The following is a 55839-nucleotide window of genomic DNA, read 5'->3' as shown; positions in this document are numbered from 1 at the left end:
GATCAGCCGGCTGACCGAGTGCTTCTCCATATATTCGGACATGTCGAAGCGCAGGAGTTCCACGCCAAGAGTATTGGCCAGTTGCTTGGCAACCTCGGTCTTGCCGACGCCCGTGGGACCGGCAAACAGATAGTTGCCGATGGGTTTTTCCGGCTCGCGCAGTCCGGCACGGGCCAGCTTGATCGCGGAAGCCAATGCCTCGATCGCGGCGTTCTGGCCGAAGACCACGCGCTTGAGCGATTTCTCCAGATCGCGCAGCACCTCGGCATCATCTTTCGAGACGTTCTTCGGCGGGATCCGCGCGATTTTCGCGACCACGGCTTCGATCTCTTTCGGGCTGATGGTCTTGCGCCGCTTGCTGTCGGGAAGCAGGTGCTGCGCCGCGCCCGCTTCGTCAATCACGTCGATCGCCTTGTCGGGCAGTTTGCGGTCGTGGATGTAGCGCGCCGACAGTTCAACGGCCGTTTTCACCGCCTCATTGGTGTAGCGGATGTCGTGGTGCTCTTCGAAATAGGGTTTCAGCCCCATCACGATCTTGATCGTATCGGCGACTGAGGGTTCGTTCACGTCGATCTTCTGGAACCGGCGGCTGAGCGCGCGGTCCTTTTCGAAATGCTGGCGAAACTCTTTATAGGTGGTCGACCCCATGCAGCGCAGCTTGCCGCCCGCCAGAGCAGGCTTGAGCAGGTTCGAGGCATCCATCGCGCCGCCCGAGGTGGCGCCCGCGCCGATCACGGTATGAATTTCGTCGATAAAGAGGATCGCGTCGTCGTGGTCCTCCAGCTCTTTTACCACGGCCTTGAGGCGCTCCTCAAAGTCACCGCGATAGCGGGTGCCAGCCAGAAGCGCGCCCATGTCGAGCGAGAAGATGATTGTCTTCGACAGAATCTCGGGCGTCTCGCCACGGGTGATTTTCAGCGCCAGCCCCTCGGCGATGGCAGTTTTGCCGACGCCCGGATCGCCGACCAGAAGCGGGTTGTTCTTGCGGCGGCGGCAGAGCACCTGAATGCAGCGCTCGACCTCTTCCTCGCGGCCGATCAGCGGGTCGATGTCGCCCTTATGCGACTTGTCGTTCAGGTTGACGCAGTATTTCGCCAGTGCCGATTCCTTGGCCTCGGTCGCGCCCTGGGCCTCGGACTCGGCTTTGTGATGATCGTCATCCGCGCCGGTAATCGGACGGCTTTCGCCAAATGCGGGGTCTTTTGCCACGCCATGCGCGATGTAATTGACGGCATCATAGCGGGTCATGTCCTGCTCTTGCAGGAAGAAGGCCGCGTTCGATTCGCGTTCGGCAAAGATCGCGACGAGCACGTTTGCCCCCGTCACCTCGGAGCGGCCCGAGCTTTGCACATGGATCGCCGCGCGCTGGATCACGCGCTGGAAGGCGGCGGTCGGCACGGCCTCGGATCCTTCGATCTCGGTAATCAGGGTCGAGAGGTCGTCGTCGATGAATTCGGTCAGCGTCATGCGCAGCTCGTCCAGATCGACGCCGCAAGCGCGCATCACGCGGCTGGCGTCGGGTTCATCCAGCAGCGCCAGCAGCAGGTGTTCGAGTGTCGCCAGCTCATGCCGACGCGCATTCGCCAGCGCCAATGCGCCGTGAATGGCTTGTTCGAGCGAGTTCGAGAACGAAGGCATGGTGGCACTCCTTTCAATTAGGCCGGACCCTTTCGGATATTTCCCTATCCTCGGCCCATAGGGTTAAACTTCGGTGGAAATCCGGCGGCTTCAAGCCCTTTCGTCGGAAATTTCGCGCTTGACATGCAACTTGCCCGAAAAGTGAACGCCACAAGCGGCTTTCGGGATGGTATTTGCGCCTGTCTTTCGGGGCTGTGGGGTTGAAAACGGCCCGGCAAAGGTCCATTGCGGGGAAAACAGGGACACGCGCTATGGGAAAATTCCGAATTGCCCGCATGGCAATGCTCAGACGATCGCGCGCGATGGTGTCGTCGCGGCGGTTGTGGAAATCCCGCGTGGTGTTCTGGGTGGGCGCAATCGCGATTGGTGTGATCAGTGTCGGCTTCGCTTTGGCGGCCGATTTGGCCCAACACCTGTTCACCAAGATCGCGGCGATCGGCGGGCATGGCTACGCCCCTTTGCTGATCACGCCTCTGGGTTTTGTGCTTTGCGCGGTGCTGGCGTTCAAGTTCTTTCCCGGCACGCAAGGCTCGGGGATTCCGCAGGCGATTGCCGCGCGCCATTTGCGCGACCTGCCCGATCGGGGCGGGATGCTGGGACTGCGGGTCATCATCGGCAAGATGGCCCTGACCATCCTTGGCATGTTCTTTGGTGCATCCATCGGGCGCGAGGGGCCGACGGTGCAGGTCGGGGCTTCGATCATGCTTCTGGCGGGCAGGTTCGGAGGCATGGCCGAGCGGCGCGGGCTGATTCTGGCTGGCTCTGCGGCGGGGATCGCGGCGGCCTTCAATACGCCGCTCGCGGGGATCGTTTTCGCGATCGAGGAGATGGGGCGCTCGTATCAGGCGCGCACCAACGGGGTTGTGCTGTCGACGGTGATTATCGCCGGTATCTGCTCGCTCGCGATGCTGGGCAGCTATACCTATTTCGGTCAGGCGGACGCCTTGGCCGATGCGCCCGGCGATTGGGTTCTGGTGCTGGCTTGCGGGCTGTTTGGCGGGCTGATGGGGGCGGTGTTCAGCCGCCTGACGATCACGATCATCCGGCGCATCCGCCGCTGGCGCTCGGTTACGCCATTGCGCAAGGTCATTCTGGTCGCGCTGGTCGCGGGTATTGTTTCGGCGATCGTGGGCATCGTCTATGGCGGCGGCACCTTTGGCACCGGTTACGAGCAGGCCCGTGCTGCGGTCGAAGGCGAGGCTCCGCCGATCGGCTATTTCTTTGGCAAGCTGCTGGCGACGCTGGCGGCGACGGTCTCGGGGATACCGGGCGGTCTGTTCGCGCCTTCGCTGTCGGTTGGCGCGGGGCTTGGGGCGACGGTCGCGACGGTTCTGGCCTCGGATGTCGGGCTGGCGGCGATTCTGGGGATGGCGGGCTATTTTGCCGGCGTGACGCAGGCGCCGATGACGGCCTTCGTGATTATTCTTGAAATGACCGGCAACCACGAGAACCTTGTGGCAATCATGGCGGCGGCGATGCTGGGCTATGGCACCTCGCGCTTCATTCTGCCCGAGCCGCTTTATGCAGCGCTTTCGCGGCTGTATATCGCGGATGCGCTGCGGGCACATCGGGCGCAAGAGGCCGCCGGACGGGCCGAGGATCCCCAGCCCGAGCCGCGCGTTTAACCCTCTTAGAAGCTATCCTTGCGGATGCGCGCTTCGGTAAAGGTGGCAAGGGCGCTTGCGTCGGGGCGCAGGCCTAATGCGGCGCGCAAGCCTTTGTCATGGCCGCGCAGGAACGGGTTGGTGGCTTTTTCAAGCTTTAGCGTCGCGGGCACGGTGGGGCGCCCCTCGGCACGCAGTGCCTCGACCTCGGCCATACGGGCCAGAAGGGCGGGGTGCTCGGGTTCAAGGCTGAGTGCAAAGCGGCCATTTGCGGTGGTGTATTCGTGACCCGAACAGACCAGCGTCTCGTCAGGCAACGCCATGAAACGGGCCAGCGTGTCGAACATCTGCGACGGAGACCCCTCGAACAGCCGCCCGCAGCCCCAGCTCATCAGGCTGTCGCCCGAAAACAAAAGCCCCGCCTGCGGGAAGTAATAGGCCAGATGCCCGACGGTATGGCCCGTGGCTTCGATGACCTCGACGCTTTCCATGCCGATATGCAGGACATCCCCGCCGGAAACCTCTTGCGACAGGGGCGGCAGGCGATGCGCGTCTGCCCCCGCGCCGATCACCCGCGCGCCCGACATCGCCGCCAGCGCCTTGACCCCGTCAATATGGTCGCTGTGGTGATGCGTGAGCAGGATATGCGAGGCTTTCCAGCCACGATCGGCCAAGGCTTGCACCACAGGTCCCGCCTCGGGAACATCGACGATGGTCGTCGTGCCGGTTGCAGCATCATGCACCGCATAGGCATAATTATCTGCCAGACAAGGGATGATAAGCAGTTCGACAGTCATGGATTTTCCCGTAGGCTCGGCTATTGTTAGGGGTAACTTCGCTCAAGGAGGCGGCCAGCGCAATGCATCTTGATGTGCTAGACCTGCGCAATTTCTATTACCGCACCCAGTTAGGGCGCGCGGCGCAAAGGGCAATCCGTGATCGTGTGACCCAGATCTGGCCTGCGACGCCTTCGGAAATGGCGGGGCAAACCGTTGTGGGCTATGGTTTTGCGGTGCCGCTGTTGCGACCCTATCTGCAACCGGCGCGCCGCGTGATCGGGCTGATGCCGGCGGGGCAGGGGGTGATGCCCTGGCCTGCGGGGATGCCCAATGTCTCGGTCCTGTGTGAAGAAACCCGCTGGCCCCTTGAGACCGGCCTTGTCGATAAACTGGTGGTGATGCACGGGCTGGAGACCTCGGATAATCCCGATGCGCTGATGGAGGAATGTTGGCGCGTGCTTGGCCCCGGCGGGCGGGCGCTGTTTATCGTGCCGAACCGCACCGGGCTTTGGGCGCCGCGTGAAACCACGCCCTTCGGGTTCGGGCGTCCGTTCACGCTGTCGCAACTGGATCATCTGGCGCGGCGCGCGGGGTTCGTGCCCGAGCGGCATTCCTCGGCGCTTTATATTCCGCCCTCGACGCGGCGCTTCTGGCTGCGCTCGGCACAGTTCTGGGAAGGAGTCGGCGGGCGGGTTTCGGGCTTTCTGGCGGCGGGGGTTGTGATGCTGGAAGTGTCCAAGCAACTCCACACCCCGCGGCGCAGCGGACTGGGGGCTGCCGTGCGCAAGCCGCTGTCCATCCTTGAGGGGGCAGGGCGACCCGTTAGCGACCCGGTCTGAGGAAAATGCGACACCTCGGGGCGGCAAACAGGGTGAATCACCCGCATTGGCCGATTCCGTAAAACCGGCGTGAAAGCCCGGATTTCTGCCGTTAGCGCCCGAACTTTTTGGCCCTTTTTGCACTTGCAGCGTGATGGAGCGGAAAATGCGCCTTTTTCACTCACGTTAACGTGCGCAAGAAGGTTGCGAGGTGGGGAATGCTCTGCTACACGCCTCCCCGATACGCGGTGCAAGGGGGAAGGACTTTGCACCTAGGGAGTCCCCGGGACCGGACATTGTGATCCGCGACGGGGCCAAAGCATCGGAAGGGTGGACGTGTCCGAACCAGCTTCGATTTCCGCAGCCATCGCCGGGCGTTATGCCACGGCAATTTTCGAACTCGCACGCGAAGACAAGGGTCTTGCCGCGCTCGAGAAAGACGTTGAGGCGCTTGGCGCCGCGCTGGCCGACTCGGCCGAGTTGCGCGACCTGATCTCCTCGCCGGTCTATGCTCGCGCCGAACAAGAGGCCGCGATTGCCGCTGTCGCCAAGAAGATGGGCCTGACGCCCGCTCTGGCAAACGGCCTGTCGCTGATGGCGCAAAAACGCCGCCTCTTCGCGCTGCCGCAACTTCTCAAGGCACTGGCCGAAGCCATCGCCGACGAGAAAGGCGAAGTGACTGCCGAAGTCACCGCCGCCTCCAAGCTTTCGAAAGCGCAGGCCGACAAACTGGCTGCCGCGCTCACGAAACAGACGGGTAAGTCCGTCAAACTCGATATCGCCGTGGATGAAAATCTCATCGGCGGCATGATCGTCAAGCTGGGCTCGCGCATGATCGACACGTCGGTCCGCTCGAAGCTCGCTTCCCTCAGAAACGCCATGAAAGAGGTTGGATAATGGGCATCCAAGCAGCTGAGATCTCTGCTATCCTCAAGGAGCAGATCAAGAACTTCGGGCAGGACGCCCAAGTCGCTGAAGTGGGCCGCGTGCTCTCCGTCGGCGATGGTATCGCACGCGTTCACGGGCTGGATAACATCCAGGCCGGTGAAATGGTCGAATTCCCCGGTGGTATCCGCGGGATGGCCCTGAACCTCGAAACCGACAACGTCGGTGTCGTTATCTTCGGTTCGGACCGCGATATTAAAGAAGGCGATACGGTCAAGCGTACCAACGCTATCGTGGACGTCCCGGTTGGCGAAGGCCTGCTGGGCCGCGTCGTTGACGGCCTTGGTAACCCGCTCGACGGCAAAGGTCCGATCGAGGCAGCCGAGCGTCGCGTTGCCGACGTGAAAGCTCCGGGCATCATTCCGCGGAAATCGGTTCACGAACCGATGGCAACCGGCCTCAAGTCGGTTGACGCAATGATCCCCGTTGGCCGTGGCCAGCGCGAACTGATCATTGGTGACCGTCAGACCGGCAAGACCGCTATCGCGCTCGACACCATTCTGAACCAGAAATCCTATAACGACGCAGATCCGGCAAACAAACTGCACTGCTTCTACGTCGCTATCGGCCAAAAGCGTTCGACTGTTGCTCAGCTTGTGAAAAAGCTCGAGGAAAACGGCGCTCTGGAATATACCACCGTTATCGCAGCAACCGCTTCGGACCCGGCTCCGATGCAGTTCCTCGCACCCTACGCAGCAACCGCTATGGCCGAGTACTTCCGTGACTCGGGCCGCCACGCGCTGATCATCTATGATGACCTGTCGAAGCAGGCTGTGTCCTATCGTCAGATGTCGCTCCTGCTGCGCCGCCCGCCGGGCCGCGAAGCTTATCCGGGCGACGTTTTCTACCTGCACTCGCGTCTCCTCGAGCGTTCGGCAAAGCTGAACGAGGACTTCGGCGCTGGCTCGCTGACCGCTCTGCCGGTTATCGAAACCCAGGGCGGCGACGTGTCGGCCTTCATTCCGACCAACGTGATCTCGATCACCGACGGCCAGATCTTCCTTGAAACCGAACTGTTCTACCAGGGTATCCGCCCGGCCGTTAACACCGGTCTGTCGGTGTCGCGCGTGGGCTCGTCGGCTCAGACCAACTCGATGAAATCGGTTGCTGGCCCGGTGAAACTGGAGCTCGCTCAGTACCGCGAGATGGCCGCCTTCGCTCAGTTCGGTTCGGATCTCGACGCTGCAACCCAGAAGCTTCTGGCGCGTGGTGCTCGTCTGACCGAGCTGATGAAACAGCCGCAATACTCGCCGCTGACCAACGCCGAAATCGTCTGCATCATCTTCGCAGGCACCAACGGCTACCTGGACAACGTGGCAGTGGCGAACGTCGGTCGCTGGGAGCAGGGTCTTCTGAACCACCTGCGCACCAACCGTCGCGACATCCTCGACTGGATCACCAAAGAAGATCCGAAGGTCAAAGGTGCCGACGCGGACAAGATCAAAGCTGCGATCGAAGAATTCGCCAAGACGTTCGCGTAAGCGCCTGAAAGGACAGGGATATGCCCAGCCTTAAGGATCTGAAAAACCGGATCGAGAGTGTTAAGAACACTCGGAAGATCACGAAGGCGATGCAGATGGTCGCGGCCGCAAAATTGCGCCGCGCCCAGGAAGCCGCCGAAAGCGCACGGCCCTTCGCCGAGCGCATGACCGCCGTCATGTCGGGGCTTGCTGCCTCGGTGGGCGGCTCCGATAGCGCGCCCCGGCTTCTGGCCGGGACGGGCTCGGCTCAGACCCACCTCTTGGTGGTGATGACCGGCGAGCGCGGGCTTTGCGGTGGCTTCAACGCCAACATCGCAAAACTGGCCCGTGTGAAAGCGAACGAACTGCTGGCCGCCGGCAAAACGGTGAAAATTCTCACCGTCGGCAAAAAAGGCCGCGACGCTCTGCGCCGCGATCTTGGGCAGTATTTCGTAGCGCATGTCGATCTCTCGGAGGTCAAGAAGCTCGGTTACAACAACGCGCAGGATATCGCGCGCGACATCCTCGGCCGCTTTGATGCGGGCGAATTCGATGTCGCGACGATCTTCTACTCGCTGTTCGAGAGCGTGATCTCTCAGGTTCCGACCGCGAAACAGATCATTCCGGCTGCGTTCGAAGCCAGCGACGAGGCAGGTGCCTCGGCCGCATATGACTACGAACCCAGCGAGGAAGAGATCCTGGCAGACCTTCTGCCGCGCGGTGTTGCGACCCAGATCTTCGCTGCACTTCTGGAAAATAACGCGTCCTTCAACGGCGCCCAGATGTCGGCAATGGATAACGCAACGCGGAACGCTGGCGAGATGATCGACAAGCTGACGATCGAGTTCAACCGCTCGCGTCAGGCCGTGATCACCAACGAGCTCATCGAAATTATTTCGGGCGCCGAGGCGCTCTGACGAAATCGGAGAAACGAATATGGCAAGCAAAGGCAAAGTCACGCAGGTGATCGGCGCCGTCGTCGACGTTCAGTTCGACGGCGCACTCCCCGCGATTCTCAACGCACTGGAAACCGAAAACAACGGCAAGAAGCTCGTGCTCGAAGTGGCACAGCACCTTGGCGAAAACTCGGTCCGCACCATCGCAATGGACGCGTCCGAAGGCCTCGTCCGTGGCGCAGTCGTCACCGACACCGGCGCACCGATCTCGGTTCCGGTCGGTAACGCAACCCTCGGCCGCATCCTGAACGTCATCGGCGAGCCCGTTGACGAAAAAGGCCCGGTCGAAGCAGGCGAATACCGCGCGATCCACCAGCCGGCACCGGAGTTCTCGGAGCAGTCGACTGCTTCGGAAATCCTTGCCACCGGCATCAAGGTTATCGACCTTCTCGCTCCCTACTCCAAGGGTGGTAAGATCGGCCTGTTCGGCGGCGCCGGCGTGGGTAAAACCGTTCTCATCATGGAACTCATCAACAACATCGCAAAAGTGCACTCGGGATTCTCGGTGTTCGCAGGTGTTGGCGAGCGGACCCGTGAGGGCAACGACCTTTACCACGAGATGATCGAATCGGGCGTTATCGTTCCCGATAACCTCGAAGCCTCGAAAGTGGCCCTTGTGTATGGTCAGATGAACGAACCGCCGGGCGCTCGTATGCGTGTGGCTCTGTCGGGTCTGACCCTTGCAGAACAGTTCCGTGACCAGTCGGGCACCGACGTTCTGTTCTTCGTGGACAACATCTTCCGCTTCACGCAGGCAGGTTCCGAGGTGTCGGCACTTCTGGGCCGTATCCCGTCCGCAGTGGGCTACCAGCCGACGCTGGCAACCGACATGGGCGCTCTGCAGGAACGCATCACCTCGACCAAGGCTGGCTCGATCACCTCGGTTCAGGCCATCTACGTTCCGGCCGACGACCTTACCGACCCGGCTCCGGCAACCTCGTTCGCCCACCTCGACGCAACCACGGTTCTGTCGCGTGCGATCTCGGAACTGGGTATCTACCCGGCCGTTGACCCGCTCGACTCGACCTCGCGTATTCTCGACCCGGCTGTTGTCGGCGAAGAGCACTACAACGTTGCCCGCCAGGTGCAGGGTATCCTTCAGCGCTACAAGTCGCTGCAGGACATCATCGCCATCCTCGGCATGGACGAACTGTCGGAAGAAGACAAACTTACCGTGGCGCGCGCCCGTAAGATCCAGCGCTTCCTCTCGCAGCCGTTCGACGTGGCAAAAGTGTTCACCGGCTCGGACGGTGTGCAGGTTCCGCTCGAAGACACCATCCGCTCGTTCAAAGCGGTTGTGAACGGCGAGTATGACCACCTGCCGGAAGCTGCCTTCTACATGGTTGGCGGCATCGACGAAGTGATCGCGAAAGCCGAGAAACTCGCGGCAGCCGCGTAAGGAGCTTGAGCAATGGCCGATACGATGCAATTTGACCTTGTCTCGCCCGAGCGGAAGCTTGCTTCTGCGCAGGTGACCGAGGTTCGCGTTCCGGGCGCCGATGGCGACCTGACCGTGATGGCGGGGCACGCCCCCCTCATCGCAACGCTGCGGCCGGGCATCCTTGTTGTCGTCGGTCCGCAAGGCACCGAGGACTACGCCGTGACCGGCGGTTTCGTTCAGGTCGAGGCAACCGGCGTCACCGTGCTCGCAGAGCGCGGTGTGCCGAAAGCCGAGCTGACGCCCGCGATCCACGCCGAGATGATGGCGGAAGCCAAGAAGGTGGTCGAAGAGGCCCATCCTTCGGTGGTCGACGCTGCGACGAAGATGCTCGCTGATATGGAAGCCCTTGGCTCCCATATGAGCCTCTGATCCGGCGCAACAGATTGATAAAAAGCCCCGGGACGCAGGTCTCGGGGCTTTTTCTTTTGTCCGGCGCGGAATACATCTTTGGGTAGATCATCAGGAGGCGCGGGCTGCTATGCTGAAATTGAACGGCCAGAGGGTCGGGGTGGCGCAAGGGTCGCTGGTCCTGTTTTCCGACTATCAGGACGGCGGCGTGATGTGGACGGGTGAGGGGCCGCGCGAGCTGCGCAAGCTTGTCGAGTTCAAAGAGCCCTTTACCGGCGCGCCGGCAGTTCATGTCGCATTTTCGATGTGGGACCTCGATCAAAAGCACAACGGCCGGATGGATATTTCCGCCGATATGATCACCGAAGAGGGCTTTGTGATCGTCTTTCGCACCTGGGGCGACACCCGCGTCGCCCGCGTCCGCGCCGACTGGATGGCCATCGGCTCCTGCGCGCACGAGGACGACTGGGAGGTGTTTTGAGTTAGTAATCCATTGTTTGGCGAGATAATTCGACCTAGTGTCGCGCATTGGTTGTGTTTTGCGTGAGGTATCGAGATGTCGAACAGTAAAGAGATTTTCAGCGGAGCGCGTGCGACATGCAGATCAGCCTTGGCGGTCGTCGTTACCTCTATCCTGTTTTGTGAGCGGGCAATCGCTCAGGATGCATCCCTTGCTTCTACCCCCAAATTGTATTCGTTCGATTTCTTTTCTCTAGTGTCGTTTGGCCTGACAATCACAGCGCTGCTGCTGTCCTTCTTCATGGCGTGGCTTTCGTGGGAGTTTTATAAGAAGTCAGTTGAAGCCAGTGAAAAAACGCATGAGACGGTGACCAAAATTGAGGGGATTGTGGCGGGCGTTCAAAGCAGCATTTCCGAAATCGTAAACAAGGCTGTGACCCACTGGGTCGAGGGCGGCGATGCATCTCGTATCGGTGAGGTCAATGAGGACCTGATGCAAAGACTTCAGGCGCTTGAAACTGGAATTTCCCAAGGCAATGGATCAGATCAGCGCGAGTTGATTAATGCCGTGCGCGCGCAAGTGGAACAGTTGAGCCGATCTTCGCGAGAAATGCAGATCAAGAGCATTTTCCCGAGCTACGGCACCGAAAAAAAAGTGGTCGAAGCATCGCAAGACATAACTTCGAGCGAAGAGCGCTCCCAAACAGGTCTGCTTCGTATCAAAATCGTTCAGCCGACAAAAATTGCAACAGCCACTCTCCGCTTTGAGCCGCCATTTGATGAAGCGCCCGAAGTTACTGCGAGCTTAATTACCTCGCCGCTGACTGACACCTCGGGCATAACAGCGAAGCCGGGGACACCTTCGCGAAAATCATGCAATTTCCACATCAACAGCGGTTCTGACCTGCCCGAGGGGGAGTATGTATTCGAGTTTAGCGCCGTGGCTGCCGAATAGTTTTCCAACACCTAGAACGCAAAAGGGCGCCCCTCGGGGCGCCCTTTCGTTTCCCTGACGGGAGCGGCTGCTTACATCATGCCGCCCATGCCGCCCATGCCCATGTCCGGAGCGCCGCCCATCGGCGACTTCGGTTCGGGCTTTTCGGCGACCATGCACTCGGTGGTGATCAGCAGGCCCGAAACCGAGGCTGCGTCTTCCAGTGCGGTGCGGGTCACTTTGGCCGGGTCGATAACGCCGAACTTGAACATGTCGCCATATTCTTCGGTCTGCGCGTTGAAGCCGAAGTTCAGGTCGCCCGACTCGCGGATCTTGCCAGCCACGACAGCGCCGTCGACGCCAGCGTTTTCAGCGATCTGACGGATCGGAGCTTCGATCGCACGGCGCACGATGGCGATACCGGCGTTCTGGTCGGCGTTCGCGCCTTTCAGACCTTCCAGCACTTTGCCAGCCTGGATCAGAGCAACACCGCCGCCCACGACGATGCCTTCCTGAACGGCCGCGCGGGTCGCGTTCAGAGCGTCATCAACGCGGTCTTTGCGCTCTTTCACTTCAACCTCGGTCATGCCGCCGACGCGGATAACAGCAACACCGCCAGCCAGTTTGGCCACGCGCTCTTGCAGCTTCTCACGGTCGTAGTCCGACGTGGTTTCTTCGATCTGGGTGCGGATCTGGGCCACGCGGGCTTCGATCTCGGCCTTGTCGCCAGCGCCGTCAACGATGGTGGTGTTCTCTTTCGAGATGGTCACCTTCTTGGCGGTGCCAAGCATGTCCATGCCGACGTTCTCGAGCTTCATGCCGAGGTCTTCCGAGATCACCTGGCCGCCGGTCAGGATCGCGAGGTCCTGCAGCATGGCCTTGCGGCGATCGCCGAAGCCCGGAGCTTTGACAGCCGCGATTTTCAGGCCGCCGCGCAGCTTGTTGACGACGAGGGTCGCCAGTGCTTCGCCTTCGACGTCCTCAGCGATGATGAGGAGCGGCTTGTTCGACTGGATAACAGCTTCGAGGAGCGGCACCATCGGCTGGAGCGACGAGAGTTTCTTCTCGTGCAGCAGGATGAGGCAGTCTTCGAGGTCAGCAACCATCTTGTCGGGGTTGGTGACGAAGTAGGGCGAGAGGTAGCCGCGGTCGAACTGCATACCTTCGACGACTTCAACCTCGGTCTCCATGCCTTTGTTTTCTTCGACGGTGATCACGCCGTCGTTGCCGACTTTCTGCATCGCTTCGGCGATCTGGCGGCCGATCGACTCTTCGCCGTTGGCCGAGATGGTGCCGACTTGGGCGACTTCGTCGCTGTCAGCAACCGGACGTGCAGCGGCTTTGATCGCTTCGACGACTTTGGTGGTTGCCATGTCGACGCCGCGCTTGAGGTCCATCGGGTTCATGCCGGCGGCGACAGCCTTGAGGCCTTCTTTGATGATCGCCTGCGCCAGAACGGTCGCGGTGGTGGTGCCGTCACCGGCTTCGTCGTTGGTGCGCGAGGCGACTTCTTTCACCATTTGCGCGCCCATGTTCTCGAACTTGTCCGAAAGTTCGATTTCCTTCGCAACCGACACACCGTCTTTGGTGATGCGCGGAGCGCCGAAGGATTTTTCGAGAACGACGTTGCGGCCTTTCGGGCCGAGGGTAACCTTCACCGCGTCGGCGAGGATGTTGACACCCTTGAGCATACGATCGCGGGCATCGGTCGAGAATTTGACGTCCTTGGCTGCCATGTTTGTTGGCTCCTTGACTGGATATTTCGTTGGAAATCAGGTGGATCTGCGTAAGCGGCGCTTACGAGATGATCCCCATGATGTCGCTTTCTTTCATGATGAGGAGTTCCTCACCTTCAAGCGTCACTTCGGTGCCCGACCATTTGCCGAACAGAACGCGGTCGCCCGCTTTCACCGAAGGAGCGATCAGCTCGCCCGAGTCCTTGCGCGCGCCTTCGCCAACGGCGACAACTTGGCCTTCTGCCGGCTTTTCTTTTGCGCTATCGGGGATGATCAGCCCGCCTTTGGTTTTTTCGTCGCTTTCGACGCGCTTGACCAGCACACGGTCATGAAGCGGTTTGAATGCCATCTGGGTTACTCCCTAAGGTCCAGGTTAAATCGGTCTTAGCACTCGCTCCTCGTGAGTGCTAACGCATCGGAAGTAGTGAGGCGTCCGCCTTGAGTCAACAGGTGCATGTCGAAAAATTTTTCGATCTGCGGGGTAGGGGGGAATGGATTGCGTTTATAGACTGCCCCGTGCCAAGCTTTCTCTGAATTTATAAAGGATCGGATCGTGTTTCAGCGTATTGGTGCGGCGATTGCCGGCGTAGTGTTCTGGGTTGGGGCTGCTTGGGCCGGCTGTGTCGGGCAAAACCTGTTCGACGCGATGCCCGGCGCCGATCAGGCGCGGCTTGAGGCGATGGCGGCGGCCCATCCGTTCCACGAGGGGCTTCTCTGGACCGCCACGCGCGACGATCAACAGATCACGCTTGTCGGCACGCTGCATTATGCCGACCCGCGGTTTGCGCCGATGCTTGACGCGCTGGCACCCGCGCTGGATGGGGCCACGGCTCTTCTGGTCGAGGCGGGGCCGGAAGAGGAGGCACAGCTTCGGGTGGATATGGCGAAGCTGATGTTTTCGGAGGGCGCGACCTTGCCCGAGCGCCTGCCCGAGGCCGAGTGGCAAGCCCTTGGTGCCGCGATGGAGGCGCGCGGCTTTCCCCGCTTTATGGCGTCGAAAATGCAGCCGTGGTTCGTGTCGCTGATGCTGGCGATTCCGCTGTGTGAACTGGCCGAGATGCAAGCGGGCCAGCAAGGGCTGGACAAGCAGCTTATAGATGTGGCCCACACGCAGGACTTGCCTCTTCTGGCTCTCGAACCCTATGACACGATCTTCGGCATCTTTGCCGACATGACCCCGGCCGAGGAACTGCTCGCGCTGCGCCTTGCGCTTGGGCAGGCCGCCGAGGCCGAGGATATGGCGATCACCATGACCGACCTTTATTTCGCGGGCCGCACCAGTCTGATCTGGGAGCTGGCGTTAGAGCGTTCGCGCGCCACCGCGCCGCCCGAGCTGCCCCCCGCCGAGCTTGAGGCGCAGATCGCCGAGTCCGAAAAGCTGATGGTGACGGACCGGAACACGCGCTGGATCCCCGTGATCGAAGGGGCCGCGGCCAATGGCCCGATCGTGGTGGCCGCGGGCGCGCTCCATATGCCGGGGGAACACGGGGTTCTGGCGCTTTTGCAGGCGCGCGGTTGGCGGATTGCGTCCTATCAGCCCGCGAATGATGCTGCAGTGCAATAAACCCCGCCTATGCGAGCGCAAACGCGGGTGACAAGGGCAGGGCGCTCGCCTATAAGCGGGCCGAAATCTGCACATTCTCTGAGGGACATCATGACCACCAAGGTTTTTGGCCACAAGGCTCCCGATACCGACTCCACCGGCTCGCCGATCGTCTGGGCGTGGTATCTGAACGAAGTGAAAGGCGTCGCGGCCGAGCCGGCTTTGCTGGGCGAGCCCAACACCGAGGCCGCCTTTGTTCTCAAGCACTGGGATCTGCAAAAGCCCGCGATCATTGCAGGCGTGGCCGAGGGCGAGAAGGTCGTCATCGTTGACACCAACAACCCCGCCGAGCTGCCCGAAGGGATCAACGCCGCTGACATCACAGCGATCATCGACCACCACAAGCTGGTTGGCGGGCTTGAGACCAAAGGCCCGATCGACATCACGATCCGCCCGCTCGCCTGCACGGCGACCATCATGTATGACCTGATGGGCGACGATGTGAAAAAGGCTCCGCGCGGGATCAAGGGCGCGATGCTGTCGTGCATCCTCTCGGACACGCTCGAATTCCGTTCGCCCACCACTACCGACCACGACAAAGCCGTGTGCGAGGCGCTGGCCGCCGATCTGGGCGTCGATATGGGTGAGCTTGCCGCCGCGATGTTCGAGGCTAAATCCGATGTCTCGGCCTTCTCTGATGCCGAGCTGCTGCGGATGGATTCCAAGGAATATACCGTCGGGTCGACCGATCTGCGCGTCTCGGTTCTGGAAACCACCGCGCCCAAGCTGATCCTTGATCGCAAAGACAGCCTGATGGCGGCGATGCCGGGTGTGGCGCAGGAAGATGGCGCGAACGAAGTGCTGCTGTTCGTCGTGGATATCCTGAACGAAGAAGCCACGCTTCTGGTCCCGAACGATACCGTCAAGCAGATCGCCGAAGCCTCGTTCGGCTGCGCGGTCTCGGGCGATACGGTTGTCCTGCCCGGCATCATGTCGCGCAAAAAGCAGATCATCCCGAACCTTAAGGCGTAAGCCAGAGTTCGCGAAAATCAGGGCGCGGGGGGCGAACCCTCGCGCCCTTTTCATTTGTGCGGGATGCCCCGTTGCCTCTGCCCTGAAAGCGCCGCATAAACGGGCGGCAACCGATCAGAAAGGCCAGCCCATGACCCGCCTCATCCACTCGCTCGCCGATATTGCCGCCCCCTATGACGCGCTGTTTTGCGATCTTTGGGGCTGTTTGCACAACGGCGTGGCTCCCTTTCCCGAGGCGGTCGAGGCGCTACAGAATTTCCGCAAGATCGGCGGCACGGTCGTGCTGTTGACCAACGCGCCGCGCCCCGCGCGGTTCGTGCAGGCGTCGCTGGACAAAATGGGTGTGCCGCAGGATTGCTATGACCTCATCGTGTCTTCGGGCGATGCGGCGCAGGATGCGATGTTGGCCGGTGCAGTCGGGCGCAAGGTCTGGCATCTGGGGCCGGAAAAGGACGACGGTTTCTTCTCCGAAATCCCGCCCGAATGGCAGGGGCAGGCGGGTGTCGAGCGGGTGTCTTTTGAAGACGCCGAGGGTATCATCTGCACTGGTCCCTTCGACGAGATCGCCGAAGTCCCCGAGGATTACCGCGCACGCTTTTTGATGGCGAAGACGCGCGGTCTGCCGCTTCTGTGCGCGAACCCGGATATTGTTGTCGACCTTGGGGACCGCCGGATTTATTGTGCGGGCGCCCTGGCTGCATTGTATGAGGAAATGGGGGGCGAGACGCTTTATTTCGGCAAACCGCATCCGCCGATATACGATCTGGCACGGCGCAAGCTGGCTACTATTGGCCTGCCCGACGATGCGCGTATTCTGGCGGTGGGCGACGGGATCAATACCGATGTCGCGGGCGCGATGGGTGAGGGGATCGACGCGCTCTTTGTGACCAGCGGTCTGGCGCATGACCAGTTCGGCCCCGATGTCGAGGCGCCCGAGCCGGAACTGCTCCGCTCCTGGCTGGCGATGCGCCAGAAAGAGCCGCTGTATAGCATCGCCCGCCTGCGATAAAGCGGATCGGAAAATCGTCGCGCAATAAAGTTCCAATATTGATACATATTGGGAAAATTTATTGCGCAAGCATATTGCGTGATTGCGCCCCTCCATGCTATGCCGCTGCGCAGCAAATCTTTCGGGGAGGGCGCCATGCGCGACGAAATCCAGACCGGCACGATCTATCTTGAGGACCTTGAGGTCGGCCTGAAACGCAGCCTGCGAAAGGTCATCACCGACCGCGATATTGAACTCTTCGCCGAGGTTTCGACCGACCACAATCCGGTGCACCTTGATCAAGCCTATGCGGAAGGCACCATGTTCAAGGGGCGCATCGCGCATGGGATGCTGACGGCGGGGCTGATCTCGGCGGTGATCGGCGAGCAGCTTCCCGGTCACGGCACGATCTATCTGGCGCAAAGCCTCAAGTTCATGGCGCCGGTGCGTCCGGGCGACGAGGTGCTGGCCGAGGTCTCGGTTCTGGCGATTGACGAAAAGCGTCGTCGTGTCACCCTTGAAACCCAGTGCTCGGTGGGCGATACGGTTGTGCTGAAGGGCGAAGCGCAGGTTCTGGCGCCTTCGCGCAACTGAAACGGCCGGCGGCCTCGCCGGTAGGCGAGGATTGCAAGACGATGCAGACGAGCTTCCACTGGAAGGACATGGACAAGGCCGCGCGGGGCGCGTCGGTCGCCATGGGCAATTTCGACGGTCTGCATCTGGGGCACCAGTCGGTGATTGATCTGGCGCGGGGCTATGGCGCGCCGCTTGGGATTATCACGTTTGAACCGCACCCGCGTGAATATTTCGCCCCCGACGCGCCGCCGTTTCGCCTGATGAACCGCGAGGCGCGCGCGCACCGGCTTGAGAAATTCGGCGTCGCGCAGTTGTATGAGCTGCCCTTCGACGCCGAGCTTGCCGCGATGACGCCCGAGCAATTCGTGCAAGAGGTTCTGGCCGAGGGCTTGGGCGTTGTGCATGTGGCCGTTGGCGGCGACTTCCGCTTCGGCAAGGGGCGTGCGGCGGGTTCGGCGGAGCTGATTGAACTTTGCCGCGCGCGGGGCATCGAAGTGACGATCGCGCCGCTGTTGCATCATGCGGGCGTCGAGATTTCCTCGACCGCGATCCGCAACGCGCTGGCAGAGGGCCGCCCGCAGGATGCCAAGGCCATGCTGGGCCACCTGCACCGGATCGAGGGCGAGGTGATCCACGGCCAGAAACAGGGCCGCGTGCTGGGCTTCCCGACCGCCAATATGGCTGTGGACGGGCTGCACCTGCCGAAACTGGGCGTCTATGCGGTGAAATGCGATGTTCTTTCGGGGCCGCATGAGGGCAGCTATCTGGGCGCGGCAAACCTTGGGATTTCGCCGATGTTCGAGGGGCGCAAGCCCTCGCTTGAGACCTATCTCTTTGATTTCGAGGGCGACATTTACGGCACGCATATCTCGGTCGCGCTGGTCGAGTTCCTGCGCCCTGAACTCAAACTGTCGAACCTTGATGCGCTGATCGACCAGATGCAGGTCGATTGCACCCGCGCGCGCGAAATTCTGACCGGGGTGGACTACGCATGAGCCTGCGCCCGAAGTTCTGGGAACTCCCCGTCCGCGACCTGACCAAGGACGAATGGGAGGCGCTGTGCGATGGTTGCGGCAAGTGCTGTCTGAACAAGATCGAGTTCGAGGACACGAACGAGCTGGCCTTCACGCGCGTTGCTTGCAAGCTGTTGGACGGGGAAACCTGCCGCTGCATGAAATACGAGACGCGCCACCGTTATGTGCCTGAATGTGTGACGCTTTCGCCCGACAAGATCGACGACATCGCCTATTGGATGCCCGACACCTGCGCCTATCGGCTGCGCTACGACGACGAGCCTTTGCCCGAGTGGCACTACCTGATCTCAGGCTCCACCGAGGCGGTGCATGAGGCGGGTGAATCCGTGCGCGGCTGGACGGTCTCTGAGGCCGTCATCCCCGAGGAGGATTGGGAGGATTACATCATCCCCCCGCTCGCCTGACGCCTTTTTCAACGCCTGTTCGAAGCGCGCAAAACCGGGGTTCCGTTTTGCGCAACAGGTTTCAGGACCGCTCCAGGTTCATTGCGATCAGCTCGGTCAGTTGCGCGCTATGCGTGACCGGGATCATGTGACCCGCGCCCGGAATGCAGGCAACGCCCACATCCGCAATCCGTGCCGCGATCGCCTCGGCCACGACCGGCATGATCGGCGGCGAGGCGTCGCCATGCACGATCATCACCGGCGCGTCGATCCCTTCCATGCCGCCCTCGCGGGTAATCCGGCCCGGATCTTCAAAGTTCGCCGTCGAGATGTTGCCCACCATCGGCATCTGCTGGATGAAGCGCGCGCGCTGATGTTCGGGCAGCGCCTCCCACGGGACGCCCGCGCCCCAGTCGTGCATGAAGGCACGCGCGGCTTTTTCCAGATCGCCCTCGGCAATCATCTGCTCCAGATGGTCCTGTTTCGCGCGGAGCGTTTGCCATTCGGGGTGCGCGTGATCCACGGCGGCGAACAGCACAGGCTCGACAAGGGTCAGGGATCGCACGGCCTCGGGCGCGCCAACGGCAATACGCAGCGCGACCGAGGCGCCAAAACTGTGGCCGATCAGATCAACGGGGCGGTCGATAAAGCTGGCGGCGATGCGGGTGACAAGCGCCTGAAACGCACCCGCCTCGGCGCCGGTGGCATCCCATTCGGCGCTTTGGCCGTGGTTGGGCTGGTCGAAGGCCGTGGCACTTATTTGCGCGCCCAAAGGCTCCAGCACCGGCTTCCACAGGCTTGACGCGCCAAGCGTGCAGTGGATCGCAAGGGCAGGGCGCTCACCCGTGCCGATCTCTTGCCAGAAAACCTGTTGTCCCTGCCGCGTATCCAGCGCCATCAGAGCGCCCCCAGATGCGCGTCCAGCAGGGCCAGACGGTCCTGCCCCCAGAACCGCTCGTCGGTCTCGCGCACGATATAGAAGGGCGCGCCAAAGACGCCGCGCTCGACCGCTTCGTCGAGGTTTTTTTCATAAGCGATGGCCCCGTCAAAAAGCCCCGTCGTCACCAGATTGCCGTCAAAGCCGTTCGCCTCAAGCTCGGCACGGATCACATCGTCTTGCGAGATGTCGCGGTCGTGCTCCCACAGGGCGGCCATGATGCCGTTCACCAGCCCCGCCAGATTGCCGCCGCCCGCCTTTTGCGCGGCAATGATCGTGTAAGAGGCCGGGGCAGGGTTGGGCGGATAGATCGTCGGCTGGAACACCATCGGCATATCCAGATGCGCCGACCAGCGTTTAAGCTCTTGCATCCGGTAGGCCATGCGGTTCGGATGACGCACCGCAGGACGGGTTCCGCCCGTGCGGTCGAACAGCGCCATCACATCAAGCGGCTTGTAGGTAACGCTCGCCCCGTGGCGCGCGGCGATTTCCTCAAATCGCGGCCCCCCAAAGTATGTCCACGGAGAAAAAACGGAGAAAAAATAGTCTAAATGGGCCATTTGCCGTGCCTCGTGCGCGCGTGACGTTTGCCCGCACGCTAGCCCAGTGCTAAGCGAGGGGCAATCATGCGAATCCCCGCCGGACGCTGCGTTCCGGCCAACCAGGAAGTTGCCCGATGCCTGCCATGACCGAACCGAAACTGATGTCCGGGAACGCGAATAAAGCGCTCGCCCAAGCCATTGCCCGCCGCATGTCGATGCACCGCGGCATGTCCGTGGGGCTGGTCGATGCCCGCGTCGAGCGCTTCAACGATCAGGAGATCTTTGTCGAGGTCTACGAGAACGTGCGCGGCGAGGATATGTATATCATCCAGTCGACCTCGAACCCGGCGAACGATAACCTGATGGAACTCTTGATCATGGCGGATGCGCTGCGCCGGTCGTCGGCAGATCGCATTACCGCAGTCATTCCCTATTTCGGCTACGCACGTCAGGACCGCCGCGCCAAGGCCCGCACGCCGATTTCGGCCAAGCTGGTGGCGAACCTGCTGACCGAGGCAGGTGTTGACCGCGTTCTGACGCTGGATCTGCACGCGACGCAGATTCAGGGCTTCTTCGATATTCCGGTGGATAACCTGTATGCCGCGCCGGTCTTCGCGCTGGACGTTCTGCACCACTTCAAGGGGCAGCTTGACGACGTGATGGTGATCTCGCCCGACGTCGGCGGTGTGGCGCGTGCGCGCGAGCTGGCCAAACGGATCGGTGCGCCGCTTGCGATCGTGGACAAGCGCCGCGAAAAGGCGGGCGAAGTTGCCGGCATGACCGTGATCGGCGACGTGACGGGCAAGAAATGTATCATCGTGGACGACATCTGCGACACCGCCGGGACGCTGTGCAAGGCGGCTGAAACCCTGATGGAGGCGGGCGCGACCGAGGTTCACTCCTACATCACCCACGGTGTTCTGTCGGGTCCGGCGGTGGAGCGTATCTCGAAATCGGTGATGAAATCGCTGGTGATTACGGACTCGATCCAGCCGACAGAAGCGGTTCTGGCCTGCCCGAATATCCGCATCGTGCCGACCGCGCCGATGTTTGCCCAGGCGATCCTGAATACCTGGTCGGGCACCTCGGTATCGTCGCTCTTCGAGACCGACACGCTGACCCCGATCTACGAAGGCATGTATTCAAGCCGCTGATCACAGGCGACCATAACGACGAAAGGGAGGGCAATTGCCCTCCCTTTTTATGTGCGCGCCTGTCAGGGCTTAGCGGATAAAGTTCACATGGCCCATCTTGCGGCCGGGCTTGGCCTCGGCCTTGCCGTAAAGATGGATTTGCGCCTTGGCGGTATTGGCCAGCTCCGGCACGCGGTCGATGTCGTCGCCGATCAGGTTCAGCATCTCGACATCGGCATAGCGCCCGCCATCGCCCAAGGGCCAGCCAGCCACGGCGCGGATGTGTTGTTCGAACTGGTCAACCGTGCAACCCGCCTGTGTCCAGTGGCCCGAGTTATGCACGCGCGGCGCGATCTCGTTCACCACAAGACCCTTCGGCGTGACGAACAGCTCGACCCCCATCACGCCGACATAGTCCAGCGCATTGAGGATACGCGCGGCCATCAGAACCGCATCCGTGCGCAGCGCCTCGGAGACGCGGGCAGGGACGGTCGTGGTGTGCAGGATGCCGGATTTATGGACATTCTCACCCGGATCAAAACAGGCGACCTGCCCGTTGATGCCCCGCGCCGCGATGACCGAAATCTCCATCGAGAACTCGATAAACCCTTCAAGGATCGAAGGCGCACCGGCCATGTCGGTCAGCGCTGCGGCCGCGTCATCGGCGCGCGTCAAGCGGGCCTGCCCCTTGCCGTCATAGCCAAAACGGCGGGTTTTCAGGATCGCGGGGGTGCCGATCTCGGCAACCGCCTCGGCCATATCCTCGGCGTCGTCCACGGCGGCAAAAGGCGCCGTCGTCAGGCCCAGATCGTTCAGGAATGCCTTTTCGACCAGACGGTCCTGACTGACCGCCAGCGCCTTGCGGTTGGGGCGAATGGGACGCAGGCTTTCGAGCAGGTCCAGCGCCGAGGTTGGGATGTTCTCGAATTCATAGGTGATGACATCGACGCCCGCGGCAAAGGCGCGCAGCGCGGCCTCGTCCTCATAGGCGGCGGTGATGACCTTCTCGGCGACATGGCCCGCAGGCGGGGCGGCACCCGGCTCGAAGATGTGGCATTTGAACCCAAGCCGCGAGGCCGCAACCGAGAGCATCCGCCCCAGTTGCCCGCCGCCCAGAATACCGATGGTCGCGCCTGCGTGGAGCATCTCAGTCATCGGCAGGCTCGTCGGGGATAGAGGCCGACAGGGCATCACGCCAGGTATCAAGGCGGCGCGCCAGATCGGCATCGTTGATCGCCAGAATGCCCGCCGCCATCAGGCCCGCATTCGCAGCACCCGCCGCGCCAATGGCCATCGTTGCGACCGGAAAACCCTTGGGCATCTGAACAATCGAATACAGGCTGTCCACGCCCGAAAGCGCGCGCGTCTGAACCGGCACACCGATCACCGGAATACGGGTTTTGGACGCCATCATGCCGGGCAGGTGAGCCGCCCCGCCAGCACCGGCGATAATCACATGCAGCCCGCGCTCGGCAGCGGTTTTGCCATAGTGCCACAGGCGGTCGGGCGTGCGGTGGGCCGACACGATCTTTTTCTCGTAGGCAATGCCCAACTCGTCAAGGATGTCTGCTGCTTCGCGCATGGTGGGCCAGTCCGACTGGCTGCCCATGATGATTCCGACTTTCACGCCCATTTTCGTCCCCTCAAGGTGGAGCGCGCACTATAGGCATAAGCCCCGTCTGGGCAAGCCCCGAGGGGCGTTTCAGGCAATGATGTCGGGGGTTAGCTGGTCTTCAAGGCGCGCGATTTCGTCCTTGAGGGCGAGTTTTTGCTTCTTCAGCCGCACAAGGCGCAACTGGTCGGGGTGACGCGACTCGATCAGGGCGTGGATTGCCTCGTCAAGGTCACGGTGTTCGCGCTGGAGCACCTTGAGTTTCAGACGGAGCACCTCTTCCGGGTCCATTTCGATATGCGCGTTCATATCCGGCTTCCGATTTGTCGAAGTCATTATGGCACGACTCGGTCGCGCCATAATCCTTAATAACGCAAACACAGGCGCTTGCGGGGAAAATCTGCAATCGTTCCTAACGGGGCTGCCCCTTGCGGGCGGCGGGGCTTGCCCCCATATTCGGGGGACGGGTCGCCAGAGTGTGGGGCCAGAACCGAGGCAATGTCGCTTCAACAAGGACTTGCGAAATGACGAAGCTGAATATCGGGGCGCATCCCTACCTGCTGGGGTTTGACCAGCTGGAACGGCTGGTCGAGCGGACGGTGAAGTCCGGCTCGGACGCCTATCCGCCCTATAATATCGAACAATCCGCCGAGGACATCTTCCGTATCACGCTGGCGGTCGCGGGCTTTGCCGAGGCCGATCTGGCGATCACGATGGAAGACCGCGCGCTGGTGATCCGTGGTCGTCAGGGCGAGGACCAGAACGAGCGCGTGTTCCTCCATCGCGGCATTGCCGCGCGCGCGTTCCAGCGTAGTTTCGTGCTGGCTGACGGGGTCGAGGTCTCGGGCGCGAGCATGGAAAACGGGCTTTTGCACATCGACCTGCGCCGCGCGCAGCCCGACCCGGTTGTGCAGACCATTCCGATCCAGCGTAGATAGGGGCCGATATGGACGAGAAATTCGATTTCGGCACATCGGCGGAGGACCAGATCGTCTATGTGCGCCCCGTGTCAGTGCATGACCTTCCCGAAGAGGTGCAGGCCGAACTGGAGGGTGTCGAGACGCTCTATGCGGTTCACGATTCCAACGGCGAGCGGCTGGCAATTGTGCGTGACCGCGCGCTGGCCTTTGTGATCGCGCGCCAGAACGATCTGGCCCCTGTCAGTGTTCACTGAGAACCGGATGGCGGGGCGGTCGCGCCGGTGCTGTCGGGGCCGCTGACCCCTCCAAGTGTTTCAGCGCGCGCCGTTTCAGGAACGGGCGCGCGTCGGGGCCATAGCTGTCGGGCGCGTGAATGAGCCGTGGGAATATCGCACAGATTTGCTCCCACGATTGACGCGAGAGGACGCGGCGCGCTTGCGGACCCAGCCACAGGCTCTCGACGGCAAGGCCTTCGGCATAGATGATCTCGTGCCGGTCAAATAGCAGATGGATATAGATCACGAAGGGTCGCGGAGCGCTGCGGATACTCGTGCCGTTGACCAGATGCTTGGTGGTTGCCAGCACCTCGGTTCCGGCGAGAAGCAGGACGCGATGCTGCGGCGAGAGGCAAAGCGCCTGATGCTCCCCGAAGGTGCCCGCCGCGATCCGCACCGGCGCATTTTTTCCGACGCCAGCCACGCGGCGCATCCCGACCCAACGTAATGCCTGAAATCCGCGATCCCGCGTGAGCACCATGTCGCCCGGACGCAACGTCTCGATCCGTTGCGGCCCGTCGGCAGTTTCGATCAGGGTTCCCGCGACAAAGCAGACGAAAGGTTGGTCGACCGATGCTGTGTAGACGCCGTCATATTCGATGCCGTCCCAGGTGCCCAAGGTGATGCTTTCCACTTGTGCATGGTTTGTTCCTGCGGGGAGAGAGTTGTCATGGATACGCGCGCCCCATGTGCCATCGGTGAACAGGGTGACGATGATATTGCAGTTGGAATAGGTGACCCCGCCGATAACCACGGTCGAGTTTGAGTAGACGGAAACTTCCTGCGGATAGAGCGTCAGCGAGGGGGCGAAGATATATTCATCGGGCTGAGGCGCTGCGACATCGTCGGTGTCGTAGTCATAGATGACGCCATCACTGTTCGCGTCGCGGATTGTGAACTCGGCATAGGTTGCCGGATCGACCGACATGCCATTGCCGTTCGAGGTAAGGTTATCCTGATTTGCGGCGCTGTATCCGGGCCAGGGTGTGCCTGAATACCAGCCCCAGCTTGCGATGTCTGCCATAGCTCAATCCGTCGCGGGTCTTTGACCTTGCGTAACTCAAAAACCTTAACGCGCGGTTTCCCATGACAGAGATCGGGGCGGCCCGCGCGGGTGGGCTGCCCGGTTTGGGGATCAGTCCTGCTCGGCCAGCCAGCGTTCCGCATCAAGCGCGGCCATACAGCCCATGCCAGCCGAGGTGACAGCCTGCCGATAGGTGTGGTCCGTCAGGTCACCAGCGGCAAACACACCCTCGATCGAGGTGTGGGTGGTGCCCGGCTCGACCCAGACATAGCCGCCCGAATGCAGCTTGAGCTGGTCTTTCACCAGTTCCGAGGCGGGTGCATGGCCGATTGCCACGAAGAAGCCGTCGCAAGGAACGATGCTTTCTTCGCCGGTTTTCACGTTTTTCGCGCGCACGCCGGTGACGCCAAGAGGGGCTTCGGTGCCGACGACTTCCTCGACGGTGGTGTCCCACATGACTTCGATCTTCGGGTTCTTGAACAGGCGGTCTTGCAGGATCTTTTCGGACCGCAGGCTATCGCGGCGGTGGATCAGCGTCACTTTCGAGGCGAAGTTGGTCAGGAACAGCGCTTCTTCGACGGCCGTATTGCCGCCGCCGATCACCACGACCTCGCGCCCGCGATAGAAGAACCCGTCGCAGGTGGCGCAGGCGGAGACGCCAAAGCCCTTGAATTTTTCCTCAGACGGCAGCCCCAGCCAACGCGCCTGCGCGCCGGTGGCCAGAATGATCGCATCGGCCTCGTAGGTGGTGCCCGAATCGCCATAGGCGGTGAAGGGGCGCTTCGACAGGTCGAGCGAGGTGATATAGTCGGTCAGAACCTCGGCGCCCATCGCCTTGGCGTGGGCCTCCATCTTGACCATCAGGTCCGGGCCTTGAATTTCGGTCTCGCCGGGCCAGTTCTCGACCTCGGTGGTGATGGTCAACTGGCCGCCCGGCTGAAGGCCTTGCACCAGAACCGGCTCCAGCATCGCGCGCGAGGAATAGACCGCCGCGGTATAGCCCGCCGGGCCGGACCCGATAATCAGAACCTTGGTTTTCTTCGTCTCGCTCATGCCGCTCTCCTGAAATTCTGCCCGACTGATATAGACAGCCGGGGCGCCCGCGAAAAGGGGGGTGTTAGCGGTGCGAATTGCTCTTGCGGGCGCTTGCGCGAAATATTATTGCGCATTGCGCTGCGTATCGCTAAGTTTCGCGCAATCACGAAAAGGAACCCCCATGGCCACCAATAAGCTGGACGAAATCGACCGCAAGATTTTGGCCGAGCTACAGGCAGACGGTCGCATGACCAACGTCGAGCTGGCCAAACGTGTGGGGATTTCCGCGCCGCCCTGTCTGCGCCGCGTGCGCACGCTGGAGGAGGCGGGTTATATTCGTGGCTACCATGCCGATGTGAACCCGCGCGAGCTGGGGTTCGAGGTGCAGGTGTTCGCGATGGTGCGTCTGCATAGCCAAGCGGAATCCGATCTGTCAGCGTTCGAGCAGCGCTGCCGCGACTGGCCGCTGGTGCGCGAGTGCCATATGCTGAACGGCGAGATCGACTTTATCCTGAAATGCACCTCGCCCGATCTGTCCAGCTTTCAAAGCTTCCTGACCGAGGAATTGCTCAAGGCGGATAACGTGGCGAATGTAAAAACCTCGCTGGTGATCCGCTGCGCCAAGGATGAACCGGGCGTGCCCTTCGACGTGCTCGAAGACCGGCTGGCGCGTCAGGCGTAAGGGGGCGTTTTCGCCCCCCGCTGGTTTAGAGTTCCGACGCCAGAACCATGTCGATCATCGCTTGCCCCGCGCGCGCGTCTTCCAGCGTCCACGGATAGGGCGCGCCCTCGCGGATGTGGCGCCCGAAGGCCTCGACCTGCAGCACATACTGGTTCACGCCCGGATAGCGGATCTCGCAATCGGGCTGCCCGTCGCGCGCCAGAACGATGCGCGCCTCGCCAAACACCCCCGCGTTATAGGGCACATGGACGTGGATCGAGCCTGTGTCGCCCTGAAACACAGCCAACTGCCGTTTCGCCAGCCGCGTCGAGGTCATCGCGCCATAGGTAAAGCGGCCCTGCGGCCCCTCCATCTCGCCGATCACCTGCGCCAGCGTGTCGACGCCGTTCTCGCGCCGGATCACCGAATGCATCCGAACCGGCTCGGCCCGCGCCGCAAAGCGCACCGAGGAATAGGCATAGACGCCAATATCGGGGATCGAGCCGCCGCCCGTTTCGGGCTTGTTACGGATATTCGCGGGGTCGGAGTTGCAAAAGCTGAACGCCACATCTGCGTGGCGCAGCGTGCCAATCTCGCCCGCGTCGAGCCAGTCGCGCACCTGCTGCCATTGCGGGTGATGCACGATCATATAGGCTTCTGTCGCGAAAAGGCCCGTTTCGTCACGCAGCGCAATCAGCGGGTCGATCTGCGCGGCCCGCAGCGCAAGGGGCTTTTCGCACAGCACATGCTTGCCCGCGCGCAAGGCCTTTTCGGCCCATTCCACATGCAGGTGGTTCGGAAGCGGAATGTAGACCGCCTCGATGTCCGGCTCGGCCAGCAACGCCTCATAGCTGTCATGCACGCGCAGATCCGGCGCGAAGTCCCGGAACCGCGTGGCCTTGTCGGGCGACGACGTGGCCAGCGCCGCCAGACGTGCGCCTTTGGCCGCATGGATGGCTGGCCCCATATGCTGAGCCGCGAAATTCGCCGCCCCCAAAATGCCCCAGTTAACCGGTTTCATGCGATCCTCCCGTTTGCGCTAACGTGCGTGACGCTAGCGCCTGCGCGGGAAAAGGGCAATCGCCCGCAAAAGGGAACGCCGCCCCGAAGGGCGGCGCAGGGGGAGGAAACTTGTGATGATGCATCAGGCCGGGATAGCCATGCCCTTTTCATGGGCAAGCGTGCGCATCTTGCCTTGCAGCTTTTCGAAGGCGCGCACCTCGATCTGGCGGATGCGTTCGCGCGAGACGCCGTATTGCTCGGAGAGTTCCTCAAGCGTTTTGGGTTCGTCCTGCAAGCGGCGCTGCATCAGAATGTCTTTCTCGCGGTCGTTCAGCACATCCATCGCGGCCAGCAGCATTTCGCGGCGAATCTCCAGTTCGTCCATCTCGGCGTAGGATTCGGCCGTATTCGCGTCCTCGTCCTCAAGCCAGTCCTGCCATTGCGCGGTGGAATCGCCGTCCGCCGAACCGACCTGGGCATTGAGCGACGCATCCGAGCCCGACAGCCGCCGGTTCATCGAGATCACCTCGTCCTCGGTCACGTTCAGATCATGCGCGATCTGCTTGACGTTATCGGGGTGAAGATCGCCCTCTTCATAGGCACCGATCTTGGCCTTGGCTTTGCGCAGGTTGAAAAACAGCTTCTTTTGCGCCGAGGTGGTGCCCAGTTTCACAAGGCTCCACGAGCGCAGGATATATTCCTGAATTGCCGCACGGATCCACCACATCGCATAGGTCGCAAGGCGGAAGCCCTTTTCGGGATCAAAGCGCTTCACCGCCTGCATCAGGCCGACATTTGCCTCGGAAATCACCTCGGCCTGTGGCAGGCCGTAGCCGCGATACCCCATCGCGATTTTCGCCGCGAGGCGCAGGTGCGAGGTCACCATCTTGTGGGCCGCGGTCGAATCCTGATGATCGACCCAACGCTTTGCCAGCATGTATTCCTCCTCGGGTTCGAGAAGGGGAAATTTGCGGATTTCCTGCATATAGCGGTTCAGCCCCTGTTCCGGGCTTGGCGCGGGCAAATTGGCATAGTTCGACATAGGCAACCTCTCTCCCTCACGAGGCATAACTTACATGGGGTGCACAGAGAACGGTTTCAAGGCTGGTTCATGTGCACCATTACAGGGTCGAACGGATGATGGGCGCGTTTCCGTCGCGCCTCAAGAGGGGATAACAGGTTTTTGAACGGATCGGTTTAGCCTGCCGCGCCAGCACGCAGGGTGGCGAGTAAATCCTCAAGGTCTTGCGGCAGGGGCGAGGAAAACGACAGCTCCTCTCCGGTCACAGGATGGGTGAAGCCAAGCGTCGCCGCATGAAGCGCCTGACGCGGGAAAGCCGCTGCTGCCTCGCTGGCCGCGTCTCCGACCACCTTCGCGGGCAGTTTGCGCCGCCCGCCGTAGGTCTGATCCCCGATCAACCCGTGGCCCGCGTGGGACATATGCACGCGGATCTGGTGCGTGCGCCCCGTCTCCAGCCAGCAGTCGATCAGCGCGGCGGCCCCTGCGAAATCCTCGACCACGCGGGCGCGTGTCACCGCATGGCGGCCACCGTCAAACAGCACCGCCTGACGCTGGCGGTCGGTTTTGTGGCGGGCTAGCTGCGAGGTAATTTTCAGCACATTTCCCGCCTCGAAGCTGACGCCCCGCGTGCCGCGAAGACGCGGATCGCTGGCCGAAGGAACCCCGTGGCAGACCGCCAGATAATGCCTGTGCACGGTGTGTTTCTCGAATTGCGCGGCCAACCCGTGATGCGCGCGGTCGGATTTCGCGACGACCAAAAGCCCCGAGGTGTCTTTGTCGATCCGGTGCACGATGCCGGGGCGCGCCTCGCCGCCCACACCCGACAGATTTCCGCCGAAATGATGCAAAAGCGCATTGACCAGCGTGCCGTCGGGCGTGCCGGGGGCAGGGTGCACGACCATGCCCGCCGGTTTGTCGATGACGATCAGGTCTTCGTCTTCCCAAAGCACGGTCAGCGGGATTTCCTGCGCGACGGTTTCCACCTCGCGCGCGGGCTCCAGCGCGATGTCATAGATCTCGCCTTCCTCGACCTTGGCCTTCTGGTCGGTCACGGCCACGCCCTCGCGGGTGATCGACCCGTCGGCCAGCAGTTTCGCCAGCCGCGAGCGCGACAGCGCCGCTTCCTCTGGCACAAAAGCCGCCAAGGCTTTATCAAGGCGGGCAGGCGGGTTTTCCCCGATCACCACCCGAAGGATACGCTCTTCCATGTCCGACATGCTGCCTTCCGACGAGACCTCGGTGCCCGAGATCCGGTTTCTCAAGATTCTGGTAACGGTGCTGACCGCAACGATGATTGCAGGTCTTGTAACGATTGTGGCGATCCTTGTCATCCGTCTGCCGGGCCAAGCGCCGATGCCCGATTTGCCCGAGCGCATCACCCTGCCCAAAGGCGCCGAGGCCCGCGCCGTGACCTACGCCCGAGACTATACGCTGGTGGTGACAGATCAGGGCGAAGTGCTGGTCTACGCGCCCGATGGCGCGCTAAAGCGGACAGTGCCGCTGGAGTATGCCGATTAACAAGAAACAGATTGCCCTGACGCATATCGCCAAAGCAAAGGCGAATCTGACAGACGCGGAATATCGCACAGCACTTGTAGAGATAGCGGGCGTCACCAGCTCGACTGAGCTAGACCAGAGCGGTTTCACTGCAATGATGGGCTTCTTTGAATACATGGGTTTCGCACCTCTGACAGCGAACGGCGCGGACTATGGGCGGCGCTCAGGTATGAACGCTTGGCCTGCGTGACGTGAGGCGAAGGCACGCGTTGGCGAAACTATCTCATAGGTGTGGTCGCCAGATATATTGCGGCGCAGCCTAGGGCGCACTAATCTTACCCGAGATACACTATTGCTTTGGGTTTGATGGATTTTCTGGGCTTCATACGGTCGAAGGCCGAGGATAAGCGGCCGCTGCTGGAGCGGTGCCTGTCGGTCGATCTTGAGGTTAATCCCAAAACGGCCGAGATTTTTGACCTCGCGGCGGTGCGCTTTGGCGATGGGGCGGCGGTCGTGGCGCCAAAGGGGTCGATCAAAAAGGCGCTCGACCGGCTTGAAAAAGAGCTGGCGAAAACGCCCCACGTGATCGGCCACAATATCCTGCGCCATGACATCGAGCATCTTCTGGCGAAGCGTCCGCGGCTGGCGGCGAAGATGGCGGCGCCGATTGACACGCTTTGGCTCAACCCGCTGGCGTTTCCGCGCAATCCATACCACCACCTTGTGAAGCATTACCACGACGGGCGCTTGCAGGCGGGGCATGTGAACGATCCCGAACTCGATGCGCGCCTCGTGTTCGAGGTGCTGGAGAACCAGATCAAGGCGCTGGCCGAGATTGGGGCTAAGTCGCCTGACGCCCTGTTGGCCTATCATTACCTTGCGACACGGATGGATCGGGCGGATGGGTTTGACGCGGTCTTTGCGCATATCCGTGGAGCGCCTCAGCCGGATCGCGCTTTGGCCTTTGAGGCGATCCGGTCGCTCTTGGCGGGCAAGGCATGCGGCGCGCAGGTTGGGCCGGTTCTTGATGAATTATCCGACCCGCAGATGGGCTGGCCACTGGCCTATGCGCTCGCCTGGATTTCGGTTTCTGGGGGCGAATCCGTGATGCCGCCTTGGGTGCGGGCGAGCTTTCCTCAAGCGGCACTGATCGTGCGCGAGTTGCGCGATACCAACTGCGGCGATCCCGCCTGCAACTGGTGTGCCGAGAAGAACAATCCCGTCGGCGCGCTCAAAAAGTGGTTCGGTTTTGAGGGCTTCCGGCCGCAACCGGTCGACAGCGAGGGCCGCCCCTTGCAAGAGGTTATCGTAGCCGAGGCGATGGGGCACGCGAATGTGCTTGGCATTTTGCCAACGGGCACCGGCAAGTCCGTCTGCTATCAGGTTCCCGCGCTTAGTCTTTATGACAAAACCGGCGCGCTGACGGTAGTGATCTCGCCGCTCGTCGCGCTCATGGCCGATCAGGTGCAGGGGATGGAGCGCGCGGGCATCACCTCGTCGGTGACGATCAACGGTATGCTGTCCATGCCAGAGCGGCAGGATGCGCTGGACCGGGTGCGGCTAGGGCAGGCGGCGATCTTGTTGATTTCGCCCGAGCAGTTGCGCTCTGTGTCGGTCCGTTCGGTCCTGAAGCAGCGCGAGGTGGGGCTTTGGGTGCTGGACGAGGCGCATTGCGTCTCGAAATGGGGGCATGATTTCCGGCCTGATTACCGCTACATCGGGCGCTTTATCCGCGAGTTTTCGGGCGATGCGCCGCTTGCGCCGGTGTTGTGCCTGACCGCGACGGCAAAACCCGAGGTCGTGCGCGACATCACCGAGCATTTCCACCAGCGGCTTGGCATCGAGTTGGGGCTGTTCGACGGCGGGGCCACGCGCACCAACCTCACGTTTTCGGTGCTGCCGACAGGTCGGGAGAGCAAGCTTGGCGATATTCTGACGGTGATTTCCGAGCACTTACCCGAGGGTGATCAATCGGGCGCCGTGGTCTATTGCGCCACCCGCAAAGAGACTGAGCGTGTTGCGGCGTTTCTCAAGGCGCAGGGGCTTGCGGCCGAGCATTTCCACGCAGGACTAACCGCCGACGACAAGCAGGCGGTGCAAGAGCGGTTTCGCGTGGGCGATTTGCGGGTGATTGCGGCGACCAATGCGTTCGGGATGGGTATCGACAAGCCCGACATCCGGCTGGTGGTCCACGCCGATATTCCCGGCTCGCTGGAAAACTACCTGCAAGAGGCGGGCCGCGCCGGGCGCGACCGGGAACCCGCCGACTGTGTGCTGCTCTATCATTCGGATGATGTGGAACGGCAGTTTTCGCTGAGCGCGCGCTCGCGGTTGGCGCAGCATGAAATCGGCGCGATCCTGAAAGCGCTGCGCCGCATCGACGAGCACACCCGCAACAGCGGCAAAGTGGTGGCCACGCCGGGCGAGATTGTGCGCGAGGAAAAAGACAGCGAATTCGTGCGCGACAGCGCCACCGATGACACGCGCGTCAAGACCGCGGTTTCGTGGCTGGAAGAGGCAACGCTGGTCTCGCGCGAGGAAAACCGGGTTCAGGTGTTTCCCTCGTCGCTCTTGGTGCGCACCGAGGCCGAGGCCGAGGCCCGCCTGAGCGGTGCCGACATCACCCATGCACGGCGCGCACAGCTTTTGACCATCGTGCGCCATGTGATGAACACGTCGCCCGATCAGGGCATTTCAACCGACGAGCTGACCGGCATCAGCGGGCTGTCGCACCGCACGCTCAGCAAGGCGATGGCCGACCTCGAAACCTTTGGTATCGCGCGCAACGATATTGCCATCACGGTTTCGGTGCATATCGGGGTCGAGAACCAATCGCGCCAGCGTATGACGCGGGCGATGCGGTTGGAAAAAGCGCTTATCGCGAGGATGAGGGAACTCGCGCCCGAGGCAGGGATGGGCGATAGCGCGCTCTTGGATATTGCCTCGGCGAGCCAGCTTTTGCGCGGCGAGGGGCAGGAGGGCGCGAACCCCCATATCCTTGAGCGCCTTTTGCGCAGCATCGAACGCGATGGCCGCGATAGCGATGGCGGGATGGGCAATATCCGCCTGCGCAAGATGTCCAGCAAGACGCTTGAGGTGACCTTGCAGCGCTCGTGGCGCGTAGTTGAACAAACGGCCGATCTGCGCTGGTTGGCCGCCGAAAAGCTTCTCGATTTTTTGATTGCCACGGCTCCGGCGGGCGCGCGTGGCAAGGATGTGCAGGTCAACACGAGCATCGGTGACATGATGGCGGCGCTGAACGGCGATGCGCTCATCAAAGCCTCGGGCGTGAAGGACATGACCAAGCTCATGGAGCGCGCGCTTTTGTGGCTGCACGAGCAGCAGGTGATGACGCTTGGCAAGGGGCTGACGGTGTTTCGCTCCGCCATGACGATCTATATGAACCCGAGCCGCGCGGGCTTTACCAAAAAAGACTTCCTGCCGCTTGAGGAACACTACCGCGAACAGACGCTACAAACCCATGTGATGGCCGCCTATGCCGAAAAGGGGCTGGAGCAGATGGGCGAAGCGGTGCGCCTTTCGACGGATTACTTCGCGCTTGATCAGGACCGCTTTTTGCAGCGCTGGATGCCCGGTCGCAGCGTTGAGATTCGCCGCCAAACCACCGGCAAAGCGTGGAAGCAGATCGTCGAAAATCTGGGCAATCCGGTGCAGCAAGAGATTGTTGCCGACGACCGCGAAGAGACGAACGTGCTGGTGCTGGCGGGGCCGGGGTCTGGCAAAACGCGGGTGCTGGTGCATCGCATCGCCTATCTGTTGCGGGTCAGACGCGAAGACCCACGCGGCATCCTTGTGCTGACCTATAACCGCCATGCCGCCGCCGAAATCCGCGCCCGCCTGCGCCATCTGGTGGGCGAGGATGCCTCTCGTGTCACGGTTCAGACCTGTCACGCGCTGGCAATGCGTCTGGTCGGGGCAAGTTTTGCCGGCGGCGCAACCGAAGAACGCGACTTTGACGCGATCCTGCGCGAGGCGGTGCGGCAGATCAATGGCGACGGCTTAAGCAAATCCGAGGCGGAAGCGCAGCGTGAGGCGCTGATACAGGGCTACCGCTGGATCCTCGTCGATGAATATCAGGACATCGGCCCCGAGGAATACGCGCTGATCGCCGCCGTCGCCGGACGCTCGCTTGATGATCCCGACCAGCGCCTGAGCCTTTTTGCTGTGGGCGATGACGATCAGAACATCTACGCCTTCACCGGTGCCTCGATCTCGTTCATTCGCCGCTTCGAAGAGGATTACCGCGCCAAGCCGAAGTTCCTGACCGAGAACTACCGCTCGACCCGCTATATCATCGACGCCTCCAATCAAGTGATCGAACCCGCGCGCGGCCGAATGAAAGCGGGCCATGAGATCACTGTGGACAAGCTGCGCGGCCTTGATCCGGGCGGCGGCGTGATGGCGCAATATGATCCGGTCGGTCAGGGGCGGGTTCAGTTTCTGGATGTGGGTGCCGATGACACCGAGCAGGCGGTGGCGGCAGTTGACGAGTTGGTGCGCCTCTCGCGGCTTGATCCGGCGTTCAGCTGGGCGCGCACGGCGATTATCTCGCGCGACTGGCGCCGCCTTGGTCCGGTGCGCGCCTATGCCGAAAAGCTCGGGCTGCCTGTCGAGATGGCAAATGAAAAGCTGCCAAGCGTCTGGCGTCTGCGAGAGATGCAGCACTTTATCGCGGGCTTGCGCAGCCGCCCTTCGGCGATGCTAACGATTCAGGATTTGCTGGATGTGCTCAATGAACAGCCCTTGAACCGCTGGGTTGACCTGATTGCCGAAGGCATTGCGGACCTCGCGCGAGAGTTGGGCAATAAGACCATCCCCGCGCCGGACGCGATCGAGTGGCTGGCCGAATGGGCGCAGGAAATCCGCAGTGCGCAGCGGGGGCTTTTGCTGCTGACCGCGCATCGCTCAAAGGGGCTGGAGTTCGATCATGTGGTGATCTTGAACGGCGGCTGGAAGGTGCTCTCGAAGGGCGAGGACGGCGAAGCCCCGCGGCGGCTGTTCTATGTCGCAATGACCCGCGCGCGCCGCAGCCTTGCAGTGGTGACAAGCGGCGAGCACGCTTTCGTGCTGGCCGATAGCGAAAGCGAAGTTCTGCGCAAGGTCGAGATGCCACGCCGCCTTGATCTGCCCGAGCCGGACCAGTTTCAGGTGCCGGATATGACCGTGGTTGATCTGTCCTTTGCGGGCAGGCTGGTCAATGGCAATGCCTCCCACGCGGCGATTGCGGCGGCGAAGGTGGACGATCCGGTGACGCTGGGGCAACGCGACGGGAAATGGATGGTTCTGGATCGCCATCGCCGCGTGCTTGGCCGCATGGCCGGAAACTGGGGGCCGCCCGAAAGAACCCGGATGGTATCAGGGAAGGTGGGTGCCATTGTGCGCTGGCGCAAAGCCGACAATGACGAGCGCTACCAAGCCTATATCAGGCAAGACGAATGGGAAACGGTGCTGCCCGAGCTGGTATTCCGTAAGAGCAAGTGACGTTTTGGCTATTTCAGCTGGCTGTCCTTTGATCCCCGGCGGTTGACGCCGCCGCGCGGGGCGAAGCGGTTGGCGCGGCCGGTCTGACACTCGATGCAAAGCTTGACGCCGGGGATTGCCTGACGCCGCCCCTCGGGGATCGGATCACCGCATTCCGCGCATTCGGTCAGGCTTTCGCCGACCGGCCCCTTTTGGGCACGCATCCGGTTCAGCTCGTCCTGGATCGAGGCTTCGATCTGCTCTCCGACAGCGCCGTCATGTGTCCAGCCTCCCGCCATGGGGGCTCCTTTCCGTCTTTTCCGCAGGGGTATTAACGCCCGATGGCGGGGGGATGTAAACGGCTTTATGGATCATCGCAGACCCACTTTGGCACAAAGATGCCGTCAAGGGGACGCACTTCACCAAAGCCGTTCTGGTTCGGATATGGCCGGGACCAGAGGTTTTCTTGTGGCGGGTCTACCGCTCCGGACCCGCCCGGCGTGGTTCAGGCAAGTGTTGCAAGATTGTCAGGCTGCGGCCCTTGACCTTCCTATCATGGGAAGCCTTATCTGATAGCGGGAACCATCACCGGAAGTTAAAGCCATGACCGATATTGCTCCTGCCACTGACAAAATCACGCTCGAAATCGAGGGGATGACCTGTGCCTCTTGCGTTCTGCGCGTCGAGAATGCGCTGAAGGGCGCGCCCGGAGTGGCCTCGGCTGCGGTTAATCTTGCGACCGAGCGGGCCGAGGTGTCAGGCGCGGGGCTGGACCGTGCGGGCTTAGTCAAGGCGGTCGAGGGGGCGGGCTATGAAGTGCGCGCACAGACCATTGACCTTGAGGTCGAGGGGATGACCTGTGCATCCTGCGTCGGGCGGGTCGAACGCGCGCTGGCGGTTGTTCCCGGCGTTGCCGTGGCTTCGGTCAACCTGGCGACCGAGCGCGCACAGGTGAGCGGCACAGCGGATGCGGCGGCCCTGATCGCGGCGATCGAGGCGGCGGGATACAGCGCGCATCTGGCCGCGGGGGCCGGAACCGCCAGTGCCGAAGCCGCCACCCGCAAAGCCGAGGAAGAGGCGACTCTGCGCCGCCATCTGATTGTTGCGGCTGCGCTGACCCTGCCGGTGTTCATGGCCGAGATGGGCGCGCATCTGTTTCCGCCGGTCCATGCCTTTGTGATGGCCGTGCTTGGGCAAAAGCTGAACTGGCTGTTGCAAGGGGCGCTGACAACGGCTGTGATGCTTTGGCCGGGATTACAGTTCTATCGCAAAGGCTTACCCGCGCTTCTTAAGGCGGCGCCCGACATGAATAGTCTTGTCGCGGTGGGGACGCTGGCCGCCTATGGCTATTCTCTGGTCGCCACTTTCGCCCCCTCGGTTCTGCCCGCTGGCACGGTGAATGTCTATTACGAGGCGGCGGCGGTGATCGTGACGCTGATCCTGTTCGGGCGCTGGATGGAGGCGCGCGCGAAGGGGCGCACCTCGCAGGCGATCCAGCGGCTTGTGGGCCTTCAGCCGCGCAGTGCGCGGGTTCTGCGTGACGGCAAGGTCGAGGAAATCGCCGTGTCCGATCTGCGCGCGGGCGACCTGATCGAGCTGCGCCCCGGCGAGCGCGTGCCGACCGACGGCACCGTGACCGAAGGCGCAAGCTGGGTCGATGAAAGCATGATTACGGGCGAACCCCTGCCGGTCGAAAAGACCGCAGGCAGCGCGGTGACGGGCGGCACGGTGAACCAGACCGGCGCGCTGACTTTCCGCGCGACAGCGGTGGGTCAGGCGACGATGCTGGCGCAGATCATCCGCATGGTCGAAGAGGCGCAGGGCGGCAAGCTGCCGATCCAGACGCTGGTGGACCGTGTGACGCTGTGGTTCGTGCCTGCGGTGATGGGTTTGGCCGCGCTGACCTTTGCTGCGTGGCTGATCTTCGGGCCGTCACCCGCTCTGACCTTCGCGCTGGTGAACGGGGTGGCGGTGCTGATCATTGCCTGCCCCTGTGCGATGGGGCTGGCGACGCCGACCTCGATCATGGTGGGCACCGGGCGCGGGGCCGAGCTTGGGGTGCTGTTCCGGCGCGGCGACGCCCTGCAAAGCTTGCAAGAGGTGCGCACGGTTGCGCTGGACAAGACCGGCACGCTGACCGAGGGCCGCCCGAAGCTGACCGATCTGACGCTGGCCGAAGGGTTTGATCGCGCGCCGGTTCTGGCCGCGATCGCCGCGGTCGAGGCGAAATCCGAACACCCGATTGCCCGCGCGCTGGTTGCGGCAGCCGAGGCCGAGGGGCTGGAGGTTCCCGCCGCTCGCCGCTTTGCCTCGCACACGGGTCACGGGGTTTCGGCGCAGGTTGAAGGCGTGCGCGTGTCCGTTGGTGCGGATCGCTTTATGGAGAGCCTCGGGCTGTCGATTGGCGCTTTGGCGCAAGAGGCCGCGACCTTGGCCGAGGCGGGTAAGACACCGCTTTATGCGGCTATTGGCGATCAGGTGGCGGCGGTGCTGGCTGTGGCCGACCCGATCAAGGAAACCACTCCACAGGCGATTTCTGCGCTGCACGGGCTTGGCCTTAAGGTCGCGATGATCACGGGCGACAATGCCCGCACTGCCAACGCGATTGCCCGCCAGCTTGGCATTGACGAAGTGGTGGCCGAGGTTCTGCCAGATGGCAAAGTGCAGGCGATCGAGCGCCTTAAGGCAGGCGGGAAGCTGGCGTTCGTGGGCGACGGGATCAATGACGCGCCCGCACTTGCGGCGGCGGATGTCGGGCTGGCGGTCGGCAACGGCACCGATGTCGCGATCGAGGCGGCGGATGTGGTGCTGATGTCCGGGCGGCTGACGGCGGTGCCTGATGCGATTGCGCTGTCCAAAGCGACGATCACCAATATCCGGCAAAACCTGTTCTGGGCCTTCGCCTATAACACCGCGCTGATCCCGCTGGCGGCGGGCGCGCTTTGGCCTGCCTTCGGCATCCTGCTGTCGCCGGTCTTTGCGGCGGGCGCGATGGCGATGTCCTCGGTCTTTGTTCTGGGCAACGCGCTGCGCCTGCGCCGCTTTGCGCCGACGCAAGGGGGGCAGGGATGAACATTGGCGAGGCGGCCAAGGCGTCCGGTGTCTCGGCCAAGATGATCCGCTATTACGAATCCATCGGCCTGATCCCCGAGGCCGCGCGCAGCGACGCAGGCTATCGCAACTATGGCGCGCGCGAGGTGCAGATCTTGCGCTTTGTGCGCCGCGCGCGGGATCTGGGTTTTCCGGTCGCCGCCATTCAGGAGCTGCTGGCGCTTTGGAGCGACCGCGCGCGCCATAGCGCTGACGTGAAGCGGCTGGCGATGGATCATGTGAGCGCGCTTGAGCAGAAGATCACCGAGATGCAGGCGATGGCCGATACCCTGCGGCATCTGGCAGAGGCCTGCTGTGGTGATGACCGCCCCGATTGCCCGATTTTGCAAGACCTGAGCGGCGATTAACCGCGTGTCGGGCGGGCGATGAACAAGACCTGCCCGCGCGGCAGCATCTGATCGCTGCGCGTGATCTGCCAGCCGGTGGTCCGCGCCAGATGGGCGACGTCCTCGGGCAGCACATGATAGGGCGGGCGGATGTCATGGGTGACAACGCCGTCGGGTTGGCGGTAGGGGCGGGCGGCGGCCTCGGCGTCGGGTGCCAGAAACACCGTGAAGAGAAACTGCTCAAGTTGCATGAAGCGGCGCAGGTTGGTCAGCGCGCGGCGCAGATAGGCCAGCGGCAGGTGCGGGAAGACCGCGAAAGCTATCGCATGGGTGATCGTGTCGGGAAGCCCCGGAAACTCGAACCGCGCATCCTCGATCAGATGATCCGTTGAGAGCCGCGCAGGGTCTTCGAGTTCCGCTTTATGCCCCGCCAGCATAATCGCGCGCGAGGCATCCGTCGCCCAGTAATGGCCCGCGTCAAGATAGGGCACCGCCTTGCAGCCAAGCCGCAGCGACCCCGCGCCGATGTCCAGAAGGTGATGATGCGGCATGACGCTAGCGTCCATCAGCGCCGCCATCTGCACGCGGCCTGTCTCGTCCCAACGCCCGCCCACGACATCACGATGACGCCCCGCCGCAATCGCCGCGTCATAAAAGCCGGTCGCTTCATAGGGGTTCTGGGACAAGGGGCGCGCTTTCGGCAAAGGGTCTCGCGCCCATTGCACGCAACGCGCGCCCCCCGTCAAGCCGCAGAATGCGCCGCCCGTTACAGGCTGCGCGCAATCACAAGGCGCTGCACCTCGCTGGTGCCTTCGTAGATCTGGCACACGCGCACATCGCGGTAGATGCGTTCGACCGGATAATCGGCCAGATAGCCGTAGCCGCCATGAAGCTGGATCGCCGACGAACACACCCATTCGGCCATTTCCGAGGCGAAAAGCTTGGCCATCGAGGCTTCTTTCAGGCAGGGGCGGCCCGCTTCGCGCAGTGCGGCCGCGTGCAGCACCATCTGGCGCGCGGCCTCGATCTTGGTGGCCATGTCGGCCAGCCGGAAGGCCACGGCCTGCTGCGCGATGATCGGCTTGCCAAAAGCCACGCGCTCTTGCGCATAGGCGTGGGCGGCCTCCATCGCGGCGCGTGCCATGCCCACCGATTGCGAAGCAATGCCGATGCGCCCGCCCTCAAGGTTCGCCAGCGCGATCTTATAGCCTTCGCCCTCGGCCCCCAGACGGTTCTCGACCGGCACGCGCATATTGGTAAACGACAGCGCGCAGGTGTCCGACGCATGTTGCCCGAGTTTGCGCTCGACGGTGACGACCTCGTAGCCGGGGGTGTCGGTTGGCACGATAAAGGCCGAGATGCCCTTTTTGCCAGCCGCCGGATCGGTCACCGCAAAGACGATGATAACATTGCCGTTTTTGCCCGAGGTGATGAACTGCTTGGCGCCGTCGATGACATAGTGGTCGCCCTCGCGCCGCGCCCGCGTTTTCAGTGCCGACGCGTCCGAGCCCGCCTGCGGCTCGGTCAGGGCAAAGCCGCCGATCCATTCACCGCTGGCCATTTTCGGGATGAAGCGGGCCTTTTGGTCCTCGGTTCCAAAACGCAGGATCGGCGCGCAGCCGACCGAGCTGTGAACCGACACGATGGTCGAACATGCCCCGTCGGCGGCGGCGATTTCCTCTAGCGCCAGCGCATAGGACACCGCGCCCAGTTCCGAGCCGCCAAAGGCCTCGGGGACGAGCATCCCCAGAAAGCCAAGCTCTCCCATCTCGCGCAACTCCTCGCGCGGGAAGGCGTGGGTTTCGTCGCGCTTGGCCGCCCCCGGCGCAAGGCGTTCCTGCGCAAAGGTGCGCACGGCGTCGCGGATTTGCTCCTGTTCTTCGGTCAGAAGCATCAGACGAGCCTTTCGATTGCGACCGCTGTCGCCTCGCCGCCACCGATGCACAAAGACGCCATCCCGCGGCGTTGCCCGTGCGTTTCAAGCGCGGCCAGAAGCGTGACCAGAACCCGCGCGCCCGAGGCGCCGATCGGGTGGCCAAGCGCGCAGGCGCCGCCGTGGATATTCACCTTGTCATGGGGCAGATCAAGGTCGCGCATCGCGGCCATGGTGACCACGGCAAAGGCCTCGTTCACCTCGAACAGGTCAAAGTCCTTCATCGCAAGGCCGGTCTTGTCGGACAGTTTGCGCATTGCGCCGATAGGGGCGGTGGCAAACAGGCTTGGCTCGTGCGCGTGGGTCGAATGGCCAAGGATGCGGGCCTTCGGGGTGAGACCGCGCTTTTCGGCCTCGGACTGGCGCATCAGCACAAGCGCCGCCGCCCCGTCCGAAATGGACGACGAATTTGCCGCCGTCACCGTGCCGCCCTCGCGGAAGGCTGGGCGGAGCGTCGGGATTTTGTCGGGCTGCGCCTTGCCCGGCTGCTCGTCGATGCTGACAAGGGTGTCGCCCTTGCGGCCCTTAAGCGTGACGGGCGCGATTTCGGCCTCGAACCAACCCTCGGCAATCGCCTTTTGCGCGCGGGTCAGCGAGGTGATCGCAAAGGCGTCCTGCTCTTCGCGGGTGAAGCCGTAGGTCTGCGCGCAATCCTCGGCGAAGGTGCCCATCAGGCGGCCCTTGTCATAGGCGTCTTCCAGCCCGTCAAGGAACATATGGTCCATCACCTTGCCATGCCCCATGCGGTAGCCGCCGCGCGCTTTGGGCAGAAGGTAGGGGGCGTTGGTCATGCTTTCCATGCCGCCCGCAACAATCACATCGGCGCTGCCCGCGATCAGCAGGTCATGGGCGAACATCGCCGCCTTCATGCCCGAGCCGCACATCTTGTTGACGGTGGTTGCGCCTGCGCCAAGCGGAAGACCCGCCTTCAGCGCGGCCTGACGGGCAGGTGCCTGACCCTGACCGGCGGGCAGAACGCAGCCCATGATGACCTCTTCCACGGCTTCGGGGGGCAGCCCTGCGCGGGTCAGAGCGGCGGCAATCGCGACGCGCCCCAGATCCGAGGCTTCGGCCGCGGACAGGTCGCCCTGAAACCCGCCCATCGGGGTGCGGGCGTGGTTCACGATAACAATCGGGTCGTGTTGGTTCATGTCTAGTCCTCCCTTCGGGCCGATCAGCGCGGCGCCATGCGAAGCGCGCCGTCCAGACGGATCACCTCGCCGTTGAGCATAGTGTTTTCGACGATATGGCGCACCAGCGCGGCATATTCGGCAGGGTCGCCAAGCCGCGACGGAAACGGCACCGAGGCACCAAGCGAGTCCTGCACATCCTGCGGCAGCCCCGCCATCATCGGCGTGCCAAAGATGCCCGGCGCAATGGTCACAACGCGGATGCCGTGGCGGGCCAGCTCGCGCGCGGCGGGCAGGGTCAGCGACGCCACGCCCCCTTTGGAGGCCGCATAGGCCGCTTGCCCGATCTGCCCGTCGAAGGCCGCGATCGAGGCTGTGTTGATGATGACCCCGCGCTCGCCATCCTTGCCCGGCTCTTGTTTGGCAATCGCGTCTGCTGCAAGGCGCAGCATGTTGAAGGTGCCGATCAGGTTGATCGAGATCGCGCGGGCAAAGCTGTCAAGGCCATGCGGCCCCTCGCGCCCGATGATCTTTTCGCCCGGCGCGATGCCCGCGCAGTTCACCAGCGCATCGACACGGCCAAAGCTCGCAACCGCCTGCGCGACGGCGGCTTCGCCATCCGTGGCGCTGGTCACATCGGTGCGGCAGAACAGGGCGCTGGCCCCAAGCGCTTTGGCGGTTGCTTCGCCGGCCTCTGCGTTCACGTCCAAAAGCACAGCCTTGCCGCCGCCTTGCGTGACCATTTTCGCCACCGCCGCCCCAAGACCCGAACCCGCGCCCGTGATCAAAAACACCCGATCTGCAATCTGCATCGAAAATCCTCCTGTCGTTGCGGCGCAGTTTACGCGCACTGATGTGGCAAACAATGACAAGACGGGTCTTGTTTTGTGATCGGAAATGCCATTTCCTGCAACGATGGACCGCCAGTTAATCTCGCCCGAGTTCGTCGAGGACGCCATCGCCTGCCTTCGCGCGCGGGGGCTTTCGCCTGCGCCGTTTCTGGATGCGGTCGCAGGCGGCGCGGGCGCGATGAGCACGGCGGCCTATGGGCGGCTGTGGTGGCTGATCGCGCAAGAGATTGATGACGAGTTCTTTGGTCTGGCCGCGCGCCCGATGCGGCCGGGGAGTTTTGCGCTTTTGTGCCATGCGGTGCTGCATACCGCGACGCTGGAGCAGGCATTGCAGCGCGCGCTTTTGTTCCTTTCGGTGGTGCTGGATCGCCCGCGCGGGCGGTTGGTTGTTGATGGCGGCGAGGCGCAGATCGTGCTGGAGGACGACGCCCCGCGCTCGGCCTTTGCCTACCGGACCTACTGGCTGATCCTGATGGGGGTGGCGTGCTGGCTGGTCGGGCGGCGCATCCCGTTGCGGCGGTTGGAATTTGCCTGCGCCGCCCCCGAGCATCGGCAGGACTACCGCAAATTCTTTGGCGCGCCGGTGCAGTTCGATCGCGCCCAGACGGTGCTGGGGTTCGATGCGGGGTTTCTCAAGCTGCCGGTGATCCGCAATGACAAGGCGCTGCGGCAGTTTCTGCGCGAGGCACCCGCGAATATCCTTGTGCGCTATCGCCATGACGAGGGGATCGCGGCGCGGGTGCGGGGTGCACTGGCAGGGCAACCGATGCAGGGCTGGCCGGTGTTCGAGGATCTGGCGAAAGCGCTGCATATGTCGCCAGCGACGCTGCGGCGGGGCTTGCGCAAGGACGGGCAGAGCTTTGCCTCGATCAAGGACGAATTGCGCCTCGCGCAGGCGCAAAAATGGCTGGAGGGCGGCGCGATGAGCGTGGCCGAAATCGCTGCCGGTCTGGGCTATAGCGAGCCAAGCGCTTTTCACCGCGCCTATCGCAAATGGACAGGGCGCAGCCCGCGCGAAGGGGGGCAGGGGCGGTAAGCCCCCGCCTTTTGGTCAGATGTCTAGCGCCAGATGTGGCACGCCGGCCGAGGTGCGCTCTTGCGAGGTGCCGGTCGGGCCGACGGTTGCGCGGATACGCTTGCGGAAGTTCGAAAAGCTCTCGAAGCTGACCACATCGACTGCCTCGTCCAGATCCAGCTCCAGACGGCTCCAGCCGCCATCCAGCAGGTGCACCGCCTTGATCGTGGCGTGGAACGGCTGGCCCAGATAGCGCCCGCTGACGCGCCCGCCTGCGCTAAACCCTTCGGGCGGGCGGTTGCCGATAGCGGCGTGCAGCGTGTTCCAGTCGCGCAGCCCGTGTTGCTGCGCCACCAGTTCCAGCGCCTTCGAGTGGCTGATTTCGGTGCCATCAGCAGCCAGCTTTTCGCGCAGCCGCTTGGCCTGCGTTTTCGCCTCGGCAATGGTGGGGAGTTGGCCGGTCATATCAAACCCCCGTCAATTGGGGCGATCGGATCGAACATCATCTCTTTCATCCTCGTTCTGTCGATCTCGCAAGGGAAGGATGGGACCCGCGTTACCATCCGCGCGAGACGCGGAAGAGGTAAAAGAACGATCTCTCGTCAGGCTTCACCAGAACGTTTGCACGTTTGCGGGAGGCGGGCGCCTGCGGCCCTGCCGCTTCTGGTATCCAATCCCGGGCGCGTGGTCAATGCGAGAGACCCTTGTTTTATTAACACCTCATTAACCTTCAGCTAACCCGAGGGTTAGGCGGAATATCCATCGGGTAAATAAAGATACTTTTGATTTATCTCTACCACTGATGCGCAAATTACCTGCGCCGCTTCGCCTCGTAACCTGCAGTTAACGTTAATTTGACAGTGGTTAGTGAGGCTTGAAGATGCGGGATGACGCGCCAGTATATGTTACGCAGCCCGCAGGCCAGCCTCGTTCCGAGATTTTCCACTCGTTCCGCTACAGGATCACGCTTGCGTTTCTTCTTGGGGCTATCTTTTGGCTCGGGCTTCAGCACTGGTTATCCGAAGCTCCGCCGGTGCCGCCTGCCGTCCTCTTTGTAGTGGTCCTGATTGCTTTATCTTACTCGCCGCTGCGCGCGCTATTGCCGCGACGGGACGCGCTTTGGACAGCGATTCTGGTTGCAGGTGTCGCGGTAGGGATGTGGAGCGCGCTCCGTCTTGCGGGAATGGATGTCTTGCCCCGGGCTTTGGCGCGGATCGCGACGGTGGCACTTCCCGGGGCGGATCAGGCAACCCTTGGGGTTTTGGCGGTGCTCTCGCTCGGGCCGCTGGTGCGGCATCCGGTTGTGGGGGCGGGGTGGCTGCGATTTTGGGGCGGGGCGAGCATCACCCTTCTGACGCTGGCGCAGATTTACAAGCATCTGGCGGGGGCGGATGACTGGCTTCTGAGCGGCATGAACGCAGGCGAGAGCGCTTTGCTTCTGGCTCTGGTTCTGAATGCGATGTCGGCCTGCACCTTCTGCCGACGCCTGATCCATCGGCAGACCCTTCTGACCTCGGTGATCTATCTGGTGGCGGTGTGGGCCGTGATGGCCGAGGCCATTCCTTTTCTGATGCCGGATCATGGAGATATGGCAGGTTTTGCTGTTCTGGGCGGCGTCGCGGTTCTCCTTATGGCTGGAACGCAGAGCCTGCTGCGCCCGATGGAGCTTGCGCGGCACAGGATGAACGGTCTGGCGCTTGACCCCGTGCTGGAGCCGCGCGAGGCGCGTGTGGATAAACCTCTGGCACCGAAGGCCGAGGACATCCCGCACTGGGTGGTGCGCGGTCGCTGGCTGCTGCGCGATGCCCCTGATGCGCTGCGTAGCCTTGTGGTCTTCGCGCTTGTCCTCGCGGCTACGATTGGATCAATGTATTTCCCGCGCGAGGCCGCAAGCACGATCCCGACGATCTGGTGGCCCGATATGGTCGTGATGATGTGCCTTTCCGTCTCGGCGCTGCGGCTGTGGTTCGCGTTTTCGATGACCGCTCTGGCTGCGGTTCTGATCGGGGTTCGGATGTGTGGGGTGGACGGCGTCGAGGCTCTGGTGCTGCCGCTTGGTTCGGTGACCTCGGCAGTTCTTTTTGTCGCGGCGCAAAATTATCTGAACCACATCCGTTTCGACGACAATGCACTGGTGAATGTCGAAATCAAGGCTCAGCGCTCGCTGGCGACTGTTGTTGCCCTGCTTGTCGCCGTGATCGCCGTGTCGGCCATGCGCGCGGCGATGACAACGGATATGGTGCATAGTTTCAGTGAGCAACTGCTGATGTGGACTTCTGCGACGCTGGCGGGAGGGCTGTCTCTGGCGACGGTCTCCATGGGGGTATTCGTTGCCTTCCAGATGGAGTATCGCGCGCCCGCTCGCTCTGCGCGGACGGATTTTGCGCTGGTCGCTGTGATCGTGGGGAGCTTTGGGGCGCTGGCGGCGTTCCATGATGTGACGTTTCTGGACCTGGAGGGCGCGCGCTTCGATCTGGTGATGATCGTGCTTTTGCCTGTCGTCAGTGCCTTCTCGGTTGTTCTGTCGACGGTCCTGCGTATGGGGATGAGCGTTTTCCTCGGGTCGGTGGTGTTTCTGGGCGGGGTCGTCCTGTCGGGCCACAGCGAGGGGCTGTATCCCGAGCAACTGGTGGTGGGTATGTCGGCCCTTGTGCCGATGATGGTGGCTGCGCAAACCATCGGAACCCATTCCAGACGGATGCCGCCCGCGTTGCCGATGTTCTCGGCCAAGACGCTGATGCTGAACCGTAATTTGCGCATCCTGTCGATCTCGGCGCCGCTGTCGGGCTATCTGGGGCTGGACCCCGAGCTGGTGGTCGGGCGTCTTGTCGACCGTGTGTTTCCCTTTGGGCTGGCGGGGGAGGCGGGCGAACGGCTGCGGGGCAAGCTGGCCGCCGGTGCCGGTGCGTTCAGCGAAGTAATCGAAAGCCGCAGTCTGGATGGCGAGGTGCGTCATTTCCTGCTGGAGGTCTCGCGCGCGGACGGGGGGGACGATGATCGGGAGTGGTTTCTGGGCCAGATCACCGATCTGACCGCCGAGGTTCTGTCGCGCCGGATGAGTGAGACGCTCTTTATGCGTGCGCCCGTGGCGACCATCTTGCAAAACGGGAACTGGGAAATCGTCGGGCTGTCGGACAACTGGTTCACGCTGACCGGGTTCACGCGCGAAGAGTCGCTGGGGCTGGATCTGGCCGAATTCATCGCCGACGAGGAACTGCGCGACTTTGTCTACAAGACCCGTGTCGGCTGGCGCGAGAAGGCTGAAGATTTCACCAGCATCATGGAATTCCGGCACAAGGACGGCTCGCAGCGGTTCGCTTTTCTGAGCATCCGCACCATGCCCGAGCTGGCCGATGATCTGGGACCGAAGGTTCTGAACGTCGCGGTCGATGCCACCGATCTGGTGCGTCAGGGGCGGCTGAACGAGATCATCCTCAATCACGGTCCGGCGGCGGTGTTCACGCTGGACGGGAGCTTCCGGCTGCAAAACGTCACCTCGGCAATGGCGCAGTTGCTGGGCTATCGCGGCAAGGAAATGATCGGGCAGGACATCGCGACCTTTATGACTGACCAGTCCCGCAATCGCGCGTTACAGGCCCGTAAATCATCGGTGCGGCTGCCCTTCGATCTAGAACAGGTCTATGAATTCCAACGTAAAAGCGGCGATCTGGTTCAGGTCTCGTTGCGGACGCGCATTGTTGACGGGCAGGCCGCTGGCAACGAGCTTTGGGCGATTTGCGCGGCCTCGGATGTCACGAGGATCGAACATGCGCGCGAGATGGCACGGACCTATCTTGAGGCCGGTGTCGGGAAAACCGTCATCCTGGACGAGCAGTTCAAGACAGTCGCCGTGTCCGAAGAGTTTGCCAATTTCTTCGGCTGCCGGCGCGATGATCTGCTGGGGAAAGATCCCCTTACGCTGGTTGTGACGGGGGACCGCGCGGCAATGCTGGCAATGCGCGAAAACCATCGCGCCATGCCCGTTGACGAGGTTCTGGTCGACTCCGAGCCGGTTACGCTGGAGTTTCAGGATGGCCGCAAGCGGCAGGTGATGCGGTCGTTCAAGAAGCTTCCGGCGCTGGACAATGACGGATGCTTCTATTCGGTGGCAATCGAGGATGTGACCGACCTTCTGAAAGAGCGCGAGCTGTCCAATCTGCTGCTGAACCGCAACGCGGTGCCGCTGGTCGCGCTGAACAAGGATTTCATTGTGTGCAGTTGTTCGGATTCATGGACCGAGCAGTTCGGCTATAGCCGCGAGGAAACCATCGGGCGCGATATTCGGTGCTTCTTTAACGAGGCGTCTCTCGAAATCAGCCGGCAGTGGCGGACCTCCAGTCCGAGCCCCTATTCCGCCGAGGGCGTGACCACCTTCATGCGGACCTATGTCACCAAAAGCGGCGAGGAACGCCAGATCGAGGTGCGCACGGTCATGCTGAATGTCGGCGACGACGAACTGAGCGTCTCGGTGCTGATCGACCAGACCGAGACCGTCAAAGCGCGCGCCGATCTTGAATGGCTGGTCGTGCATGACGAACTGACGGGGCTTTTGTCGCGGCGTGGCTTCAACGCGGCCTCTGCCGATGGCGCGCGCGCGGCGGATAGTATCCTTCTTTTGATCGACATCGACCATTTCAAATCGGTCAATGACTCCTTCGGACACGATGTCGGTGACGAGCTACTCTGCGCGATTGCGGCCGAGCTTGCCAGCCAGATGCCGGCAGATGGTCAGGTGGCGCGTCTGGGGGGCGAGGAGTTTGCGGTTCTGGTGCCCGGTGGCGACTGGTGGGGTGCGCGGATCATCGCCGAGAAGTTGCGGGCGGCGATCGAGGGGCTGAACCTGTCGCACGAGAACGGGCTGGTGTCGCGCACCGCCAGCATCGGGGTCAGCCTTCTGCCCGCCGAAGGCGAGCGGCGCGCCGCCATGATCCTTGCCGACAAAGCCCTCGCGCAGGCCAAAGAACTCGGGCGGAACCGGATTGCTCTGGCGGACGATCACCTGATGAAGCTGCTGGAGATGCGCGGCGAGAATATCACCTTGCAGGATCTCCAAAGTGCCGTGGCGCGCGATGAGATCACTTACTGGTATCAACCGATCTGGGACACAGCTTCGGGCCGTCCGGTCGGGGTCGAGGCGCTGCGCCGCTGGGAGAAGCCGAATGGCGAGGTGCTTTCGCCTTTGCAGTTCCTGTCAAAATTCGAAAGTTCGCTAAGCCCCGAGGAATTCCGCCGCAACAGCTCGCGTGCCTATAAGAAAACGATAGGACCGCTGCGCGAGATGCCTCAGGTCTTCGCGTCGATCAATATGCGCACCGAGAGTTTTGCCGAAGTGGGCAGCGGTGCGCGCGTCGCTTCGCAGTTGCGCGCGGCAAACCCCGAGCGCAGGCAGCTGGTTGTCGAGATTTCCGAAAGGGCCATCGACCAGAGGATGGATCTGCGCAAGATTGCCCGCGAACTGGAGCAGCTGCGCGAGAACGGGATTCTGGTGGCGCTGGATGATTTCGGGCGCGAATCGAGCAACCTGCAACGCCTGACCGAACTGCCGATCGACATCGTCAAGCTGGATAAGGCGCTGGTCGATCACATTGCCACCGATCACAAGGCCCGGGTCGTTGTGCGCTCGATCGTGCATATGGCGCGCGAGATCGGGTTCCGCATCATCGCCGAAGGGGTCGAGACCGAGGATCAGGCGGAGATCCTTGTTCGCCTCGGGATCATGCTGCATCAGGGCTTTTTCTATGCGCGCCCGATGCCAAGTGCGAAACTGCCCGCATTGTTTGGCGCAAAGCCGCCGGTTCTGGTTCTGGCCGATCCCGTGGACCCGCCCGCACCGCGCAAGGCCGCGCCCGATACTCTGGTGCTGACCGAGCGGGTGCCGGAGGAGGTGTGACGCCTCCGGCCGCAGCGGTTGCGGGCTGCCCCGCACAAAGACGAGGCGCTATGCGCCTGCCGGGGCACCAAGCCAGCTGGTATCGGCTTCCAGCTTGGCGGGTAGCAGGCCTTCGATGTGAACAACGGGTTGGCCGTTATAGAAAAGATAGGCGCCGGTTCCGTCCTCGTTTTCTGTCAGCGAGAAATTGGTCAGGTTGCCCTCTGCATCATATTCAGGAGAAACCGAGACCCGGTCCTGTAAGTCGGAATCATATGCTTGCACATCAACCTGATCGAGATCCGCCGCCCCGGTGTCGGTGGCGATTTGCAGGTCGCTGATGGTAATATTTGGAGGAAGCAGAGGCTCTTGGTCTGGCAGATAGTTTGCTTCTGCAACCACCTCAAAGGTATCTGCGCCAACGCCGCTAACCAATGTGGAGCCATCGACCCCAATCAGAAGATCGTCGCCGCTCTCCCCATCCAGCAGATTGAGGCCACCGTCATATTGCGGCGAAATTATTCCTGTTTCTGAGGCGTAGAAACCCGAGCCGCAAAGCGTGTCATTTCCTTCATCGCCATACAAAAAGTCACGCGCGTAGTCATCACCCCCGATGATTATGTCATCGCCTATACCGCCGTGTATCGTATTTCTGGCTTCCGTCCCTGAAAAATGGTGTCGCCCGAAACTGCGTTAATGGAATCGTCACCGTCGCCAAAGATGAAATCATCCAGCATAGAGCCTTCGATTGTGTCACCATTGCCATGAAGGTCATCAACGCGCGCCGCCACGGAACCGGTTCCCGTGTCATCCGCGTTGAAAAAGTCAAACGCCAACACCCCGGCTAACGCCGGGGACAAAAACGACGCCATAAACACCGGCACTTTCTACCAATGCGAAAGCCACGCAAGATACGTTACTGGAGCAACAAATTCTCTCAGATCGGCAGGGCGGTGGTGGATTTGATCTCTTCCATCGAAAGGAGCGCCGTGACGTTATAGATCGCGACATCGGCAATCAGCGCCTGATAAAAGTGGTCATAGCCGCGCGCATCGGGGACGCGGACCTTCAGCAGGTAGTCGATTTCGCCCGCCAGACGATGGGCCTCCATCACCTCGGGGCGGCGGCGGATTGCGGCAAGGAATTTGTCCTGCCAGTCCTTCTCGTGGGCGGCGGTGCGGACCAGCACAAAGAAGCAGGTGCCAAAGCCGACCTCCTCGGGATCAAGCAACGCGACCTGACCTTTTATCACGCCCGAGTCGCGCATTTTGCGGATTCTGTTCCACACAGGACTGCGCGAAGAGCCGACAGCGGCGGCAATATCCTCAAGCGATCTGTCTGCGTCTCGCTGCAATTCCGAGAGGATTTTTCTGTCTAGCTCGTCCATTTGTGAATTTCTCCTGAATTCACCCCACGCGAGCCACCGTAATCCTTATTTTTCCGCGCATCTAGAAAGAATGCGGGAAAATTTCATATTTCTACAAGACGGCAGATGGAGCGCGAAATGGATTATTTCACCGGCATATCCCCGAATGGGCAGCGCGCAGGCGATGTCCTGTTCGTTGGCGCGGGTCCGGGCGATCCCGATCTGCTGACCGTGCGGGCGCATCGCGCGCTTGGACAGGCGCGGGTTGTTCTGCATGACCGCCTTGTTTCCGAAGACATCCTTGCGCTGGTGAACCCTGCCGCGCGTCTGGTCGAGGTTGGCAAGACCGGCTTTGGCCCCTCGATCGCGCAATCCGAGATCAACGCGCTTCTGGTGCATCTGGCCAGTGATGGTGAGCAGGTCGTGCGCCTCAAGGGGGGCGATCCGGCACTGTTCGGGCGTCTGGACGAAGAGATCGAGGCGCTGGATCAGGCGGGCATTGCGTGGTCGGTCGTGCCGGGGATCACCTCGGCGTCTGCGGCCTCGGCCCGCATCGGGCGCAGCCTGACGCGGCGCGGGCGCAATGGTGCGCTGCGTATTGTGACGGGGCATGACGCCAAGGGCTTTGCCGATCAGGACTGGCGCGCGCTGGCCGCCGAGGGTGCGGTGACTGCGCTTTACATGGGCAAACGCGCGGCGCGGTTTGTTTCGGGGCGGCTGATGATGCATGGCGCTGGCGCCGATCTGCCCGTGACCATCGTTGAGAATATCTCGCGCGTGGACGAGCGGATCGTCGCGACCTGTCTGGGCGATCTGCCCGACGCGGTCGAGACCTGCGACGGCCCCGCGCTGATCCTTCTGGGGCTGGCACCGCATCCGCGGATGACCGCCCGCTCTCTTCCGGCCGAACTGGCCCTGTCCGATTTTCCGTTCTTCCCCTCGCTGCTCAAGGAGGCGTCTCATGGCTCGCGCGCAACATCCTAAGGTTCTGACCGCTAATCACCTGCGCACCGGTGCTGTCGTGTGGCGCACCGCCGACCAACGCTGGAGCGCCGACCCGCGCGAGGCAGAGCTGCTGAGCGATGACGCCCATGCCGAGGTGCTTCTGCTGGAAGCGCAGGGCCAGGCGCATGAGGTGATTGGCCCCTATCTGGCCGAGGCCCGTGCGGGCGCGAATGGCCCCGAACTTCTTCATATCCGTGAACGCCTGCGCGTCACCGGCCCGTCGGTCGGTCGCTCTTTGACCCAAGTGGAGGCCGTCTGATGTATCAGTATAACGACTGGGACGAAGCCTTCGTCCGCGCCCGCGTTGCGCAGTTTTCCGATCAGGTGGCGCGCCGCTTGTCGGGTGCGCTTTCGGAAGAAGAGTTCCGCCCGCTGCGCCTGATGAATGGCCTCTATCTGCAACTGCACGCCTATATGCTGCGCGTCGCGATCCCCTATGGCACGCTGGGGGCAGGGCAACTGCGCCAGCTTGCGGACATCGCGGACACCTATGACAAGGGCTATGGCCACTTCACCACGCGCCAGAACATCCAGTTCAACTGGCCGAGCCTCGAGAACGTGCCCGCCATTCTGGGCGCGCTGGCCGATGTGCAGATGCACGCGATCCAGACCTCTGGGAACTGCATTCGCAACGTGACGACCGACCCCTTTGCGGGCGCGGCCGCGGAAGAGGTTGCCGATCCGCGTCCCTATGCGGAACTCCTGCGCCAGTGGTCCACCGACCACCCCGAGTTTCAGTTCCTGCCGCGCAAGTTCAAGATCGCCGTGACCGGTTCCGCCGAGGACCGCGCCGTGATCCGCGCCCATGACATCGGGCTGCGCGTGCTTGACCAGAACGGCCAGCGCGGGTTCGAGGTGATCGTGGGCGGTGGTCTGGGCCGCACGCCGGTTCTGGGTCAGACGATCCGCGAGTTCCTGCCCGAAGCCGATCTTCTGCCCTATCTCGAAGCCATCGTCGCGACCTATAACGTGATGGGGCGTCGCGATAACAAATACAAAGCGCGTATCAAGATCACCGTGCAAGAGAACGGGCTGGAGACCTTCCGCGCCGCCGTCGAAGAGCAATTCCTGCGCACCCGCGCCGAGTTTGGCGGCGCCGATCAGGCGGTTCTGGCCGATCTTAAGGCGCAATTCGCGCAGCCCGTGTTCAAGTCGGGCGATACGGGGGCTTTTGACGCGGCCTATGCGGCGGACCCGATCTTCCGCTCGTGGGTGGATACAAACCTGCATCCGCACCAGCGCGATGACCACGCGATCGTGACAATCTCGCTGAAAACGCCGGGGCTGTCGCCGGGGGACGCGACCTCGGCGCAGATGCGCGAAATGGCGGCGCTGGCGGATGAGTTCGCCCATTCCGAGCTGCGCATCACGCAGTATCAAAACGTGGTGCTGCCGCATGTCCACAAAGGCGATCTGCCGGCGATCTATGCGCGCCTCAAGGCGGCAGGTCTGGCCTCGGCCAATGTCGGGCTGATGTCAGACATCATCGCGTGCCCCGGCATGGATTACTGCGCACTGGCAACGGCCCGTTCGATCCCGCTGGCGCAAGCCATCGCGCTGCGGTTCGACGAGCTGAAGCTCGAGCACGAGATCGGCGGGATTGAACTGAAGATCTCGGGCTGCATCAACGCCTGCGCGCATCACCACCTTGGCCATATCGGCATTCTGGGCCTCGATCGGGCGGGCGTTGAAAACTACCAGGTCACGCTTGGCGGCGATCCGGTGGCGGCGACGGCCTCGCTTGGGCAGCGGATGGGGCCGGGCTTCTCGGCCGAAGAGCTGATCCCTGCGCTGGAGCGCCTGATGCTGGCCTATCTCGATCTGCGCGCCGCGCAGGACGAGCGCTTTATCGAGACCTACCGCCGCCTCGGGGCCGACCCCTTCCGCGCGGCACTATATGATACGGAGGCGGAAGCCGATGCTGCCTGAGACGCTTAAAGGCAAACTTCTGGGCCTGAACGACGATATGGAAACGCGCTCGGCCTTGGCCGTGATCGAGACCGCGCGCGCCGAAATTCCGGGGCTGGCGATGGTGTCCAGCTTTGGCGCGGAGTCGGTTGTGCTGCTGCATCTGATGGCGCAGGTGGACCGCTCGATCCCCGTTCTGTTCATCGACACCGAGATGCTGTTCCCCGAGACGGTCGACTATCAGCAGACGCTTGCCGAAACCCTTGGCCTGACCGACATCCGCCGCATCCTGCCCGACGCGGCCGAGATCGCGGCGCAAGACCCCTCGGGCGAATTGCACCGCACCGATCCCGATGCCTGCTGCGACCTGCGCAAGACCCGCACGCTGGAACGCGCGCTGGCCGATTTCGATGGCTGGATCACCGGGCGCAAGCGTCACCAGACCGCGAACCGCGCAACCCTGCCGATCTTCGAAGAAGAAGAGGGCGCGCCGCGGATCAAGGTCAACCCGCTGGCCAACTGGGAGCGTGGCGCTGCGGGGCGGTATATCCTCAAGCATAACCTGCCGCGTCACCCGCTGGTTGCGCAAGGGTTTGCCTCGATTGGCTGCGCGCCGTGCACCAGCAAGGTCGCCGAGGGTGAAGATCCCCGTGCAGGCCGTTGGCGTGGCTTTGAAAAACAGGAATGCGGCATCCATATCGTGAATGGCCGCTTCGTGCCGATGCGCGCGCAAGGAGGGACGAAATGAGCCTGATTATCAGCGAAACTCTGGGTGTCGAAGGGCTTGCCCCCGACACCCCTCTGGACGCCCTGGACCAGATCGCGCGCGACAATGCGGGCGCCGATCTGCGTATCCGCTTCAACAGCTTTGGCGACGGGCGCGGCTTCACGCTGGCCTCTGCGCTGCGTCGGGCGGGCTTTGCGGGGCGGTTGATTGCCACCGGAGACCTGATCCCCGACCAATACCCGATGGCGCTGCGCCTTGGCTTCGATGCGGTCGAGATTGCCGCCGATAACGCGCGTCGCCGTGACTGGGAGGCGTGGATCGAACGCAGCCCCCACGCGACCAGCAAAGACAGCTATCAGTCGCGCCTGCGCGCCCGTGCGAGTGCCTGAGACGGAGTTTTGACGATGAATGACCAAACCCCCATCGCGCCTGCGCGCGTGCTTCCCGACGCGCAGACGGTGACGTCTGTGACGCATTGGACGGACCGTTTGTTCTCGTTTCGGGTGACGCGGCCGCAGTCTTTGCGGTTCCGCTCGGGCGAGTTTGTGATGATCGGGCTTCTGGGCGACAACGGCAAACCGCTCTTGCGCGCCTATTCGATTGCCTCGCCAAGCTGGGACGAGGAGCTGGAGTTCTACTCGATCAAGGTGCCGGACGGGCCGCTGACCTCGCGGCTGCAGCACATCCAGGTGGGCGAGGAAATCATCCTGCGCCCGAAACCTGTGGGCACGCTGGTGGTGGACGCTCTTTTGCCCGGAAAACGGGTATGGTTCCTGGCTACCGG

Annotated in this window: 55 protein-coding genes (1 of these 55 only partly in view); 32 read left to right on the top strand and 23 right to left on the bottom strand. The window is 62.5% G+C overall.

From position 1 onward, the window contains the following. Positions 1-1638, bottom strand: partial view of an ATP-dependent Clp protease ATP-binding subunit ClpA gene (gene clpA / locus RYZ20_RS10275; RefSeq protein ID WP_317673137.1) — the 5' portion only. Its footprint begins 690 nt before the window's first position; only the first 1638 of its 2328 coding nucleotides appear in the window; the start codon lies at positions 1636-1638; the stop codon falls past the left edge of the window. A 281-nt stretch (positions 1639-1919) separates the two neighbouring features. Here clpA and RYZ20_RS10270 point away from each other — a divergent pair, with 281 nt between their 5' ends. Further along, complete coding sequence (locus tag RYZ20_RS10270; RefSeq protein ID WP_317673135.1) at positions 1920-3263, top strand: chloride channel protein; 1344 nt, start codon at positions 1920-1922, stop codon at positions 3261-3263. Positions 3264-3268: 5 nt separating this feature from the next. On the opposite strand, the gene gloB is transcribed toward RYZ20_RS10270, so the two are convergent. Continuing rightward, positions 3269-4039 (bottom strand): hydroxyacylglutathione hydrolase, encoded by a 771-nt coding sequence (gene gloB / locus RYZ20_RS10265; protein ID WP_317673133.1) that lies wholly within the window; start codon positions 4037-4039, stop codon positions 3269-3271. 62 nt (positions 4040-4101) lie between these two features. On the opposite strand from gloB, the gene RYZ20_RS10260 reads away from it, so the two are divergent. The 8 genes from RYZ20_RS10260 to RYZ20_RS10225 all read left to right on the top strand — a co-directional run bounded on the left by RYZ20_RS10260 (position 4102) and on the right by RYZ20_RS10225 (position 11403). After that, positions 4102-4860: a class I SAM-dependent methyltransferase gene (locus RYZ20_RS10260; RefSeq protein WP_317673131.1), complete on the top strand. Its 759-nt coding sequence runs from the start codon at positions 4102-4104 to the stop codon at positions 4858-4860. Between the two features lie 315 nt (positions 4861-5175). Beyond that, positions 5176-5736, top strand: a complete 561-nt coding sequence (locus RYZ20_RS10255; RefSeq protein ID WP_317673129.1) for a F0F1 ATP synthase subunit delta — start codon at positions 5176-5178, stop codon at positions 5734-5736. Next, entirely contained in the window at positions 5736-7265 is a 1530-nt protein-coding gene (gene atpA / locus RYZ20_RS10250; RefSeq protein ID WP_317673127.1) for a F0F1 ATP synthase subunit alpha, read from the top strand. The genes RYZ20_RS10255 and atpA overlap by 1 nt, the downstream gene beginning before the upstream one ends. Before the next feature lie 20 nt (positions 7266-7285). Then, entirely contained in the window at positions 7286-8161 is an 876-nt protein-coding gene (locus RYZ20_RS10245; protein ID WP_317673125.1) for a F0F1 ATP synthase subunit gamma, read from the top strand. Between the two features lie 19 nt (positions 8162-8180). After that, on the top strand, positions 8181-9599 hold the full coding sequence (gene atpD / locus RYZ20_RS10240) for a F0F1 ATP synthase subunit beta (RefSeq protein WP_317673123.1): 1419 nt from the start codon (positions 8181-8183) through the stop codon (positions 9597-9599). Between the two features lie 12 nt (positions 9600-9611). After that, positions 9612-10010, top strand: a complete 399-nt coding sequence (locus RYZ20_RS10235) for a F0F1 ATP synthase subunit epsilon (protein ID WP_317673121.1) — start codon at positions 9612-9614, stop codon at positions 10008-10010. Between the two features lie 109 nt (positions 10011-10119). Further along, positions 10120-10470, top strand: coding sequence for an H-type lectin domain-containing protein (locus RYZ20_RS10230; RefSeq protein WP_317673119.1), 351 nt, complete (start codon positions 10120-10122; stop codon positions 10468-10470). Between the two features lie 75 nt (positions 10471-10545). Beyond that, complete coding sequence (locus RYZ20_RS10225; RefSeq protein WP_317673117.1) at positions 10546-11403, top strand: hypothetical protein; 858 nt, start codon at positions 10546-10548, stop codon at positions 11401-11403. A gap of 71 nt (positions 11404-11474) precedes the next feature. Here the strand turns inward: RYZ20_RS10225 and groL are convergent, their stop codons facing one another. Together groL and groES are read right to left on the bottom strand one after the other, a co-directional pair. After that, positions 11475-13118, bottom strand: a complete 1644-nt coding sequence (gene groL / locus RYZ20_RS10220) for a chaperonin GroEL (RefSeq protein ID WP_317673115.1) — start codon at positions 13116-13118, stop codon at positions 11475-11477. Between the two features lie 61 nt (positions 13119-13179). After that, complete coding sequence (gene groES / locus RYZ20_RS10215; protein WP_317673113.1) at positions 13180-13467, bottom strand: co-chaperone GroES; 288 nt, start codon at positions 13465-13467, stop codon at positions 13180-13182. Positions 13468-13671: 204 nt separating this feature from the next. Here groES and RYZ20_RS10210 point away from each other — a divergent pair, with 204 nt between their 5' ends. From RYZ20_RS10210 to RYZ20_RS10185, 6 genes are all read left to right on the top strand, one after another. Then, on the top strand, positions 13672-14682 hold the full coding sequence (locus tag RYZ20_RS10210) for a TraB/GumN family protein (protein WP_317673111.1): 1011 nt from the start codon (positions 13672-13674) through the stop codon (positions 14680-14682). A gap of 90 nt (positions 14683-14772) precedes the next feature. Further along, positions 14773-15693: a manganese-dependent inorganic pyrophosphatase gene (locus RYZ20_RS10205; protein ID WP_317673109.1), complete on the top strand. Its 921-nt coding sequence runs from the start codon at positions 14773-14775 to the stop codon at positions 15691-15693. 130 nt (positions 15694-15823) lie between these two features. Further along, positions 15824-16702, top strand: coding sequence for a TIGR01459 family HAD-type hydrolase (locus RYZ20_RS10200; RefSeq protein WP_317673107.1), 879 nt, complete (start codon positions 15824-15826; stop codon positions 16700-16702). A 135-nt stretch (positions 16703-16837) separates the two neighbouring features. After that, on the top strand, positions 16838-17275 hold the full coding sequence (locus RYZ20_RS10195) for a MaoC family dehydratase (RefSeq protein ID WP_317673105.1): 438 nt from the start codon (positions 16838-16840) through the stop codon (positions 17273-17275). 41 nt (positions 17276-17316) lie between these two features. Next, positions 17317-18252 carry a bifunctional riboflavin kinase/FAD synthetase gene (locus RYZ20_RS10190; RefSeq protein WP_317673103.1) on the top strand — a complete coding sequence of 312 codons (936 nt, stop codon included), beginning with the start codon at positions 17317-17319 and terminating at the stop codon, positions 18250-18252. Continuing rightward, positions 18249-18695: a YcgN family cysteine cluster protein gene (locus RYZ20_RS10185; protein WP_317673102.1), complete on the top strand. Its 447-nt coding sequence runs from the start codon at positions 18249-18251 to the stop codon at positions 18693-18695. The genes RYZ20_RS10190 and RYZ20_RS10185 overlap by 4 nt, the downstream gene beginning before the upstream one ends. Before the next feature lie 61 nt (positions 18696-18756). Here RYZ20_RS10185 and RYZ20_RS10180 read toward each other — a convergent pair whose 3' ends face one another. Beyond that, entirely contained in the window at positions 18757-19572 is an 816-nt protein-coding gene (locus RYZ20_RS10180) for an alpha/beta fold hydrolase (RefSeq protein ID WP_317673100.1), read from the bottom strand. Continuing rightward, complete coding sequence (locus tag RYZ20_RS10175) at positions 19572-20171, bottom strand: 2-hydroxychromene-2-carboxylate isomerase (protein WP_317673098.1); 600 nt, start codon at positions 20169-20171, stop codon at positions 19572-19574. Before RYZ20_RS10175 ends, RYZ20_RS10180 begins: the two co-directional genes overlap by 1 nt. Positions 20172-20287: 116 nt before the next feature. Here RYZ20_RS10175 and RYZ20_RS10170 point away from each other — a divergent pair, with 116 nt between their 5' ends. Beyond that, the gene (locus RYZ20_RS10170) at positions 20288-21307 is read left to right on the top strand and encodes a ribose-phosphate pyrophosphokinase (protein ID WP_317673096.1); all 1020 of its coding nucleotides are present in this window, start codon (positions 20288-20290) and stop codon (positions 21305-21307) included. Positions 21308-21376: 69 nt separating this feature from the next. Here the strand turns inward: RYZ20_RS10170 and RYZ20_RS10165 are convergent, their stop codons facing one another. From RYZ20_RS10165 to RYZ20_RS10155, 3 genes are all read right to left on the bottom strand, one after another. Continuing rightward, positions 21377-22441 (bottom strand): 5-(carboxyamino)imidazole ribonucleotide synthase, encoded by a 1065-nt coding sequence (locus tag RYZ20_RS10165; RefSeq protein WP_317673095.1) that lies wholly within the window; start codon positions 22439-22441, stop codon positions 21377-21379. Continuing rightward, positions 22434-22919: a 5-(carboxyamino)imidazole ribonucleotide mutase gene (purE, locus tag RYZ20_RS10160; protein ID WP_317673093.1), complete on the bottom strand. Its 486-nt coding sequence runs from the start codon at positions 22917-22919 to the stop codon at positions 22434-22436. The genes RYZ20_RS10165 and purE overlap by 8 nt, the downstream gene beginning before the upstream one ends. Before the next feature lie 69 nt (positions 22920-22988). After that, positions 22989-23207 (bottom strand): YdcH family protein, encoded by a 219-nt coding sequence (locus tag RYZ20_RS10155; RefSeq protein WP_317673091.1) that lies wholly within the window; start codon positions 23205-23207, stop codon positions 22989-22991. Positions 23208-23422: 215 nt separating this feature from the next. On the opposite strand from RYZ20_RS10155, the gene RYZ20_RS10150 reads away from it, so the two are divergent. Next, the gene (locus tag RYZ20_RS10150; protein ID WP_317673089.1) at positions 23423-23836 is read left to right on the top strand and encodes an Hsp20 family protein; all 414 of its coding nucleotides are present in this window, start codon (positions 23423-23425) and stop codon (positions 23834-23836) included. Positions 23837-23844: 8 nt separating this feature from the next. Further along, positions 23845-24072: a DUF1150 family protein gene (locus RYZ20_RS10145; protein WP_317673087.1), complete on the top strand. Its 228-nt coding sequence runs from the start codon at positions 23845-23847 to the stop codon at positions 24070-24072. Here RYZ20_RS10145 and RYZ20_RS10140 read toward each other — a convergent pair. Both RYZ20_RS10140 and trxB read right to left on the bottom strand, forming a co-directional pair. Further along, positions 24059-25117, bottom strand: a complete 1059-nt coding sequence (locus RYZ20_RS10140; protein ID WP_317673085.1) for a Hint domain-containing protein — start codon at positions 25115-25117, stop codon at positions 24059-24061. The two genes, RYZ20_RS10145 and RYZ20_RS10140, sit on opposite strands and share 14 nt — an antisense overlap. A gap of 111 nt (positions 25118-25228) precedes the next feature. Continuing rightward, positions 25229-26170, bottom strand: coding sequence for a thioredoxin-disulfide reductase (gene trxB, locus RYZ20_RS10135; RefSeq protein ID WP_317673083.1), 942 nt, complete (start codon positions 26168-26170; stop codon positions 25229-25231). Between the two features lie 163 nt (positions 26171-26333). On the opposite strand from trxB, the gene RYZ20_RS10130 reads away from it, so the two are divergent. Continuing rightward, on the top strand, positions 26334-26834 hold the full coding sequence (locus RYZ20_RS10130; protein WP_317673081.1) for an Lrp/AsnC family transcriptional regulator: 501 nt from the start codon (positions 26334-26336) through the stop codon (positions 26832-26834). A gap of 25 nt (positions 26835-26859) precedes the next feature. Here RYZ20_RS10130 and RYZ20_RS10125 read toward each other — a convergent pair whose 3' ends face one another. The 3 genes from RYZ20_RS10125 to RYZ20_RS10115 form a co-directional block, all read right to left on the bottom strand. After that, the gene (locus RYZ20_RS10125) at positions 26860-27834 is read right to left on the bottom strand and encodes a Gfo/Idh/MocA family protein (protein ID WP_317673079.1); all 975 of its coding nucleotides are present in this window, start codon (positions 27832-27834) and stop codon (positions 26860-26862) included. Positions 27835-27957: 123 nt separating this feature from the next. Continuing rightward, entirely contained in the window at positions 27958-28857 is a 900-nt protein-coding gene (gene rpoH, locus RYZ20_RS10120; protein WP_317673077.1) for an RNA polymerase sigma factor RpoH, read from the bottom strand. 155 nt (positions 28858-29012) lie between these two features. Next, positions 29013-30044, bottom strand: coding sequence for an RluA family pseudouridine synthase (locus RYZ20_RS10115; RefSeq protein ID WP_411572348.1), 1032 nt, complete (start codon positions 30042-30044; stop codon positions 29013-29015). On the opposite strand from RYZ20_RS10115, the gene RYZ20_RS10110 reads away from it, so the two are divergent. The 3 genes from RYZ20_RS10110 to RYZ20_RS10100 all read left to right on the top strand — a co-directional run bounded on the left by RYZ20_RS10110 (position 30043) and on the right by RYZ20_RS10100 (position 35835). Further along, positions 30043-30354: a DUF6476 family protein gene (locus RYZ20_RS10110; protein ID WP_317673073.1), complete on the top strand. Its 312-nt coding sequence runs from the start codon at positions 30043-30045 to the stop codon at positions 30352-30354. The two genes, RYZ20_RS10115 and RYZ20_RS10110, sit on opposite strands and share 2 nt — an antisense overlap. Beyond that, positions 30344-30583, top strand: a complete 240-nt coding sequence (locus tag RYZ20_RS10105; protein WP_317673071.1) for a phage protein GemA/Gp16 family protein — start codon at positions 30344-30346, stop codon at positions 30581-30583. Before RYZ20_RS10110 ends, RYZ20_RS10105 begins: the two co-directional genes overlap by 11 nt. Before the next feature lie 116 nt (positions 30584-30699). Then, complete coding sequence (locus RYZ20_RS10100) at positions 30700-35835, top strand: RecQ family ATP-dependent DNA helicase (RefSeq protein ID WP_317673069.1); 5136 nt, start codon at positions 30700-30702, stop codon at positions 35833-35835. Positions 35836-35843: 8 nt separating this feature from the next. Here RYZ20_RS10100 and RYZ20_RS10095 read toward each other — a convergent pair whose 3' ends face one another. After that, positions 35844-36113 carry a DksA/TraR family C4-type zinc finger protein gene (locus RYZ20_RS10095; RefSeq protein WP_317673067.1) on the bottom strand — a complete coding sequence of 90 codons (270 nt, stop codon included), beginning with the start codon at positions 36111-36113 and terminating at the stop codon, positions 35844-35846. A gap of 304 nt (positions 36114-36417) precedes the next feature. Here RYZ20_RS10095 and RYZ20_RS10090 point away from each other — a divergent pair, with 304 nt between their 5' ends. Together RYZ20_RS10090 and cueR are read left to right on the top strand one after the other, a co-directional pair. Further along, positions 36418-38886: a heavy metal translocating P-type ATPase gene (locus RYZ20_RS10090; RefSeq protein ID WP_317673065.1), complete on the top strand. Its 2469-nt coding sequence runs from the start codon at positions 36418-36420 to the stop codon at positions 38884-38886. Further along, on the top strand, positions 38883-39272 hold the full coding sequence (gene cueR, locus RYZ20_RS10085) for a Cu(I)-responsive transcriptional regulator (protein ID WP_317673063.1): 390 nt from the start codon (positions 38883-38885) through the stop codon (positions 39270-39272). The genes RYZ20_RS10090 and cueR overlap by 4 nt, the downstream gene beginning before the upstream one ends. On the opposite strand, the gene RYZ20_RS10080 is transcribed toward cueR, so the two are convergent. The 4 genes from RYZ20_RS10080 to RYZ20_RS10065 all read right to left on the bottom strand — a co-directional run bounded on the left by RYZ20_RS10080 (position 39269) and on the right by RYZ20_RS10065 (position 43126). Then, positions 39269-39937 (bottom strand): class I SAM-dependent methyltransferase, encoded by a 669-nt coding sequence (locus RYZ20_RS10080; protein ID WP_317673061.1) that lies wholly within the window; start codon positions 39935-39937, stop codon positions 39269-39271. The genes cueR and RYZ20_RS10080 overlap by 4 nt on opposite strands. Before the next feature lie 80 nt (positions 39938-40017). Continuing rightward, positions 40018-41145, bottom strand: coding sequence for an acyl-CoA dehydrogenase family protein (locus RYZ20_RS10075; protein WP_317673059.1), 1128 nt, complete (start codon positions 41143-41145; stop codon positions 40018-40020). Beyond that, positions 41145-42335, bottom strand: coding sequence for an acetyl-CoA C-acyltransferase (locus tag RYZ20_RS10070; RefSeq protein ID WP_317673057.1), 1191 nt, complete (start codon positions 42333-42335; stop codon positions 41145-41147). The genes RYZ20_RS10075 and RYZ20_RS10070 overlap by 1 nt, the downstream gene beginning before the upstream one ends. A gap of 23 nt (positions 42336-42358) precedes the next feature. Further along, on the bottom strand, positions 42359-43126 hold the full coding sequence (locus RYZ20_RS10065; protein WP_317673055.1) for a 3-hydroxyacyl-CoA dehydrogenase: 768 nt from the start codon (positions 43124-43126) through the stop codon (positions 42359-42361). 103 nt (positions 43127-43229) lie between these two features. Here RYZ20_RS10065 and RYZ20_RS10060 point away from each other — a divergent pair, with 103 nt between their 5' ends. After that, on the top strand, positions 43230-44201 hold the full coding sequence (locus RYZ20_RS10060) for an AraC family transcriptional regulator (protein ID WP_317673053.1): 972 nt from the start codon (positions 43230-43232) through the stop codon (positions 44199-44201). Positions 44202-44216: 15 nt separating this feature from the next. Here the strand turns inward: RYZ20_RS10060 and RYZ20_RS10055 are convergent, their stop codons facing one another. Beyond that, entirely contained in the window at positions 44217-44645 is a 429-nt protein-coding gene (locus RYZ20_RS10055; RefSeq protein WP_317673051.1) for a glyoxalase superfamily protein, read from the bottom strand. Between the two features lie 718 nt (positions 44646-45363). Here RYZ20_RS10055 and RYZ20_RS10050 point away from each other — a divergent pair. After that, positions 45364-50070 carry an EAL domain-containing protein gene (locus RYZ20_RS10050; protein WP_317673049.1) on the top strand — a complete coding sequence of 1569 codons (4707 nt, stop codon included), beginning with the start codon at positions 45364-45366 and terminating at the stop codon, positions 50068-50070. A 48-nt stretch (positions 50071-50118) separates the two neighbouring features. Here the strand turns inward: RYZ20_RS10050 and RYZ20_RS10045 are convergent, their stop codons facing one another. From RYZ20_RS10045 to RYZ20_RS10035, 3 genes are all read right to left on the bottom strand, one after another. Then, entirely contained in the window at positions 50119-50664 is a 546-nt protein-coding gene (locus RYZ20_RS10045) for a hypothetical protein (RefSeq protein ID WP_411572347.1), read from the bottom strand. Positions 50665-50678: 14 nt separating this feature from the next. After that, entirely contained in the window at positions 50679-50921 is a 243-nt protein-coding gene (locus RYZ20_RS10040; protein WP_317673045.1) for a hypothetical protein, read from the bottom strand. Between the two features lie 65 nt (positions 50922-50986). After that, complete coding sequence (locus tag RYZ20_RS10035) at positions 50987-51436, bottom strand: Lrp/AsnC family transcriptional regulator (RefSeq protein WP_317673042.1); 450 nt, start codon at positions 51434-51436, stop codon at positions 50987-50989. A 117-nt stretch (positions 51437-51553) separates the two neighbouring features. Between RYZ20_RS10035 and cobA the strand changes: the two genes are divergently transcribed. From cobA to RYZ20_RS10005, 6 genes are all read left to right on the top strand, one after another. Further along, a complete protein-coding gene (gene cobA / locus RYZ20_RS10030) occupies positions 51554-52399 on the top strand; it encodes a uroporphyrinogen-III C-methyltransferase (RefSeq protein ID WP_317673040.1) in 846 nt (281 codons plus the stop codon). After that, a complete protein-coding gene (locus RYZ20_RS10025) occupies positions 52377-52679 on the top strand; it encodes a DUF2849 domain-containing protein (RefSeq protein ID WP_317673038.1) in 303 nt (100 codons plus the stop codon). The genes cobA and RYZ20_RS10025 overlap by 23 nt, the downstream gene beginning before the upstream one ends. Then, the gene (locus RYZ20_RS10020) at positions 52679-54349 is read left to right on the top strand and encodes a nitrite/sulfite reductase (protein ID WP_317673036.1); all 1671 of its coding nucleotides are present in this window, start codon (positions 52679-52681) and stop codon (positions 54347-54349) included. Before RYZ20_RS10025 ends, RYZ20_RS10020 begins: the two co-directional genes overlap by 1 nt. After that, a complete protein-coding gene (locus tag RYZ20_RS10015) occupies positions 54339-55076 on the top strand; it encodes a phosphoadenylyl-sulfate reductase (protein ID WP_317673034.1) in 738 nt (245 codons plus the stop codon). The genes RYZ20_RS10020 and RYZ20_RS10015 overlap by 11 nt, the downstream gene beginning before the upstream one ends. Then, positions 55073-55444: a DUF934 domain-containing protein gene (locus RYZ20_RS10010; RefSeq protein WP_317673032.1), complete on the top strand. Its 372-nt coding sequence runs from the start codon at positions 55073-55075 to the stop codon at positions 55442-55444. Before RYZ20_RS10015 ends, RYZ20_RS10010 begins: the two co-directional genes overlap by 4 nt. A gap of 15 nt (positions 55445-55459) precedes the next feature. Further along, positions 55460-55839: FAD-binding oxidoreductase (locus tag RYZ20_RS10005; RefSeq protein WP_317673030.1), on the top strand; the 380-nt coding region annotated here is incomplete at its 3' end.

Source organism: Pseudothioclava alba (assembly GCF_033100795.1).
Taxonomy (GTDB): domain Bacteria; phylum Pseudomonadota; class Alphaproteobacteria; order Rhodobacterales; family Rhodobacteraceae; genus Pseudothioclava.
Note: the sequence above shows the minus strand (reverse complement) of the source record. Positions and strands in the feature narration are given on the sequence as shown.

Bases quoted from the DNA above. Each gene is read 5' to 3' on its own strand.
- RYZ20_RS10060 (WP_317673053.1), top strand. From the start codon at position 43,230: ATGGACCGCCAGTTAATCTCGCCCGAGTTCGTCGAGGACGCCATCGCC.
- RYZ20_RS10130 (WP_317673081.1), top strand. From the start codon at position 26,334: ATGGCCACCAATAAGCTGGACGAAATCGACCGCAAGATTTTGGCCGAG.
- RYZ20_RS10020 (WP_317673036.1), top strand. From the start codon at position 52,679: ATGTATCAGTATAACGACTGGGACGAAGCCTTCGTCCGCGCCCGCGTT.
- RYZ20_RS10095 (WP_317673067.1), bottom strand. From the start codon at position 36,113: ATGGCGGGAGGCTGGACACATGACGGCGCTGTCGGAGAGCAGATCGAA.
- RYZ20_RS10140 (WP_317673085.1), bottom strand. From the start codon at position 25,117: ATGGCAGACATCGCAAGCTGGGGCTGGTATTCAGGCACACCCTGGCCC.
- RYZ20_RS10155 (WP_317673091.1), bottom strand. From the start codon at position 23,207: ATGAACGCGCATATCGAAATGGACCCGGAAGAGGTGCTCCGTCTGAAA.
- RYZ20_RS10180 (WP_317673100.1), bottom strand. From the start codon at position 19,572: ATGGCGCTGGATACGCGGCAGGGACAACAGGTTTTCTGGCAAGAGATC.
- RYZ20_RS10075 (WP_317673059.1), bottom strand. From the start codon at position 41,145: ATGCTTCTGACCGAAGAACAGGAGCAAATCCGCGACGCCGTGCGCACC.
- RYZ20_RS10100 (WP_317673069.1), top strand. From the start codon at position 30,700: ATGGATTTTCTGGGCTTCATACGGTCGAAGGCCGAGGATAAGCGGCCG.
- RYZ20_RS10185 (WP_317673102.1), top strand. From the start codon at position 18,249: ATGAGCCTGCGCCCGAAGTTCTGGGAACTCCCCGTCCGCGACCTGACC.
- gloB (WP_317673133.1), bottom strand. From the start codon at position 4,039: ATGACTGTCGAACTGCTTATCATCCCTTGTCTGGCAGATAATTATGCC.
- cueR (WP_317673063.1), top strand. From the start codon at position 38,883: ATGAACATTGGCGAGGCGGCCAAGGCGTCCGGTGTCTCGGCCAAGATG.
- RYZ20_RS10125 (WP_317673079.1), bottom strand. From the start codon at position 27,834: ATGAAACCGGTTAACTGGGGCATTTTGGGGGCGGCGAATTTCGCGGCT.
- RYZ20_RS10165 (WP_317673095.1), bottom strand. From the start codon at position 22,441: ATGACTGAGATGCTCCACGCAGGCGCGACCATCGGTATTCTGGGCGGC.
- RYZ20_RS10270 (WP_317673135.1), top strand. From the start codon at position 1,920: ATGCTCAGACGATCGCGCGCGATGGTGTCGTCGCGGCGGTTGTGGAAA.
- RYZ20_RS10175 (WP_317673098.1), bottom strand. From the start codon at position 20,171: ATGGCCCATTTAGACTATTTTTTCTCCGTTTTTTCTCCGTGGACATAC.
- cobA (WP_317673040.1), top strand. From the start codon at position 51,554: ATGGATTATTTCACCGGCATATCCCCGAATGGGCAGCGCGCAGGCGAT.
- RYZ20_RS10010 (WP_317673032.1), top strand. From the start codon at position 55,073: ATGAGCCTGATTATCAGCGAAACTCTGGGTGTCGAAGGGCTTGCCCCC.
- RYZ20_RS10110 (WP_317673073.1), top strand. From the start codon at position 30,043: ATGTCCGACATGCTGCCTTCCGACGAGACCTCGGTGCCCGAGATCCGG.
- RYZ20_RS10115 (WP_411572348.1), bottom strand. From the start codon at position 30,044: ATGGAAGAGCGTATCCTTCGGGTGGTGATCGGGGAAAACCCGCCTGCC.
- rpoH (WP_317673077.1), bottom strand. From the start codon at position 28,857: ATGTCGAACTATGCCAATTTGCCCGCGCCAAGCCCGGAACAGGGGCTG.
- groL (WP_317673115.1), bottom strand. From the start codon at position 13,118: ATGGCAGCCAAGGACGTCAAATTCTCGACCGATGCCCGCGATCGTATG.
- RYZ20_RS10190 (WP_317673103.1), top strand. From the start codon at position 17,317: ATGCAGACGAGCTTCCACTGGAAGGACATGGACAAGGCCGCGCGGGGC.
- RYZ20_RS10235 (WP_317673121.1), top strand. From the start codon at position 9,612: ATGGCCGATACGATGCAATTTGACCTTGTCTCGCCCGAGCGGAAGCTT.
- RYZ20_RS10065 (WP_317673055.1), bottom strand. From the start codon at position 43,126: ATGCAGATTGCAGATCGGGTGTTTTTGATCACGGGCGCGGGTTCGGGT.
- RYZ20_RS10105 (WP_317673071.1), top strand. From the start codon at position 30,344: ATGCCGATTAACAAGAAACAGATTGCCCTGACGCATATCGCCAAAGCA.
- RYZ20_RS10055 (WP_317673051.1), bottom strand. From the start codon at position 44,645: ATGACCGGCCAACTCCCCACCATTGCCGAGGCGAAAACGCAGGCCAAG.
- trxB (WP_317673083.1), bottom strand. From the start codon at position 26,170: ATGAGCGAGACGAAGAAAACCAAGGTTCTGATTATCGGGTCCGGCCCG.
- RYZ20_RS10025 (WP_317673038.1), top strand. From the start codon at position 52,377: ATGGCTCGCGCGCAACATCCTAAGGTTCTGACCGCTAATCACCTGCGC.
- RYZ20_RS10245 (WP_317673125.1), top strand. From the start codon at position 7,286: ATGCCCAGCCTTAAGGATCTGAAAAACCGGATCGAGAGTGTTAAGAAC.
- RYZ20_RS10040 (WP_317673045.1), bottom strand. From the start codon at position 50,921: ATGGCGTCGTTTTTGTCCCCGGCGTTAGCCGGGGTGTTGGCGTTTGAC.
- RYZ20_RS10225 (WP_317673117.1), top strand. From the start codon at position 10,546: ATGTCGAACAGTAAAGAGATTTTCAGCGGAGCGCGTGCGACATGCAGA.
- purE (WP_317673093.1), bottom strand. From the start codon at position 22,919: ATGGGCGTGAAAGTCGGAATCATCATGGGCAGCCAGTCGGACTGGCCC.
- RYZ20_RS10260 (WP_317673131.1), top strand. From the start codon at position 4,102: ATGCATCTTGATGTGCTAGACCTGCGCAATTTCTATTACCGCACCCAG.
- RYZ20_RS10035 (WP_317673042.1), bottom strand. From the start codon at position 51,436: ATGGACGAGCTAGACAGAAAAATCCTCTCGGAATTGCAGCGAGACGCA.
- RYZ20_RS10170 (WP_317673096.1), top strand. From the start codon at position 20,288: ATGCCTGCCATGACCGAACCGAAACTGATGTCCGGGAACGCGAATAAA.
- RYZ20_RS10090 (WP_317673065.1), top strand. From the start codon at position 36,418: ATGACCGATATTGCTCCTGCCACTGACAAAATCACGCTCGAAATCGAG.
- atpA (WP_317673127.1), top strand. From the start codon at position 5,736: ATGGGCATCCAAGCAGCTGAGATCTCTGCTATCCTCAAGGAGCAGATC.
- RYZ20_RS10050 (WP_317673049.1), top strand. From the start codon at position 45,364: ATGGATGTCTTGCCCCGGGCTTTGGCGCGGATCGCGACGGTGGCACTT.
- groES (WP_317673113.1), bottom strand. From the start codon at position 13,467: ATGGCATTCAAACCGCTTCATGACCGTGTGCTGGTCAAGCGCGTCGAA.
- RYZ20_RS10230 (WP_317673119.1), top strand. From the start codon at position 10,120: ATGCTGAAATTGAACGGCCAGAGGGTCGGGGTGGCGCAAGGGTCGCTG.
- RYZ20_RS10205 (WP_317673109.1), top strand. From the start codon at position 14,773: ATGACCACCAAGGTTTTTGGCCACAAGGCTCCCGATACCGACTCCACC.
- RYZ20_RS10150 (WP_317673089.1), top strand. From the start codon at position 23,423: ATGACGAAGCTGAATATCGGGGCGCATCCCTACCTGCTGGGGTTTGAC.
- RYZ20_RS10070 (WP_317673057.1), bottom strand. From the start codon at position 42,335: ATGAACCAACACGACCCGATTGTTATCGTGAACCACGCCCGCACCCCG.
- RYZ20_RS10015 (WP_317673034.1), top strand. From the start codon at position 54,339: ATGCTGCCTGAGACGCTTAAAGGCAAACTTCTGGGCCTGAACGACGAT.
- RYZ20_RS10195 (WP_317673105.1), top strand. From the start codon at position 16,838: ATGCGCGACGAAATCCAGACCGGCACGATCTATCTTGAGGACCTTGAG.
- RYZ20_RS10145 (WP_317673087.1), top strand. From the start codon at position 23,845: ATGGACGAGAAATTCGATTTCGGCACATCGGCGGAGGACCAGATCGTC.
- atpD (WP_317673123.1), top strand. From the start codon at position 8,181: ATGGCAAGCAAAGGCAAAGTCACGCAGGTGATCGGCGCCGTCGTCGAC.
- RYZ20_RS10200 (WP_317673107.1), top strand. From the start codon at position 15,824: ATGACCCGCCTCATCCACTCGCTCGCCGATATTGCCGCCCCCTATGAC.